55 protein-coding genes (2 of these 55 cut by a window edge) are annotated in these 57,671 nt (G+C 48.3%); 32 read left to right on the plus strand and 23 right to left on the minus strand.

Annotated features, from left to right (window positions below):
* The 5 genes in view from ACDJ58_RS00700 to ACDJ58_RS00720 are tightly spaced (at most 54 nt apart) and all read left to right on the plus strand, a layout consistent with a single transcriptional unit that may run on beyond the window.
* Positions 1-1,203, plus strand: partial view of an ABC transporter substrate-binding protein gene (locus tag ACDJ58_RS00700; RefSeq protein WP_413374667.1) — the 3' portion only. Its footprint begins 93 nt before the window's first position; 1,203 of the gene's 1,296 nt are visible here — the last part of the coding sequence; the start codon falls outside the window, past its left edge; it ends in the stop codon at positions 1,201-1,203.
* 27 nt (positions 1,204-1,230) lie between these two features.
* Positions 1,231-1,935 carry a hypothetical protein gene (locus ACDJ58_RS00705; RefSeq protein ID WP_413374669.1) on the plus strand — a complete coding sequence of 235 codons (705 nt, stop codon included), beginning with the start codon at positions 1,231-1,233 and terminating at the stop codon, positions 1,933-1,935.
* Positions 1,936-1,968: 33 nt separating this feature from the next.
* A complete protein-coding gene (locus ACDJ58_RS00710) occupies positions 1,969-2,883 on the plus strand; it encodes a carbohydrate ABC transporter permease (protein WP_079695868.1) in 915 nt (304 codons plus the stop codon).
* The gene (locus tag ACDJ58_RS00715; RefSeq protein WP_413374672.1) at positions 2,867-3,721 is read left to right on the plus strand and encodes a carbohydrate ABC transporter permease; all 855 of its coding nucleotides are present in this window, start codon (positions 2,867-2,869) and stop codon (positions 3,719-3,721) included. Before ACDJ58_RS00710 ends, ACDJ58_RS00715 begins: the two co-directional genes overlap by 17 nt.
* Positions 3,722-3,775: 54 nt before the next feature.
* A complete protein-coding gene (locus tag ACDJ58_RS00720; protein WP_413379408.1) occupies positions 3,776-5,113 on the plus strand; it encodes an FAD-dependent oxidoreductase in 1,338 nt (445 codons plus the stop codon).
* A gap of 113 nt (positions 5,114-5,226) precedes the next feature.
* Here ACDJ58_RS00720 and ACDJ58_RS00725 read toward each other — a convergent pair whose 3' ends face one another.
* From ACDJ58_RS00725 to ACDJ58_RS00740, 4 genes are all read right to left on the minus strand, one after another.
* Complete coding sequence (locus ACDJ58_RS00725; protein WP_413374674.1) at positions 5,227-5,877, minus strand: amino acid ABC transporter permease; 651 nt, start codon at positions 5,875-5,877, stop codon at positions 5,227-5,229.
* A 53-nt stretch (positions 5,878-5,930) separates the two neighbouring features.
* Entirely contained in the window at positions 5,931-6,653 is a 723-nt protein-coding gene (locus ACDJ58_RS00730) for an amino acid ABC transporter permease (protein ID WP_413374676.1), read from the minus strand.
* A gap of 102 nt (positions 6,654-6,755) precedes the next feature.
* Entirely contained in the window at positions 6,756-7,589 is an 834-nt protein-coding gene (locus ACDJ58_RS00735) for an ABC transporter substrate-binding protein (protein ID WP_413374678.1), read from the minus strand.
* Positions 7,590-7,621: 32 nt separating this feature from the next.
* On the minus strand, positions 7,622-8,350 hold the full coding sequence (locus ACDJ58_RS00740; RefSeq protein ID WP_413374680.1) for an amino acid ABC transporter ATP-binding protein: 729 nt from the start codon (positions 8,348-8,350) through the stop codon (positions 7,622-7,624).
* Between the two features lie 462 nt (positions 8,351-8,812).
* Here ACDJ58_RS00740 and ACDJ58_RS00745 point away from each other — a divergent pair, with 462 nt between their 5' ends.
* A complete protein-coding gene (locus ACDJ58_RS00745) occupies positions 8,813-10,426 on the plus strand; it encodes a glycoside hydrolase family 28 protein (RefSeq protein WP_413374682.1) in 1,614 nt (537 codons plus the stop codon).
* 114 nt (positions 10,427-10,540) lie between these two features.
* On the opposite strand, the gene ACDJ58_RS00750 is transcribed toward ACDJ58_RS00745, so the two are convergent.
* The gene (locus tag ACDJ58_RS00750; protein ID WP_413374684.1) at positions 10,541-11,392 is read right to left on the minus strand and encodes an AraC family transcriptional regulator; all 852 of its coding nucleotides are present in this window, start codon (positions 11,390-11,392) and stop codon (positions 10,541-10,543) included.
* 258 nt (positions 11,393-11,650) lie between these two features.
* Between ACDJ58_RS00750 and ACDJ58_RS00755 the strand changes: the two genes are divergently transcribed.
* Complete coding sequence (locus tag ACDJ58_RS00755) at positions 11,651-12,109, plus strand: cupin domain-containing protein (RefSeq protein WP_413374686.1); 459 nt, start codon at positions 11,651-11,653, stop codon at positions 12,107-12,109.
* A 96-nt stretch (positions 12,110-12,205) separates the two neighbouring features.
* Here ACDJ58_RS00755 and ACDJ58_RS00760 read toward each other — a convergent pair whose 3' ends face one another.
* The gene (locus ACDJ58_RS00760; RefSeq protein WP_413374688.1) at positions 12,206-13,033 is read right to left on the minus strand and encodes an aldo/keto reductase; all 828 of its coding nucleotides are present in this window, start codon (positions 13,031-13,033) and stop codon (positions 12,206-12,208) included.
* Between the two features lie 336 nt (positions 13,034-13,369).
* Here ACDJ58_RS00760 and ACDJ58_RS00765 point away from each other — a divergent pair, with 336 nt between their 5' ends.
* Positions 13,370-14,626: a DUF445 domain-containing protein gene (locus ACDJ58_RS00765; RefSeq protein ID WP_413374690.1), complete on the plus strand. Its 1,257-nt coding sequence runs from the start codon at positions 13,370-13,372 to the stop codon at positions 14,624-14,626.
* A gap of 87 nt (positions 14,627-14,713) precedes the next feature.
* On the opposite strand, the gene ACDJ58_RS00770 is transcribed toward ACDJ58_RS00765, so the two are convergent.
* From ACDJ58_RS00770 to ACDJ58_RS00785, 4 genes are read right to left on the minus strand one after another with little or no spacing between them, the layout of a single operon-like run.
* Positions 14,714-15,067, minus strand: a complete 354-nt coding sequence (locus ACDJ58_RS00770) for a YxeA family protein (protein WP_413374692.1) — start codon at positions 15,065-15,067, stop codon at positions 14,714-14,716.
* A 28-nt stretch (positions 15,068-15,095) separates the two neighbouring features.
* Positions 15,096-15,827 carry an ABC transporter permease gene (locus ACDJ58_RS00775; RefSeq protein WP_413374694.1) on the minus strand — a complete coding sequence of 244 codons (732 nt, stop codon included), beginning with the start codon at positions 15,825-15,827 and terminating at the stop codon, positions 15,096-15,098.
* Positions 15,828-15,839: 12 nt separating this feature from the next.
* Positions 15,840-16,589, minus strand: a complete 750-nt coding sequence (locus ACDJ58_RS00780) for an ABC transporter permease (protein WP_413374696.1) — start codon at positions 16,587-16,589, stop codon at positions 15,840-15,842.
* On the minus strand, positions 16,589-17,506 hold the full coding sequence (locus ACDJ58_RS00785; protein WP_413374698.1) for an ABC transporter ATP-binding protein: 918 nt from the start codon (positions 17,504-17,506) through the stop codon (positions 16,589-16,591). Before ACDJ58_RS00785 ends, ACDJ58_RS00780 begins: the two co-directional genes overlap by 1 nt.
* A gap of 158 nt (positions 17,507-17,664) precedes the next feature.
* Here ACDJ58_RS00785 and ACDJ58_RS00790 point away from each other — a divergent pair, with 158 nt between their 5' ends.
* The 8 genes from ACDJ58_RS00790 (at position 17,665) to ACDJ58_RS00825 (ending at position 28,258) form a co-directional block, all read left to right on the plus strand.
* Complete coding sequence (locus tag ACDJ58_RS00790) at positions 17,665-18,378, plus strand: response regulator transcription factor (RefSeq protein ID WP_413374700.1); 714 nt, start codon at positions 17,665-17,667, stop codon at positions 18,376-18,378.
* Positions 18,378-19,760 carry a sensor histidine kinase gene (locus tag ACDJ58_RS00795; RefSeq protein ID WP_413374702.1) on the plus strand — a complete coding sequence of 461 codons (1,383 nt, stop codon included), beginning with the start codon at positions 18,378-18,380 and terminating at the stop codon, positions 19,758-19,760. The genes ACDJ58_RS00790 and ACDJ58_RS00795 overlap by 1 nt, the downstream gene beginning before the upstream one ends.
* Positions 19,761-20,036: 276 nt before the next feature.
* Positions 20,037-20,219, plus strand: coding sequence for a type A2 lanthipeptide (locus ACDJ58_RS00800; RefSeq protein ID WP_413374704.1), 183 nt, complete (start codon positions 20,037-20,039; stop codon positions 20,217-20,219).
* Positions 20,220-20,324: 105 nt separating this feature from the next.
* Entirely contained in the window at positions 20,325-23,726 is a 3,402-nt protein-coding gene (locus ACDJ58_RS00805; protein WP_413374706.1) for a type 2 lanthipeptide synthetase LanM family protein, read from the plus strand.
* A complete protein-coding gene (locus tag ACDJ58_RS00810; protein WP_413374708.1) occupies positions 23,719-25,938 on the plus strand; it encodes a peptidase domain-containing ABC transporter in 2,220 nt (739 codons plus the stop codon). The genes ACDJ58_RS00805 and ACDJ58_RS00810 overlap by 8 nt, the downstream gene beginning before the upstream one ends.
* A gap of 378 nt (positions 25,939-26,316) precedes the next feature.
* Positions 26,317-26,598, plus strand: a complete 282-nt coding sequence (locus ACDJ58_RS00815; protein WP_413374710.1) for a hypothetical protein — start codon at positions 26,317-26,319, stop codon at positions 26,596-26,598.
* A gap of 83 nt (positions 26,599-26,681) precedes the next feature.
* Positions 26,682-27,932 (plus strand): lipase family protein, encoded by a 1,251-nt coding sequence (locus tag ACDJ58_RS00820; RefSeq protein ID WP_413379410.1) that lies wholly within the window; start codon positions 26,682-26,684, stop codon positions 27,930-27,932.
* Between the two features lie 53 nt (positions 27,933-27,985).
* Complete coding sequence (locus ACDJ58_RS00825) at positions 27,986-28,258, plus strand: hypothetical protein (protein ID WP_053780102.1); 273 nt, start codon at positions 27,986-27,988, stop codon at positions 28,256-28,258.
* 174 nt (positions 28,259-28,432) lie between these two features.
* On the opposite strand, the gene ACDJ58_RS00830 is transcribed toward ACDJ58_RS00825, so the two are convergent.
* The 4 genes from ACDJ58_RS00830 to ACDJ58_RS00845 form a co-directional block, all read right to left on the minus strand.
* On the minus strand, positions 28,433-29,203 hold the full coding sequence (locus ACDJ58_RS00830; RefSeq protein ID WP_413374712.1) for a YcnI family protein: 771 nt from the start codon (positions 29,201-29,203) through the stop codon (positions 28,433-28,435).
* A 276-nt stretch (positions 29,204-29,479) separates the two neighbouring features.
* The gene (locus ACDJ58_RS00835) at positions 29,480-31,174 is read right to left on the minus strand and encodes a copper resistance CopC/CopD family protein (RefSeq protein ID WP_413374714.1); all 1,695 of its coding nucleotides are present in this window, start codon (positions 31,172-31,174) and stop codon (positions 29,480-29,482) included.
* Positions 31,175-31,354: 180 nt separating this feature from the next.
* Positions 31,355-32,011, minus strand: a complete 657-nt coding sequence (locus tag ACDJ58_RS00840; RefSeq protein ID WP_413374716.1) for a response regulator — start codon at positions 32,009-32,011, stop codon at positions 31,355-31,357.
* Between the two features lies 1 nt (position 32,012).
* Positions 32,013-32,843, minus strand: a complete 831-nt coding sequence (locus ACDJ58_RS00845) for a sensor histidine kinase (protein WP_413374718.1) — start codon at positions 32,841-32,843, stop codon at positions 32,013-32,015.
* Positions 32,844-33,145: 302 nt separating this feature from the next.
* On the opposite strand from ACDJ58_RS00845, the gene ACDJ58_RS00850 reads away from it, so the two are divergent.
* The gene (locus ACDJ58_RS00850) at positions 33,146-33,313 is read left to right on the plus strand and encodes a hypothetical protein (RefSeq protein WP_413374720.1); all 168 of its coding nucleotides are present in this window, start codon (positions 33,146-33,148) and stop codon (positions 33,311-33,313) included.
* Between the two features lie 129 nt (positions 33,314-33,442).
* On the opposite strand, the gene ACDJ58_RS00855 is transcribed toward ACDJ58_RS00850, so the two are convergent.
* The 3 genes from ACDJ58_RS00855 to ACDJ58_RS00865 all read right to left on the minus strand — a co-directional run bounded on the left by ACDJ58_RS00855 (position 33,443) and on the right by ACDJ58_RS00865 (position 37,842).
* A complete protein-coding gene (locus tag ACDJ58_RS00855; RefSeq protein WP_413374722.1) occupies positions 33,443-35,275 on the minus strand; it encodes a diguanylate cyclase in 1,833 nt (610 codons plus the stop codon).
* A gap of 252 nt (positions 35,276-35,527) precedes the next feature.
* Positions 35,528-36,160 carry a DUF5317 domain-containing protein gene (locus tag ACDJ58_RS00860; RefSeq protein WP_413374724.1) on the minus strand — a complete coding sequence of 211 codons (633 nt, stop codon included), beginning with the start codon at positions 36,158-36,160 and terminating at the stop codon, positions 35,528-35,530.
* Positions 36,161-36,399: 239 nt separating this feature from the next.
* A complete protein-coding gene (locus ACDJ58_RS00865; protein WP_413374726.1) occupies positions 36,400-37,842 on the minus strand; it encodes a hypothetical protein in 1,443 nt (480 codons plus the stop codon).
* 277 nt (positions 37,843-38,119) lie between these two features.
* Between ACDJ58_RS00865 and ACDJ58_RS00870 the strand changes: the two genes are divergently transcribed.
* The 6 genes from ACDJ58_RS00870 (at position 38,120) to ACDJ58_RS00895 (ending at position 44,211) form a co-directional block, all read left to right on the plus strand.
* Complete coding sequence (locus ACDJ58_RS00870) at positions 38,120-39,151, plus strand: BMP family lipoprotein (protein WP_413374728.1); 1,032 nt, start codon at positions 38,120-38,122, stop codon at positions 39,149-39,151.
* 111 nt (positions 39,152-39,262) lie between these two features.
* Positions 39,263-40,762 (plus strand): ABC transporter ATP-binding protein, encoded by a 1,500-nt coding sequence (locus ACDJ58_RS00875; RefSeq protein WP_413374730.1) that lies wholly within the window; start codon positions 39,263-39,265, stop codon positions 40,760-40,762.
* Entirely contained in the window at positions 40,759-41,826 is a 1,068-nt protein-coding gene (locus ACDJ58_RS00880; RefSeq protein WP_063566254.1) for an ABC transporter permease, read from the plus strand. Before ACDJ58_RS00875 ends, ACDJ58_RS00880 begins: the two co-directional genes overlap by 4 nt.
* On the plus strand, positions 41,810-42,733 hold the full coding sequence (locus tag ACDJ58_RS00885) for an ABC transporter permease (protein WP_024632282.1): 924 nt from the start codon (positions 41,810-41,812) through the stop codon (positions 42,731-42,733). The genes ACDJ58_RS00880 and ACDJ58_RS00885 overlap by 17 nt, the downstream gene beginning before the upstream one ends.
* 46 nt (positions 42,734-42,779) lie before the next feature.
* Entirely contained in the window at positions 42,780-43,451 is a 672-nt protein-coding gene (locus ACDJ58_RS00890; protein WP_053779836.1) for a sulfite oxidase-like oxidoreductase, read from the plus strand.
* A 1-nt stretch (position 43,452) separates the two neighbouring features.
* Positions 43,453-44,211: a nucleoside phosphorylase gene (locus tag ACDJ58_RS00895; protein ID WP_413374733.1), complete on the plus strand. Its 759-nt coding sequence runs from the start codon at positions 43,453-43,455 to the stop codon at positions 44,209-44,211.
* 180 nt (positions 44,212-44,391) lie between these two features.
* Here the strand turns inward: ACDJ58_RS00895 and ACDJ58_RS00900 are convergent, their stop codons facing one another.
* On the minus strand, positions 44,392-45,279 hold the full coding sequence (locus ACDJ58_RS00900) for a LysR family transcriptional regulator (RefSeq protein WP_413374735.1): 888 nt from the start codon (positions 45,277-45,279) through the stop codon (positions 44,392-44,394).
* Between the two features lie 210 nt (positions 45,280-45,489).
* On the opposite strand from ACDJ58_RS00900, the gene ACDJ58_RS00905 reads away from it, so the two are divergent.
* From ACDJ58_RS00905 to nfsA, 9 genes are all read left to right on the plus strand, one after another.
* A complete protein-coding gene (locus tag ACDJ58_RS00905) occupies positions 45,490-46,380 on the plus strand; it encodes a DMT family transporter (RefSeq protein WP_413374737.1) in 891 nt (296 codons plus the stop codon).
* Between the two features lie 124 nt (positions 46,381-46,504).
* On the plus strand, positions 46,505-46,687 hold the full coding sequence (locus ACDJ58_RS00910; protein WP_063566250.1) for a hypothetical protein: 183 nt from the start codon (positions 46,505-46,507) through the stop codon (positions 46,685-46,687).
* 148 nt (positions 46,688-46,835) lie between these two features.
* The gene (locus tag ACDJ58_RS00915; RefSeq protein ID WP_413374740.1) at positions 46,836-47,318 is read left to right on the plus strand and encodes an N-acetyltransferase family protein; all 483 of its coding nucleotides are present in this window, start codon (positions 46,836-46,838) and stop codon (positions 47,316-47,318) included.
* 157 nt (positions 47,319-47,475) lie between these two features.
* A complete protein-coding gene (locus ACDJ58_RS00920) occupies positions 47,476-47,877 on the plus strand; it encodes a metal-sensitive transcriptional regulator (RefSeq protein WP_413374742.1) in 402 nt (133 codons plus the stop codon).
* Positions 47,878-47,925: 48 nt separating this feature from the next.
* Positions 47,926-48,126, plus strand: a complete 201-nt coding sequence (locus tag ACDJ58_RS00925; RefSeq protein ID WP_053779829.1) for a copper ion binding protein — start codon at positions 47,926-47,928, stop codon at positions 48,124-48,126.
* Positions 48,127-48,287: 161 nt separating this feature from the next.
* A complete protein-coding gene (locus tag ACDJ58_RS00930) occupies positions 48,288-50,816 on the plus strand; it encodes a heavy metal translocating P-type ATPase (protein WP_413374744.1) in 2,529 nt (842 codons plus the stop codon).
* A gap of 335 nt (positions 50,817-51,151) precedes the next feature.
* On the plus strand, positions 51,152-52,312 hold the full coding sequence (locus ACDJ58_RS00935; protein WP_413374746.1) for a YhgE/Pip domain-containing protein: 1,161 nt from the start codon (positions 51,152-51,154) through the stop codon (positions 52,310-52,312).
* Between the two features lie 227 nt (positions 52,313-52,539).
* Positions 52,540-53,148, plus strand: a complete 609-nt coding sequence (locus ACDJ58_RS00940; protein ID WP_053779827.1) for a TetR family transcriptional regulator — start codon at positions 52,540-52,542, stop codon at positions 53,146-53,148.
* Entirely contained in the window at positions 53,132-53,875 is a 744-nt protein-coding gene (nfsA, locus tag ACDJ58_RS00945; RefSeq protein ID WP_413374749.1) for an oxygen-insensitive NADPH nitroreductase, read from the plus strand. Before ACDJ58_RS00940 ends, nfsA begins: the two co-directional genes overlap by 17 nt.
* A 107-nt stretch (positions 53,876-53,982) precedes the next feature.
* Here the strand turns inward: nfsA and ACDJ58_RS00950 are convergent, their stop codons facing one another.
* The 5 genes from ACDJ58_RS00950 to ACDJ58_RS00970 all read right to left on the minus strand — a co-directional run.
* Positions 53,983-54,789: a TatD family hydrolase gene (locus ACDJ58_RS00950; RefSeq protein ID WP_413374751.1), complete on the minus strand. Its 807-nt coding sequence runs from the start codon at positions 54,787-54,789 to the stop codon at positions 53,983-53,985.
* A gap of 95 nt (positions 54,790-54,884) precedes the next feature.
* Positions 54,885-55,784: an ABC transporter ATP-binding protein gene (locus ACDJ58_RS00955; protein WP_413374753.1), complete on the minus strand. Its 900-nt coding sequence runs from the start codon at positions 55,782-55,784 to the stop codon at positions 54,885-54,887.
* Positions 55,785-55,827: 43 nt separating this feature from the next.
* Positions 55,828-56,586 (minus strand): ABC transporter permease, encoded by a 759-nt coding sequence (locus tag ACDJ58_RS00960; protein WP_063566244.1) that lies wholly within the window; start codon positions 56,584-56,586, stop codon positions 55,828-55,830.
* A complete protein-coding gene (locus tag ACDJ58_RS00965; RefSeq protein WP_024632265.1) occupies positions 56,586-56,876 on the minus strand; it encodes an MTH1187 family thiamine-binding protein in 291 nt (96 codons plus the stop codon). The genes ACDJ58_RS00960 and ACDJ58_RS00965 overlap by 1 nt, the downstream gene beginning before the upstream one ends.
* 223 nt (positions 56,877-57,099) lie before the next feature.
* Positions 57,100-57,671: the 3' portion of an ABC transporter substrate-binding protein gene (locus tag ACDJ58_RS00970; RefSeq protein WP_408893693.1), read on the minus strand. It continues 469 nt past the right edge of the window; only the last 572 of its 1,041 coding nucleotides appear in the window; the start codon falls outside the window, past its right edge; the stop codon is at positions 57,100-57,102.

A 57,671-nucleotide genomic window follows, 5' to 3' on the forward strand; every position in this document is an offset into this window, starting at 1 on the left:
GCAGCCGGGGAGAATGGAGAGGTTGAGCTTAAGTTCATGATGTGGGGCAATCAGGCACATATGGACCTGTACAACAAGCTGATCGAGGGCTTCACGCAGGAAAATCCAGGCATCAAGGTGACGATGGAATCCGTACCTTTCGCGGAATACCAGCAAAAAATTTCGGTGCTTGCCGCTGGCGGCTCTCTCCCGGATATCGCCTGGGTATCGGAACGAATGGTGCCACAGTTCAAATCCAATCACATCCTGGCCGATGTATCCGAATTCAAGGATGATGCACAGTTCAAGCTGGATGATTATATTCCAAGTACGCTGGATCTGTTCCGTGATGGTGATCAGCTGCTGGGGCTGCCTTTTTCCACCCCTCCGGTTGTCATGTTTTATAATAAAACGCTGTTCGACAAAGCGGGTCTGACCGACCCTAATACACTTGCCAGTCAAGGGCAATGGACATGGGAACAGTTCGAGAAGTCCGCCAAGGCGATTACCAGCAAGGAGGCTACCAACCGAGTCTATGGCGCCAACTTTTTCCGCGACTGGAAGAACTGGGCTGTGCTTTCCTCCTATTCCTGGTCCAATGGCAGCGGTCCGTTCGACGAAGGCATGACGAAGTTCACCTGGAACGATGCCTATGGCGTACAAACCTTTGAACTGCTGGAGCGTATGATGTTCACCGATGAATCGCACCCGAAAGCGGGCGAGCAGGTCAGCTTCGATGCTGGCAATGTGGGCATGTTTTTCGATAACTACAGCTATGTTTCCAAAGCAAGAGAGATTACAGATTTTGAGTGGAGTATCGCTCCCATGCCTTCCGGTTCACAGGGCAGCGTACCGATGCTGGGGCAGGCTGGATATGCCATGTTCAACGACAGCAAACATCCGGAGGAAACCAAGAAGCTATTGGAGTATTTTGCCAGTGAGCAGGGCATTCAGGCGACGGCCACCTACTTTGTGCCTCCGCGTACCTCTGTGCTGAACTCCGATGCGTTCATTAATCAACCTAATAATCCGAGCAAGGAGCATATTGTGCAGGCGGTGATTAATGAAATGCCAAAAGCGCGCTTGATTCCCGGTCATATCCGTTGGCAGGATATCGATAATGCGGTATTGCAGGGATTTGACCGCCTGTTCGCCCGTTCAGCAACACCCGAAGATAATCTGAAGCAAATGCAGGAAGAGATCCAAGGCGTGCTGCAACAATAAATAATTTTATAAAAACAGGAGGTGAGCATGATGGGAAAATTCAAGGAATTGCTTGATCGGAATTCCCTGTCGCTTGTGGTCAGCTTACCCGAGAACGATCTATCTTTGGCCCGGGCAGCAATTGAAGAGGGCGCTGATGCACTGAAGGTGCATTATAATGTCGGCCATCGCGCCAGCGGGAATCATTTTGGTCCACTGGACAACTATGCCGAAGTTTTTCAGGCGATCCGTAGCGAGTTTGGCGGCCCGCTTGGGGTCGTGCCGTCCGGCAGTATAGATGGAGCAAGGCGAGAAGACGTGGAGCGCCTCTCCGGGCTGGGTTTTGACTTCTATTCCATCTATGCACATCACTTGCCGTCCTTCATGCTGGATGACCTGGGGTTGGACCCCACGTTTGCAATCAATGACGAATATGAACCTTCCCTCGCAACGTCAGCGGCTCATTATGGCTTCACCGCCCTGGAGGCATCCATTGTGCCTGGGAATGAATATGGCACACCATTAAGCTTCGCGGATGTGCTCAAGTATCGCCGTCTGGTCTTGCAGGCGCAGATTCCGGTATTGGTTCCTTCCCAGCGAAAGCTGGTGCCAGAAGATGTTCGGGTGCTGCACGATACCGGAGTCAAGGCGATCATGCTTGGAGCGGTCGTAACAGGCAGAGCGGAGGAGCAGCTGCGAAGGGCTGTTAACGGCTTCCGTAATGCGGTGGACAATCTGAACCGTCCGGACTAGAGGGAAGAAATTTGATAAAAAGGGGGCCTAACTGTGACCCATTCACGCAAGCGTACAGGAAGAGGTCCGCTCGCCAGAGAGGCCCAGATCGCGGGTTGGCTGTTCGTATCACCGATGGTGCTCGGGTTTACCCTGCTGCTGCTGTTTCCCATGGGTTTGGCGCTATACATGAGCCTGACCGACTGGCCGCTGCTGGGGGATCATCATTTTATTGGACTGGAGAATTACCGGAATGTGATGACAGACGCCATGTTCTGGAAGGTGCTTGCCAACACGGTCTATTTCACTGCGGGGCTTGTGCCGCTTAACATTGTGCTTGCCCTGCTGCTCGCATTGCTGCTATCCAGAAGTTTGCGCGGCATCGGGATCTTCCGAACAGCCATCTTCGTTCCGGTCATGACCTCGTTGATTGTATGGTCCATCGTGTGGAAGCTGATGTATGCGACAGAGTCGGGACTGATCAATCAGCTTCTGTTGATGATAGGTATCAAGGGTCCGGCCTGGCTCTACAATCAGGATCTGGCGATGCCTGCGGTTATTGTGACGAGTGTACTGAAAAATGTAGGTCTGAATATGGTGCTGTTCATTGCAGCCATTCAGCAGGTGCCGCGTTCACTTTACGAAGCGGCAACACTGGACGGCGCGGGCAGAAGGGGGACTTTCTTTCACGTCACGTTACCCATGATTACACCAACGGTGTTTTTAACCATGGTAATGACAGTGATTGGCTCGCTCAAGGTGTTTGGACAGATCTACGTCATGACACAGGGAGGGCCGAGCAACAGCACGAAGGTATTGGTCTATTATATCTGGGAAAAAGCATTCAAATTATTTCAGTTCGGCTACGCTTCTTCGCTTGCGTATGTGCTGTTCTTTATCGTGCTAATCCTGACGCTGCTGCAATGGCAGCTTCGAAAGAGGTGGGTATTCAATGAAGGCGATGCCTAATCCTTCGATTCGCAAGACAGGCAGTGCCCTTGGGACGTATTTGTTACTGACACTGATCTCGCTGATTATGATTGTTCCATTTATCTGGATGATATCGACGTCATTCAAGGAGCCTCAGAGCATATTCACCTATCCACCACAGTGGATACCGGATACCTTCCGATTTCAGAACTACATCGATGTCTTTCGATTGATTCCGTTTCATCGTTTTTATTTTAACAGTGTATATATTGCTGCTGTGGTTGTGCTGGGTACGGTGTTCTTTGCATCTCTCGCCGGGTATGCATTTGCCAAAATTCCGTTCAAGGGACGTAATGTGGTATTTCTCATCCTGTTGAGTGCGATGATGATTCCCCATGAGGTGACGGCAATCCCGATGTTTCTGTTCATGCGGCAGCTGGGGTGGATTGATACACATCTTCCGCTGATTTTATTGCCGATCTTTGGGGCGGGCGGTGTGTTGGGCATCTTTGTGATGCGGCAGTTCTTCATTACGGTACCCACCGAGCTGGAGGAAGCGGCGATGATTGACGGCTGCAACCGCTTCCGGATCTATGCGCGAATTATGCTCCCGATTGCCAAGCCCGGTATGGCTACGCTGACGATCTTTACTTTTGTGACGATCTGGAATGAGTTTTTCGATCCGTTGATTTTCATTAACTCGCGAGAACTGATGACGCTGCCGCTTGGATTATCCCTGTTCACGGATGAAGTGGGTACAGCCTGGCAATATCTGATGAGTGCCACCGTCATGGCGACCCTGCCGTTGCTGATTGTCTTTTTCCTGGCACAACGGCGCTTCATTGAGGGAGTTGCCATGACCGGACTGAAAGAGTAGTCCATGCAATAGAACGGAAGGAGTGATAACTTGAGTGAACGGATAAGTATGAGTATGAAAAAGGAAGAAGCGGATGTGGTTGTTGTGGGAGGGGGTCCGGCGGGCATAGCAGCAGCCATCGCTGCTGGACGACAGGGTGTTCGAGCAGTACTGGTGGAGCGGTACGGGTTCGTTGGTGGAATGTCGACTGCCGCCATGGTCTACCCTTGGATGACCTTCCATACGGAGAGTGGTGAACAGGTGATTCGGGGCATCGCCCAGGAGATCGTTGACCGACTGCAGGCGCGTGGCGGCTCTCCAGGACATCTTCGTGATACGGTTGGATTTGTGCATACTGTTACGCCCTACCATCCGGCGATCTATCAGGTGGTTGCGGCGGAGATGTTGCAGGAGGCAGGTGTCCGGTTGTTATTGCACAGCTTCGTGGATGAAGTGGTTGTGGCGGATGATCGGGTAGAGGCGGTACGTTTGACGAACAAGTCTGGCCGAATGGAGCTCCAAGCGAACGTATTCGTGGATGCCAGCGGTGATGCGGATGCGGCTTATCTTGCGGGCGCTTCTGTTGCGAAGGGGCGAGATGGCGATCATCAGTCACAGCCGATGACCATGAAATTCAGAATGCGTGGTGTGGACCTTGGAAGAGTGAAGCAATACATGCAGGAGCACCCGGAGGATTTCTATGCCAAGACGCCTTTCTCCGAGCTGGACAGTATTCCGTTAACCGGGGTGAGCGGCTTCTATTCCCAATGGAAAAAAGCAGGTGTGCCGATTAACCGCGATCAGGTATTGTTTTTTACAGGACCGGCTGAAGATGAAGTATTGATTAATTGCACCCGGGTGCAGGGGTTGGATGCTACAGATGCAGAGGATCTGACCTCTGCTGAACAGGAAGGCAGGAGGCAGGTACTAATGATCGCTGAGTTTCTGCAGCGTGACGTGCCTGGATTCGAGCGGGCTTCAATCTCAGCGGTAGCACCGCAGATCGGTATCCGTGAATCCAGGCGAATCATTGGGCACTATGCGTTGACCAAGGCGGATGTGGTTGCAGGGCGAAAGTTTGACGATGTAATCGCCAGAAGTGGCTATCCGATTGATATTCATGATCCCTCCGGTCAAGGCGTCGTAGCGGCTTTTATAGAAGGAGACGGAGCATACGATATTCCATACCGCTCTCTGATTTCCCGCAATATCCGCAATCTGCTGGCGGCAGGACGATGTATATCCACCACACATGAGGCTCACGCAACGACAAGGCTGACTCCAAGCTGCATGGCTACGGGGCAGGCGGCGGGAACAGCAGCCGCTTTAGCTGTTCAGATGAAGCTAGATCCGTTGGAGCTACCGGTAGCGGTGCTGCAAAAGGAACTACGCCGTAACGGAGCCGCGATTTGAGGAATGAATCCTGTGCGAGCAGACTATTATGAAATCCAAAGAAGACTCCAAAACCACTGTTGAAGTGGAGTTGGAGTCTTTGGACTGGAATGGAAGCATCAATCATCCGATCATCAAGTCATTCGTGCTTCAAGCCGTCGTGCCACAACGGACAACGTGTAGTTGATGACGAAGTACAATACGGCTGCGAGCAGCAGGGCAGGGATGACGTAATCGAAGCTTTGACCCCCGAGGATCTGCACATTGTGCATCAATTCCGGCAGGGAGATGATGATCGCCAGTGAAGTATCCTTCAGCAAAGAGATGAACTGGCTCACCATCGGTGGCGACATACGCCGCAAAGCCTGGGGCATGATGATGCCGCCAAGTGTCTGCATGTAGCTTAGGCCGGAGGAACGGGCGGCTTCCACCTGACCGCGCTCGATCGATTTGAGTCCGCTGCGGACAATCTCTGCGATCATGGCGCCTTCGAACAGACTTAGTCCAACAACCGTGGACCAGAAGACGGACATTTTGATTCCGAGCTGGGGAAGTACGATATGAATGAAGAAAATGATCAGCAGCAGCGGCAGGTTCCGGATTGTATCCACGATGACGGCCACAATCTGTGACAGGACCGGAATTCGGGTGTATCGAACGGTACCAAGCACCGTACCGAGTACAAAGCTGAATACAATCGACAAACCTGCTACTTGCAGAGTGATCAGGAATCCGTGCAGCAGGAAACGAAGGTTGGGCCAGGCGTAGGCCCCGCTAAAGTCCATGGATCATCGGCCTCCTTCTGTGAGTAAGACAAGGTTTAGAATGGATGTCTTTTTTACATGGTGACCTGACCGGTTGGTTTGTTCTTTTTTGGTTTGCCTTTAACACGGCTGGCGTCAGCATCACTTTGTCCGAAACGGCGCTCCATATAGTGAACCAGAAAGCTGAGCGGCAAGGTCAACACCAGATAGAACAGCGCAACAATGGTGTAAACGCTCAGCGGTAGGAACGTATCCGAGTTGATCAGATCGGCAAAATACATCAGATCCATGCCAGCCACGACCGCAAGGATGGATGAGTTTTTGACCAGATTAATAAACTGGTTGCCAATGGACGGCAATACAATCTTGATCGCCTGTGGCAGTATGATCAGGTTCATGGCCTGTACGTAGGATAGACCGGAAGATCTCGCAGCCTCTAACTGCCCGCGAGGGACCGTCTGAATACCCGCCCGGATCGCTTCGGCAATGAAAGCAGCCGTATAGATGGTCAGACCGAGTGTACCCGAGATGAATCCATCCAGTGAAATGCCGAGTGCCGGCAATCCGAGATAGAAGAAAAACACGACAAGCAGCAGCGGGATGTTACGGATAAACTCCACAAAGGCTGTGCCGATCCAGTTGAGCGGTTTGATGGGGGATATCCGAAAGATAGCCATAATTGCACCAAGAATAAAGCTGCCAATCAAGGCCATGATGCTCACCTGAATGGTATTGAGGAACCCTTCCAGAAATCGATCCGAATGTTTGATCAGTACGCTGAAGTCCAATTTGCCCATGTAGGCGAAGCCTCCGTTCTCCAGATGTAGAAGCGGCGATTGCGTCTGCTCATGCATTGCATATCACAGGCGAAGTCGCCGCTTAACCATCATTAATCGGGGTTACTCTGGCTTGCTGCCCAGCCATTTTTCATGCAACGTATCATATTCACCGCTGTCCTTCAGGTTTTTGAGCAGGCTGTTTACTTCTTCGACGAAGGCTGTGTCGCCTTTGCGAATTGCTATGCCGTAAGGTTCACTCGTGAAATTTCCACCAACCAGCTTGTAGTTGTTATCCGTCTGCTGCATGCCGATCAGGATGATGTTATCGGTCGTCAGAGCTTCGCCTTTACCCGCTTTGAGGGCTGTGAAGGCATCCTGATAGTTATCGAATTCCAGCACCTCGGCGTCCGGGGCTTTTTCGCGAATGTTTTGCGCAGAAGTCGAGCCTTTGACGGCAAGTACCTTCACACCGCTGAGACTTTCGAGACCTGTAATTGCGCTGTCGTTTTTCACAAGCAGGGACTGCCCGGCTTCAAAATAGACATCACTGAAATCCACTTGTTCCTTGCGTTCATCTGTAATCGTCATCGTGGCGATGATGATATCAATGTCGCCGTTTTGCAGCATCGGAATGCGCGTTTTGGACGTTACTTCCTTCAGTTCTACCTTTGTTTCGTCTCCAAGAATCTGTTTGGCGAGTGCTTTGGCGATATCAATATCGAATCCTTCGACTTCGCCGCTTGCGGGGTCTTTCAAACCGAACAATTTGGTGTCATATTTCACGCCGGCAATGAGCTTGCCACGCTCTTTAATCTGTTCAATCGTGCCTTTGGCTTCGGTACTCCCACCAGAACCACCGCTGCTGCTACTTTCCTCTCCGGTGCTACAACCGGACAATACAAGGGATAGAATCAATACGAGCATAAACGACGGCCACTTCAATACATTTTTCATTTGGTAAAGACCCCTTTCAAAATGGATTATTCTCAGTGGTGTATCAGACGACTCAGGAATTGCTTGGCCCGTTCTTCTCTCGGGTTGTCGAAAAATTCAGCGGCGGAGGCTTCTTCCACAATTCGGCCTTCATCCATAAAGATGACTCGGTCTGCGACCTCGCGGGCAAATCCCATCTCATGTGTAACGACGACCATCGTCATCCCGTTGTGGGCAAGAGACCTCATAACATCCAGAACTTCCCCGATCATTTCGGGGTCCAGTGCAGAGGTGGGTTCGTCAAAAAGCATGATTTTGGGCTCCATGGCAAGACCTCTTGCAATGGCTACACGCTGCTGTTGTCCACCGGACAACTGGGAAGGATAACTGTCTGCTTTGTCGGCAATGCCTACGCGAGTCAGATACTTCATCGCAGTAGAAGCTGCCTGTGCTTTGGGCTGTTTACGCACCTTCATAGGTGCAAGGGTAATGTTATCGATGACTTTTTTGTGAGGATAGAGATTGAAGTGTTGAAATACCATGCCGATGTCACGACGGAAGAGGTTGATGTCCACCTTTTTCTGATGTAAAGGGACACCACTGACGACAAGTTCACCTTCGGTAATCGACTCCAAGCGGTTGATGCAGCGGAGCAATGTACTTTTGCCTGAGCCGGAAGGGCCGATAATCACAACGACCTCTCCTTCTTCAATGTGAAGATGAATATCTTTGAGGACATGAAAATGACCAAAATGTTTCTGGACACCCCTAAATTCAATCAAGAGACCCCATCCTTTCTGCTACGTCTGTTTGAAAAGGAATATTAAGGAATAAATTGAAACTAGTTATTTAATCATACATACTCATCCTGCTAAAGGCAATTGGTTTGTAATAAAACATGACATAAGTAATGGGTTCCATAGGGCTATAGCCAGTAATTGTGTTATATATTTGTCACATTATTAGACTCTTTGTGACGAATCCTGACAGAAAAATGAATCGATTCTCCTAGTTGTTTTACAACCATTGGAATAGATGTATAGAGTATACTGGAAGGGATGTTTACTTTATGTCTCTGATCATAAAAACAAATAACATCAAATTCTTAATCGCATGTGGCAAAAAAGCTCAACCTTACGCCCTATGGCATTGATATGATGGAGCAAGAATGCGCTTGCCAGTAAGTAATGCAATATTAAAGACAGTCCGATCCAATTATAGGTAGAGAGAGGATGTTATGAACGATGAATACATATTACTCCCCACTTGGTACAGGAGAAGGTATTGAATCGGATATAAAGGCTTATGAAGTGAGTTTACCTGTCATCCCTGCAAGGGATTTTCAGTTTACGGATTATGGAGCGGTAGGGGATGGCTTGACGGATAATACCGAGATGTTCCGGCTGGCTATAGCAGCTTGTGCAGAAGCGGGAGGTGGCCGAATTGTCATTCCAGCGGGTGTTTGGTTAACGGGGCCGATTGTTCTCCGCAGTCGAATTGAGCTTCATGTTCAGGCGGGTGCTCTGGTTACGTTCAGCCGTAATTTTGATCAATATCCTCTGATTGCGTCCAGCTTTGAAGGTTGGCAGGCAGTGCGGTGTCAGTCGCCCATTGATGGTGAGCAGCTGGAGGATATTGCGATCACGGGTGAGGGGATTTGGGATGGCGGTGGAGAGGCATGGCGTCCGGTGAAACGATCCAAGATGACCGCCTCGCAGTGGAATCGACTGGTTTCTTCGGGCGGTGTGGTGGAGCATGCTGGCGGAGACGAAGCCATTTGGTGGCCCTCGACTTCTGCCCTTGAAGGCGGTGCGATTGCGAATCGTCTGCATCTGGAGCAAGTGCGTGATGTGGCTGCTTATGACGAAGTCAGAGACTTTTTGCGTCCTAACATGGTCAGCTTGCGTCAATGTAAACGAGTGCTTTTGGACGGCCCGACGTTCCAGAACTCGCCTGCATGGAATCTGCACCCATGGGCATCCGAGCATGTCACGATTCGTAACGTGAGTGTACGGAATCCATGGTTTTCCCAGAATGGTGATGGGCTGGACATCGAATCCTGCCGTCATGTCGTTGTGGAGCAGAGTGTATTCGATGTTGGTGATGATGCGATCTGCCTGAAATCCGGCAAGGATGCAGAAGGTCGTGAACTCGGTCTGTCCTCGGAATATATTACGATCCGTAATTGCACCGTGTATCACGGTCATGGCGGTTTTGTCATTGGCAGTGAAATGTCCGGTGGCGTGCGGCATGTCCGGGTCTCGGACTGTACGTTTATTGGAACGGATATTGGGCTTCGCTTCAAAAGCGCGCGTGGGCGCGGCGGGGTCGTTGAGGATATTCAGGTGGAGCACATTTATATGAAAGATATCATAATGGAAGCTATCTCGTTTTCCTTTTTCTATGCCAATCAGGAGGGTTCCGCTCGTGGTAGCGACTTGACTCAGGAGGTCAGTGAGGAGACTCCGGTGTTCCGGGATATTCGGATATCGGATGTGGTCTGCGCAGGGGCAGAAACCGCGTTATTGGTGAGTGGACTGCCGGAAATGCCTCTGGATGGTCTGGTCATTCAGGGATATACGGTGACGGCTCGTAACGGGGTGCAATGCGCTCATGCGAAGCACCTGCGAATCGCCGAAATGAAAGCACATATTACCGAAGGATCGTTAATTCATTTGCATCAGTGTAAGGGTGCGGAGCTGGAAGCGATTGAGGGTGTAGGCGCGGACGGTCGGCTTCTGATGGTGACAGGACATGAATCGGCAGGAATCGTATGCCGGGAAAGTGATGCAGATACAGAGGGACGCCAAATCTCCGTTGGTCCTGAAGTAAGAAGCGGTGTAATCATCCGCAGGTAAGAAGGGTTCAACCTATTATACGTTTAGCATATCACCGCGGGCATCTCCTGGCGCGCGGTGTCCTGATAGGTTGTCGCATGACAGACGTCCGGCTTCGCCAGTCGCTTTGAAGATCTATCGATGTTCTTTGCGATAGCGAAGCGGCGTGGTCCCGGTCACCTGTTTAAACGTTTTATTAAAATGGGCTGTATGCTCAAATCCTACCTTCTCCGCAATCATTTGCACCCGTTCCTGAGTGGACAGTAAACGTCTCTGTGCCTCCCGAACCCGGGTAACACGCAAATATTCGCTGAAGCGAAATCCGGTAAAACGGCTGAACATCCGGCTCAAATAAGATGGACTGATATAAAATCGCGCTGCGGCCTCTTCCAACGTAAGGGGATCGGTATAATGATTGTTCACATAAGTGACGATCTCACTGATCTTATCCTGCATGGGATGATGCGGGACCGGAGAGGATTGCCGAGTATCTTCTTCAACCCGGTGGATCTGAATCAGGATCTGGGCAAGCAGGCTTCTCACCACGATGTCATAATGAGGTCGGCGCTCCCTGCATTCTTGCAGCATCTGCCATAGCATTCGTTCGATCTCGGGTTGTTCCGCATCAGGGAAGTGCAGCAGCCTTGAACGATCGAAGGGAAGCAGACCACATATTCCGAGCTCCATCCCGGTGGCAAAGGAAGGCGAGAATCCGATCAGAATTCGTTCAAAGCCGGGAATGCTTCCTTTGGAAGTCGTATGTACATCATGGGGATTGATCAGGATCAAATCACCTTTGCGGGCGGTAAGAAGCTGACCATTCATGGAATAGACGCGTTCTCCTTCAAGCAGATAATACAGTTCGTAAAAAGGGTGCGCGTGAGGCTGTGGCATGGCGTTCCCGTCGTGTCTGCTCATGTGTTCAATGGTGAATGAACTCTCGCCAATTCGATATTTGGGTCCAATCCGATCCTCTATAACACTCATAACACGTCTCCCCTCTGCGCCAGCTGATTTACGGTTAATATCCATATCATAACGGAAAATCCAGTTTGTTGTAAACGCTATCATTTGGATGTGGGTCCGACCAGACGAAATGAATAGAATGCGGATGGAATGATTTTCGGGAAGCTTATATATGTTGTAAAGGTGACAAAAGTCTATTCATGTTTTACAGTAGGGGGAGTGAGGCTAACCTCTGGATAGGGGTGTCTCCAATTCGATTTGGAAGGAAGGAAACAGAATATGACGACACATGAATTATCGCCACTCGTTGCTGCATTGGATATGCAGCCACACGTTGAAGGCGGTTGGTATAAGGAAGAATGGAAGGCATCGTATCAAATTCCACAATCCGTACTGCCGGATACATACTCAGGCCCTCGATTCTCGGCAAGTTCGACGTACTTCCTGCTGCACTCCCATGAAGTCTCGGAATGGCATACCGTTTTGTCCGATGAGCTCTGGTTGTGGCATAGCGGCAGTCCAGTTGAATTGAAATTGGGCGGCAACGGGGAAAACCCCGAAAATGAAGAAGTACTCGTGTTGGGTATGGATATTGCTGCGGGGCAATCGCCGCAGGTACTCGTTCCAGCCGGAGTATGGCAAACGGCACGTCCACTGGGTGATGAGCCTGTACTGGTAACGTGTGTTGTAGCGCCAGGTTTCCATTTTGATGATTTCAAACTGGTGTCCAAAGGCTAATATAACCATAAATGAACAAGCAAAATCCCGATCCAGGTGCGTATGCATCCGGATCGGGATTTTTTTAATGTTTTCTAGCTTGATTGTATGTTGAGTTTAAAAGTTAAAGTTGTCCGGATCGGAACCAAAGCGCTTATTCTCGTTCAATTGACTAATGCGCTCGATTTCTTCCGTGGTCAACTCAAAATCAAACAGGTCCGCATTATCGCGTATGCGCTGTGGTGTAACGGATTTAGGTATGGTCACAATGCCATTTTGCAGATCCCAACGCAGAATGACCTGTGCAGGTGACTTGCTGTATTTGGCAGCGATGTCCTTAAGAAGCGGATGCTCCAGCAGATGTCCCTGACCCAGTGGAGACCAGGCTTCAATCTGGATCTGATGTTTGCTGCAATACTCCCGAAGCTCCGTTTGGATCAACAGGGGGTGCAGTTCCACCTGATTCACAGCAGGTTTAATGGTGGCATCGGTCATCAAGTCCTCCAGATGGTGGATTTGGAAGTTACTCACCCCAATGGCGCGAATACGTCCTTCCTTATGCAGCTTCTCCAGCGCTCTCCATGTATCCTTGTACTTGCCTTTAACAGGCCAGTGGATTAGATAGAGATCCAGATATTCCAGTTCGAGTCGTTCCATACTTGCTTCAAAAGCCGCCAGTGTGGATTCGTAACCTTGGTCCCCGTTCCACACTTTGGTGGTAATGAACAGATCCTCACGAGCGATTCCGGATTCACGAATACCCTGAGCTACACCGGTTTCGTTGTTATACGCTTTCGCTGTATCGATACTGCGATAACCTGCCTGAATGGCCGTTTTGACGGCATCAACCACTTCTTCTCCATCTTTAACTTTGAATACACCAAAACCCAACCAAGGCATTTTGACTCCGTTATAAAGTGTCGTTGTGTCCTGCACGTGTTTCATGGTCCGAAATTCCTCCTCTGATTCATTCATTATTCCATGATGTAATTACCCTGCTGACCGCCGGCCAATCGTAAATGGATGGCCGTCTGTATTGATTATACTAAAACCTTTTTGGTAATGGAAAAGAATACGACCATTTCGATAGGAAAAACCCCTCTTTTATCCTTTTTCGCCAGCCAGAGGTTTGGTTTTGACGCGTACGGGTGATAAGATGAAGTATACGAAATATGGAAACAGAAGCTTTCCTATGGAAGGAATCACATGAAGAACAGAGGAGCACGGGAAAGTTGGGTGTCATTGAACCCGTGTGATTAACGATAAAGGAGTAAGAATACAATGGCTAAACCTAAACAAACCAAAAAAGCAGCAGCCTGGTCTCTCGTGGTTATGGGAGCGGGATTTGCCGCATCGTTGCCGTTTCAGGGCGGTGTTGTAGGCAAACTGCTGGTAGGGTCATTTGAAGCGGGGTTGGTAGGTGGACTTGCGGACTGGTTCGCCGTAACAGCGTTGTTCCGTCATCCACTGGGTATTCCGATTCCCCATACGGCATTGCTGCCTAAAAATCGGGACAAATTGACTGAAGGCCTTGTTTCCGCGGTGGAAAATAACTTGCTGAACAAGGATAGCATCACCGAGAAAATTGCGGATTTCAAGGCGGCAGAAATCGTTCTGGATACCATGACACGGGAACTTCACAACGATGGAGTCAAGACCATGATTGATACGCTCTGCAAACGGATCCTTGCAGGCCTGCCGTTGGAGCAGATTGCTCCATTGGTTGCGGGCGAGATCAAATCACAGGCAGGAGCCTTCGACCTGGGTCCGATTCTGGAACGGGCTTCGATCCAGATGAGTGAGCGTGGATATGATGCCAAAGCGCTGGACTATGGTCTGAAGCAGGCAGAGGAATGGCTGGTGAAGCCGGAGACGATCATGTTTTTGGGTGAAAGCGGCTTAAAGGCGATCAGTGGCATCCAGATGAACGGGTTAATGCAATTTGCGATGAATGCGTTCATGGGTTATCTGAACGAGGAGCGTCTGGGCAGCATTTTGCAAGGGTATCTGTTTGACCGGGTGGAGGACATGAAGCGGGAGGGCAGCGCTCTTCGTTACAAAGTGCTCGATCTGTTGCGAACCCAGGCTATCCGCCTGGCAAGGAGTGAAAGTGTGCAGGATGGAGTCAACGGCTGGAAAAACAACATGCTGGATGGATGGAACGCAGAGGAAACCGTGCTGAACAAACTCATTGAATTGAGGGATAAGGCGCTCACTGCAATGGAAGATGGTCAGTATGTGGAGACGTTTGCTTTGCCTGCGATTGAGCGGGTATTGTCTGATTTGCGGTCAGACGATGCTTTATTGGCAGGATTGAATGCGAAGATTGTGGAAGGCGTAACGACGCTGCTGGAGAAAAACCATTCCAAAATCGGCAACCTCGTGCGCGAAAATGTCGACAAAATGGACAATGCCTCACTGATCTCCTTGATTGAGGATAAGGTAGGACAGGATCTACAGTGGATTCGTATTAACGGGGCCGTTACCGGATTTATAATCGGGATTGCACTGACCGCCCTGCGGATGGTACTGGAGTAACGTGTAAAGAGAGCCACCCCCTTTGGGTGGCTCTTTGTGTTGTGCCAATTATCGATAGATAGAGGACTATAGTTACCTATGTTCCTTCTATTTGGAGGTTAACTTTTTCGCATGCCCAGGCAAATCGTCTGCTGTAACCTCTTCCCAGTGTGTTACACCACGCAGCGTGGATACATATAGTTTTAAGTAGGCGCCATTTTTAAGTAGCTTACTGGTAGAGAAGCTCAGTGTTTTGGATTTCCCCTCGTCTGTATAGCTGACTAGTTCATAAGCGTATCGGCCGTTATCATCTTTGTTGACCTTAGATTGATTCACAATGGTATAGTAGGTTGTTTTGCCAGCAGGGTTATCGGGAGTCAGTTTAGCCGGGTCCATGAAGAAGAGCCACAGGCAAGTCAGAATAACGATTACCAATGCGAGAATGGTGAGTGCTTTTTTCATATCTTGTACTCCTTTGATCTCTGTAAATTTAGGACGATGCGATGTCTTTGTATTTCAGACGGCGGATGGACCAGGTAGCAAACAGAAGGATAAAGAGACAGTTCATCAACAGAAAGACGATATTTTCCGAGGAGGTCAGTCCTTTTTGGCTCAGTACGCCCATACCTATGGTTAACAGGGAATAGGGGAATAACATGCCAATTTTTAGTACATACATGCCAAGTCCCAGAAAAACCGCACAAAGGCTGATGCCAATTGGCGTCGCGAAGCTCCGTATTCGTATCGATAACCCGAGTTGAAGTGCAGCAATGGAGATCGAGGCGAACCATCCTCGCAGGCTCCACACTAGGGTTTCCATAGGGAATGAACCCGGAATGGTAAACAGTTGTCCTGCTGCCCAGTACATGAGCATAAAGAAGGCTTGGGCTGAGAAAATCAATATGCCGACAATAACCAATTTAGCCATAAACAGGCTAGTGACTGACAACGGAGAAGCCAGAATCATGTTCCAGTTGCGATTGCTGTGTTCCAGGCGGCATACAAAGGCACAACAGATGGCGATCAGGATGGGCAGAAAGAATTCTCCATAAAATAAACTGACCTGTGTCCACAAGCTGTACCACCCGTTTTGCAAGGCAGCTTGATTGAAATAGAAGTTAAAGCATCCGATGAGCAGGCTGATGATAGGCAGAATTGCTAGCACCAGGCTGATCCGGGAATGCCGAAGTTTAAGCCATTCGGCGGAAATACTCCTCAGCATGTGGTTCCCTCCTCAAATCTCTTGTCTTGAAGCATGAATATTCCCTGCAAAATAGAAGATGGCAGCCATCAACAAGGCGGCTATGAAAAGACCGACGGGCAACATACCCGATACATAGGTACCTGAAGATGCGCTGTAAATGTAAGTGACCGGATTCAGATCCATGTAGTAGGACCAAATGAAAAGGTGACGAATACCTGCAGGGAACAATCCTGAAGTTGTCCCGATAAATCCGCCTAACATGCCCAGACATAGTGCAAAAGCCTGATTGCGGACCGTAAGAGATAACCATTGCTGGAGAGCTGTTATTGCAAGCGTAGTTAACAGTGTCCCTGCTGCGAACTGCACAAGCAGGGACAGTGGCAGTGGTCCGGGAATATTTTTAGACAGACCAAAACCTACAATGAAGACAGCCTGCGCAATGATACCGTACAGGATCAGGCTGTTCGCACATATGTATTTGGCTGTGTAGACGTGATTGCGTCCGGTGTTGGTCGTCATTAGCATCTTCCACGTGTTTCCCTTATGCTCCATGTCACAGATGCGGGATACAACGATAGCCGATATAATCGGCAGAAACAGGCCGTTCATGGAAGCAATGCTGAAGATCAATGCTTCCCAGCTAGCATTGGCTGCACTCCGGGAGATGGAGATGCTCATGGACATGGAGGCCCAGATCATCTCTGCGGCAAGAAACAGAGTTAGCATGACCCAGATCTTTTTGCGGCGGATTTTGAAATACTCCAAGGATAGAGCTTTCATTACAGGCTCCGCTCCTTTCCGGTCAGGTCGAGGAAAATATCCTCCAGACTTTTTTTGTGTTCCTCAATACGGATAACGGGGATATCGTGTTCTACCAGCACTTTGTTCATCCGCGACACTTCCTCGTCGCGAAGATAGTCGAACACCAGCTGTTTTCCTTGGACTTTGGGCATATAGCCTTGAGTCAAAAGGATTTTCTCTGCCCTTGCCGTGTCTGTGGTCTGAAAACGGATGGTAGCCTTGTTGTTGGCCTGAAGACTTTGCATTGTTCCCTGAAACAGCAACTTGCCATCACTGATAATACCTACAGATGTGGCAATCTGTTCGATTTCTGATAACAGATGGCTGGAGAGCAGGACTGTTATGCCATATTGACCTGGAAGTGACTTGATCAATTCTCGGATCTCACCTATACCAGCCGGATCAAGTCCATTTGTAGGTTCATCCAGGATCAGCAAGCTGGGGAACGCGAGCAGGGCCATGGCAATACCGAGTCGTTGCTTCATGCCCAGAGAATACTGATCAGTCTGCTTGTGTTTTTGATTTTCAAGTCGAACAATTTTGAGAGCTTCGTCAATATTTTTGTTCGGCACATTCCTCAGTCGCTGCATGACTTTCATATTCTCGAGTCCAGTCAAGTGGCCGTAATAGGACGGGGATTCAATTAATGACCCAGTCTGGTTCAGGATGGACGGACGATGTTTATTCAGATCTTTGCCGAACACCTTTACAGTGCCTTCGGAGGGTTTGATCAAACCCAACAGCATTTTTAACGTAGTTGTTTTGCCTGCTCCGTTAGGGCCCAGGAACCCAAATATTTGCCCTGTTTCAACAGCTAGATTAATCTGGTGTACGCGGTTAGTACCGCCATAAGATTTGGACAGGTTATGAGTTTCCACGATGGGGAACGTGTTCATTATTGATCTCAACTCCATTTCACTAGTGTCTCTCTCTTGCTCTAAATATAGATCAGGCTTCTTGCTCGTGGCTGAAGATAACCTTACATTTACCTTAAATGAAAATGGAAAATATCGGGTTAATACCTTTATCATGTATAATAAAAAGGGTGATGTAAATGGAATTAATGAAAAATAAGAAAATACTGATCGTTGATGATGAACCCGAAATACGGGAAATGATTGAGCGTTTTTTACGTAAAGAAGGTTTTTTTCGGGTATATACAGCTGATAACTTCGTGAATGCTCTGGCGGTATGCAGACTAGAAAAGCCGGATGCTGCCATCCTGGATGTGATGCTTCCGGATGGAGATGGTTTCTCTCTGCTCTCTTCAATTCGATCATTCTCAGATATGCCCGTTCTGTTCCTGTCTGCACGTGGTGAAGATGAGGATCGACTGCTCGGTTTGGGGCTGGGAGCAGATGATTACATGGTCAAACCCTTTCTTCCAAGGGAGTTGATTCTTCGGCTGATGGCAATTCTGAAAAGGGTATATGCCTCTAACACGGTAGAGAGATTGCCTGTATTTCGTTTGGGTGGACAAATTGTTGATTTGGAGAGCGCTGTTGTGCAGGGGACAGGTAGGGAGTTTCCACTGACAGCTAAGGAGCACGCCATACTGATCAAGTTGTATGAGAATCAGGGCCGAATTGTAACCAGTGATGCATTGTGTCAAGCCGTATGGGGAGACGAGAGTTATGGTTACGAAAATACATTGATGGTGCATGTGAGGCGGATCAGGGAGAAGATCGAGGATGACCCGTCAAAACCGATATTTTTGCTAACCGTTCGGGGGCTTGGTTATAAACTGATGGTTCCGGAGTCTCGGTAATGGATGGCGTTGTTCGAATTCTAAGAAGATTTGTCGGGTCAACCATTCTTGTATCCGTGGTGTTGTTGCTTTTCAATCTGATTCTACTAGGTTCACTAATCTTCAAGGAAATTCATGAGGGTCCTTCCCCTGGTGCGGTTGTGAAGCAGGTTGCCAGTGTCCTGAGTAAGGGCGAGCAGGGAGACTATGCGTTAAAAAGCGATGGGATGCAACTGCTGGATACATATCAGGCATGGGCGATGCTGCTGGACCCGGAGGGAAAGGTACAGTGGAGCGAACGGCTTCCTGCCGAAATACCACGTTCCTATAATGTGACGGATGTTGCTAAGTTCTCTCGATATTATCTTATGGAATACCCAGTGTATGTGTGGGAACGTGAAGACGGACTCTTAGTGGTAGGCTACCCCAAAAACACGTATGGAAAATACCAGTTCGACTTTCTGGCAGAGTGGCTCAAGTCTTTGCCTGTTCGGATTGTACTATTATTGGTGTGTAATGTGGCTCTTGCTCTCTTGGTATCCGTGTTAATTGGAACGCGGGTGATACGTAGTATACGGCCATTGATCCATGGCATTCATGCACTTGCAAAGGAAGAACCCGTTCATGTCGAGACCAAGGGTATATTTAATGATCTGTCTCAAAGTATCAATTCAACATCCCGTATGCTTCAGGACAAGAATGACGCTCTTAAAGCAAGGGACGAAGCCCGATCCAACTGGATTGCAGGCATTTCTCATGATATACGGACGCCATTGTCAATGATTCTAGGTTACGCGAGTGAGTTGGAGGAACAGCCAGATTTGCCAGGCGAGCAGAAGCAGCAGGCATCCATTATTCGTCGTCAAGGTGAACGTCTGCGGTCACTGGTCAGTGATCTGAATTTGGTATCCATGTTGGAGTATGAGATGCAGCCTCTACAGTTGAAGTCGATTCGACTCTCCGTTCTGGCAAGACAGATCGTGTCAGATTTTTTGAACAATGACCTGGATGAACGTTATCCAATCTCGCTCCATGTTCAGGACGAGAGTCTGCATGTTATGGGGGATGAGCGATTACTGTATCGTGCGGTAACGAATCTGGTACAAAACAGTATTAGGCATAATCCGAATGGGTGTGAAATTGTGCTGGAAACAATACGCGCAGCGGAGGATTTATTTTGTGAATTTGTGGTGTCCGATGATGGAAAAGGGATTCCTAAAGAATACCTGAACGATGTGGTGGTTCTCCCCTATACAGCTGGGCGTATACGGCCCTCCCGCCAGGGACATGGTCTGGGACTTCCCATGGTAGCTAGGATTGCGCTGGCTCACCGGGGAAGACTAATTCTGGAGAGCGAAAGTGGAGAAGGGCTTAGAGCTGTATTGAAATTGCCTACTACTTAGAAAATACCTGTCTTTGGACAGGTATTTAAAATCATATGCGGATAACAACCAAACAACGATATTCTATCATAAGCATAGAGGGATTTATTTTTTTGTAAAAATGATGGGGAAATCTAAAAAAGAGATTTACAAAAAATAGTAAAGTATGCTAGAGTAAGGACAAGAAATAATTACATAATTTAAATATTATGTAATTAAATGTATTTAAATTCAACCCTGGTGTTTAGCTTTTTTTTAAGCTATACATATAAAAAAATTGAATGGGAGGTTTTATCAATGAAACAATTCAATTTCGAGGCATTGGGAGCAATCGAGGACATCAGTGATGACGAGCTTATGGTCATTACAGGGGCGGTTTCGGTAGTTGATGCTCAAGCTAGCGGCGGTGTATTCTGTACGGTAAGTCATGAATGTCATTATAATTCGGTTTCACCTTCTTCCTGGCTGACTTGTTGTTAAATTTTACTCTCATCTTCAAGCACATAGCTGATTTCAGTTATGTGCTTGAATTTTTTATATGAGGTTTTGAGCACCAAACCATCAAATAGAAGGGGAGATAAAACGATGAGCATACAGGAGCAGTTAAATAACTCCCGCTGGAGTGATGCACTCTATTTAACGGAGAAATATAAGCAGTTTGTGCAGCAATATACACCCTCAGTTCCCGACGATATCGGGGAGGCTGTTACTGATATAAAAGAAGAAAATATAGTCGCTAGTGATCAGAGTGTAGACAAGTCTGTAGAGGAAACTTCTGATTCTGGAAGGATGCAGTTATGGCTCGACAAGTTTTTTCAGGATCAGGAGCATTTGTCAGATCGCTTCAGAGCTGAATCCATGAATGTTGATACGGTACAGGTTTTGTTTAACGATACGGGTTTTAGATACGAGTTTGCACAGACGCTCTGGCATCAGGAGCTCCGGAAAACATTCCTTGAGAATGAGCATCTGGAGATTGAATATTTTATTGAGGGTGATACGGGAGAAATTCCGTTTTTTGAGTTTTCCAGACCCTTTCTGCAACGATCGATTCAGATCATGACAGAAGGTTTGATTGGTGGATATGACTGGCTGGACAAACGGCGTGTTACAGGGCTTGTTCTGAAGACAGTTTCGGATAAAGTATTCCACATGTCTGCCAAAACACTAATCTATGAATTAAATAAAGCGAGACTGCAAGGGGAGTTGAGAGGTGAGGATTCCCGGCAGCGATATCAGCACTTTGTAAGCCAGAAAATAAAGTCCAGAGAACAGATTTTAGCCTTTTTGTTGGAATATCCTGTTCTTGCTCGTGGTATTGTTGAGCACACTCTGCGTATCAGCCTGAATATGATGCGTGTTCTAGAGCGCTTAACGCGAGATCGGCATGAACTGGAGTCCTTTTTTGAATTCAAGCTGGATAAGCTGGAGGATATCGTATTTCTCGGGGATTCCCATAATGGTGGAGCCAGTGTATTACGGCTGAAGTTTTCGGAAGAGGTCAATGTCATGTATAAGCCAAGGGACATGGCCATTGATACCGCTTTTGCCGGACTGTTGCAATGGTTTAACGATCAGAAAATCGGATTGCCATTCCGTATTGCCAAATCGCTGGATCGATCCCAATATGGCTGGCAGCAGTTCATTCCGTATGAGGAAGTCAGCAATCTGGAGGGAGTGGAACGTTTTTTTGAGCGGCAGGGTCAGTATCTGGCTATTCTGTATGCAGTTAACGCAACAGACATGCACATGGAGAACATTGTTGCCCAGGGTGAGCATCCATTCTTCGTTGATCTGGAATCGCTGCTGCACAATCAACCTTTCAAGTACACGGAAGAGAAGGATCATTATACGGCGCTGGAGAAGACCCTTTCCATATTAAATGACTCCGTGTTAAAAACAAGCATGCTGCCCACGTTGGACTCCAACGCTTTGTATCACAGTGATCTGAGCGGGCTCGCAGGAGATGTGGATCAGATACTCAATACCTATGAGATTCACGATAAAAACACAGATACTATGAGAATAAAAAGAAGCAAGGTAAGTGTGAGCCGGTTCAGTCACCTGCCTTCTTATGAACATACACCAATTAAACCTGAGCGATATATCGAAAGTTTAAAGGAAGGTTTCTATCGCATATACAGTGCCATCATGGAGCAAAAGGAGTTATTTATCTCGATAGTTCGCAATCATTTCCATGGCTGTGCTGTACGGACTATTGCTCGCCCGACCATTACGTATTTTACGCTGATCGAAGCTAGCTCCCATCCGAAATATCTCAGAAACGGGCTGGATAAAAGTCTGTTGTTCGACATGATGTGGATAATTGTCCGGCAGGATCGTAATCGTGAAAAACTGGTGAAATATGAATGCCATGATCTATTGCACGGAGATGTGCCTATGTTCCAGACCTTGATCGGTGAGGAAATTCTGTTTCACCACCACGACAACAAAGCGATTGATGGCGTTTTTTCCTCTGATATTTTAACGCAAACCGCGGATAAAGTGCGGGCAATGAATCAGCAAGACATGGATATGCAGTGGGAGTTTACTGAACGTACTCTGCAGACCAAGTATGTGCTTGAACGCTCATTCGCGATGGAGAAGAGTACCGCAAGCGTGCGGCCGGAAAAATTGAATGAACATCGAATACCCATGACTAAAGAAGAATATCTGCATGAAGCCGTAAGGATAGGGGAGTACATAAAAGATATTGCTATTATGGGAGATGAAGGCCACTCGGTGTCATGGATCAGTATGGGTATGGATGCAGATGAGAAGTTAATCTACAAATCTTCCGAGTTGGGGTTGTACAACGGGGTAACAGGCATTGCTTATTTCTACCTTTATCTAAGTCAAGAGACGGGTGACCATAAATATGTGCAGATGGTTGATCTATGTATCCAGACAGCCTGGGAAATGATTCGCAAAAAGATAGACAAGAACATCTCATTGTTCACTGGCTACGGATCACTTCTCTATCTGCTGGTGCATAAAGCCAAAGTGTGTTTGGAACCGGGTATCCATCCTGATACGCTGGAATTGCTCGATATACTGGACGAGATGATTGATAATGATCAGCAATTGGATGTGATCTCAGGTTGTGCAGGCACTTTGATGGCATGTGTAGACATGTTTACAAGCTTTCAGTCGCAAAAAGCGCTGGACGTAGCTGTGCGATGCGGAGACCGCTTGCTGAAACTTGCACAGCCGATGGATCAGGGTATTGCTTGGGTGACATCAGCCATTAATAAAACACCACTTAGCGGCATTGCGCATGGGAACGCCGGCATCTGTCTGAGTCTGGCTCGTCTGTACAGTGCTACAGGCAATAAAGCCTATCTTGAAACCTGTATGGAAGGACTGAAGTATGAGGACGGCCTCTACAGTCCTGAAGTAAACAATTGGAAAGATCTGCGGTTTACAGACGGCAATATGCCAGAAGATCATTATGTCATGTATTGGTGTAATGGTGCACCGGGTCTTGGAATCGCCCGCATAGGGATAGCGCAGCATTTGAGCTCATTGGGAGCTATGGTTACGGTAGAGACAGACATCCGCAGAGCGGTAGCTAAGACAATGGAAGACGGTTTTACTGAAGTTAGCTATTCACTCTGCCATGGGGATATGGGCAATCTGGAGCTGATGCTGCTGGCAGCCGATTATTTGCAGGACGAAGCATTGGAGGAATACTCGTATCAGATGGCAGACTATATTGTGCAACAGGTGAGAAATGATAACCATCATTGGAGATGCGGGATTCCTGGTCGTCAGCAAATTCCAGGATTGATGCTTGGACTTGCTGGAATTGGCTATCAATTGCTGCGATTGTATAACCGTAAACTGCCTTCAGTACTGATGATGGAAGGGCCTGAACGCAAGGAAATGTGGGAGATAGTGCAGACATACGTTATGGAAACAGCATCTGCCCAGCAGCAGATAAACAACGCGGAACAGCCATCCCACTTGGGGCAGCATTATGCCTGAACGGCCTGTATTCCGTCTGCGCGGGAAGAGACAACGCAAAGTCCCTGTCAAACTACAAATGAATCAATATGATTGTGGTCCTAGTTGCTTGCATATGTTACTCGCATATCACGGCTACGAAGCGGATTTCACCGATCTGAAAGAACGTTTTGCGATGTTGGGGAACGGTCGGGATGGCAGTTCTATGCTTAAAATGAAAGAGGTCGCCCAGACCTATCACTTAAAAGGGATAGCCAAAAAAGCTCCTGTTGAATCGCTCAACAATAATTTCCTGCCGGTCATTTGTTTCTGGGAGGAAAGGCACTTTGTCGTGCTTGAGCGAATCAAGGCGAATGGCCACTTCATCATTGTTGATCCGGCTCTGGGAAGGCTGGTAATCAGTAAGTATGAGTTTACGGAGAAATATTCAGGGATTTTTTTGCTCGTATATCCGGATGAGGGTTTTGTAACCTTGTCCGAAAAAAAGATTAGTAAAGTGGCGTATTTCAAGGATTTGATTCGAAGTAACAAAAAATATTTTGTATGGACCGTTCTGCTAGCTCTGGGGCTGCAAATGGTTTCTGTGGCCTTCCCGTTCCTGATGCAAGTTTCAATCGATGCGGCCACAAGCGGTGAAGGATACTCGTTATTTCCTATCCTGATCACAAGTATTGTGCTGCTAACTGTATTCCAGATTGGCTTCAGTTATCTGAAGGATATGTGCATCGTACGGCTTCAGGAATTACTGGATTCTCAGCTGACGACAAGCTTTGTCTCACATATGCTCAGGTTGCCTTATCAATATTTCGAAATTCGCTCCCGTGGAGATCTGATGCTTCGGATTAATAGTAACACGACCATCCGGGAAATTTTGTCACAGAAGATGATCTCTACGCTGATTAATCTATTTTTAATTGTTGTGACATTCACGTATATTGTGATCCAGTCCCGTTTGATTGCTTTCACACTTCTTAGTATAGGACTGGTACAAATTCTTATTTTTGTATACACCCGCAGCAGATTCAAGAAGCTGACACAGACCCAAATTGTCGCCCAGAGTCTGGCTGGATCATTCATGACGGAGGTATTGGAAGGCATCTCGACCATCAAATCACTTGGGATTGAAGAGCGTACCGGGGAGAAATGGAGAGCGCTATTCAAGCGTCAGCTCGCAACAGTCAAGGAAAAAGCGATTTTTCAGACGAGAGTGAATACCGTGACAAACACGCTGAACTTTATGACACCGATGCTCATTCTGTTGGTGGGAATATATCAGATTATGCAGGGGAATATGACCCTCGGCATGCTCGTTTCCTTCCAGTCTCTGGCCGCATTGTTTCTGGGGCCACTGAACTCGCTTGCCTTGATGCTGAACGAGTTCGTGATGGCGGATGCACTGCTTGATCGAATCTATGATGTCATTCAAGCTGAAGAAAGTAATAAATTCAAGAAGAAATCAACACCGGCCCTTAAAGCTGTGAAGCTAAATGGGGACATCACGATCGATCAGGTCAACTTCAGGTATACAGACTATGGTGAAGATGTGCTGAAAAACATCAATATTTCGATTAAAGCAGGGCAAAGGGTAGCTCTCGTTGGCAAATCAGGTTCAGGAAAGAGTACCTTAGCGAAATTGCTGGTAGGGCTGTATACTCCCACACAAGGAAATATCTATTTCGATGGATTGAATGCAGAAGAACTGGAACAACAGGAAATTCGCAGTCAGATCAGTATCGTGCTTCAGGATAACTTTGTCTTTAACAACACGGTGTATGACAACATCAGGCTGCATGCAGAAGAGTCGACGACGGAGGATGTAATGATCGCAGCGAAGCTGGCGGATATTCACGCTGATATTGAGAAGATGCCGATGAAGTATAACACACTGATCTCCGAGGCGGGTTCGAATCTGTCTGGAGGGCAGAAGCAGCGGGTAGCTCTCGCGCGAGCATTGGTGAGCAGACCTAAGATTCTTCTGTTGGATGAGGCAACCAGTGCTCTGGATACCGTTACAGAAGCAACCATTGCCCATAATCTGGACATGTTGAAATGTACCCAGATTATCATTGCCCACAGGCTAAGTACCATACGAAGCGCGGACACCATATATGTACTTGATCAGGGCGAACTCGTTGATGCAGGAACACACGATGAATTGATTGGACGGTGTGAACGGTACAATAGTCTCGTATGTGAGCAGTTGGCTGAAACCGGGGTCAGACAGTATGGATGAAGTTTGCGATTATGATGTTAACGGAAGAAAAAAGGCTTTCTTTTCTGCACAGGATGTGTTGAAGAGAAAGCTTTTTGTTATATATAGAAAAACTGAGTAGCGAACTGATGCATAATCCAGAAAATTGGGTAATGTACACCCGAATGCCCTATTGGAATCATTTAGGAACAAAGTTACATAAAAACGATGCCAACAGCCGATGTGATCATGTTGATTTTGTACTATGATGCAGTTAACAGAAGAAAAGAGTGGATACACGAATATATTTTAATGATTAATGAAAAAGAAAAGGTGATTGATATGAGGTTGAAGCGACAATGCGCACGTATATTATTTTTGACCATACTATCCACTTTCATTTTGGGAGGGTGTCAGAACATGAAGGAAAGTGAAAAACAGGCCTATTTTAAAGAAGCGGAAACGGAAGCCGTAAAATATCTGAAAAATAAATATGAACTGGATGTGGTCATCACGAATAAAGAGTTATTACCTGAGATGGCGCTTGATTCAATTGCTATGGAAGGACATGTGGTTGAACATGAAGCACAAGAATTTACGATCTCGTATGACTATGAGGATAAAAAAATCAAAAACTTTGGCATGAGTCCAGCAATTAAGGAAGCAATTATAGCTAAGGGGTATGATCCGTTTAACAAATAAATCATAAATTCAGGATAGATTTTCTTGGAGGTGTAACGGTTGTGAGTAAATCACCACAAATTGATGATGAAACATACAACAAGATGTCTGAATTAGCATATGAGAATCTGAAATCAGGTATAGAGTTTGAGAATCTTCCCGGATGGCAAGTTCTTGAGGACACTCATGGAAACAAAAAATCCGGTTTTGATGCGGTGACCTTCTACAATCCTGAGACCAAACAGGCGGTTATCGCTTATCGGGGCACGGAGGGGAGCGCATCGTTGGATCGCAGCGCACCGGATTATTATGCGGACGCTCAAATCGGTTTGCCTGAGCTTGGCAGAAAGATCGAACAAAGTACCGACCTTACGCCGGATTGGTTGGCTAATGGAATCCAGAAGGTAAGAGATGTGACCGGGGTCACTAAAGTCGAGAATGCTGTGGGAGAACTGGATAAAAAGCTGGATAAGACATTCGGACTGGGCCCCAACCAGATGTATGAAGCGGAAGACTACGCCAAAGATATGCAGAAAAAATACAAGGATTTGGATTTTTCGCTGACAGGGCATTCGCTTGGAGGAGGAAATGCCCAGTATGCGGCCGCATACACGGGACTTTCCGCGGTGACGTTCAGCGCGCCATCCGTGATCTCCAGTCTCACGCCAGAGGCGAAACGAAAGGCCGAAGAGGGTGGGTTTGATAGCCAGATCATTAACTACGGACATCCCGGAGATTTTGTAACCAGCGGATTTTTTGGTGGATATGATCGTCATGTAGGTTCCATGTATTACATCAATTCCAACTACAAGGATATGAATGATGACATGGGCATGATGGATAAAATCAGTAACACCTTTGGTGGGGAAGAGTATCATGGTCTGAAACAGTACAAGTTCGAGAACGGCTATATTTCCAACGATCTATACGATCCGGTTACAGGCGAGCAAATCAGTTATTCACCACGTCAGCCGTCCAATGTCCTGTCTGATCTCGCAGCATTCATGCGGAACCTGGGTGGGCAAGCAGGCAATCTTGCAAGAGGTATGGCCGCAGCAGCAGGAGCATCTGGCCTGATTCAGGTAACGCCCGAAGAACTCAAAAGTGTCGCTGCCCGGTGGAAGCAAAATGCACAACAGTGTAATGCAGAGTTGAATACGGTACGGAGCCGAATGGCGCATTACCTGCATTCCAGCCGTAGTCGCAGACTTGAGCCTATCGTCACTCATCTGGATGCGTCTATTAACGAATTGAGCACATGGCATATGAAGCATACGAGTCAATTCTTAAACTTTATCGAAGAGAAGGCGGAAGCATTCCGTCAAGCGGATGAGAGTCAGGTCAGTTTTAAATAGAATTTTGCGTGAAGGGCCTGGCGATTGGAACTTACATAAGGGAGGGAACACGAGTGAGCGGACAATTGCTGGTAGAGCTAAATGATCTTCGGATTGCTGAAAAAGAATTGACCCAGCTGCTTGCCCGTCTCCAGGCAGATGAGCAGGAGGCAAGAAGCTTATACAACCGTCTCGACGACTGGAAGGGACAATCGGCCGATTATACAAGGCAGCAGATCGAAGCGTTTTTCGCGGGTCTGTCTGGACGGATACAGTCGATTGAACAACAGAAGAAGAGCTTGCTGCAATATATTGAAATCATGATCCAGACGGATCAGGGACGGTAGGAAAGAGTCGTAAGGGATGCTGCTCTTAACCAGTGAATGTAAGCATGATTTTGAAATTAAAGTTAGCGTAAGCATAGAGATAACAAAAAAAGGAGCCTCGGCACATCGGGATAGATCCCGTTCGCCAAAGGCTCCTTTCTTTTTTTGTCTACATACAAGACTGGATCTTAACTCTTAACGTTTTTTGCGGCGTGTTGCCAGAGCAATACCCAGGAAAGAGAGGATCAATGCCAGAATGGATACGATCAGTGTTGCCTGTTGCAGCTTCAATGTGCCTGGGTCTGAATCCGTGTTGTTTGGCTCACCAGTAACGGTGTCGTTCAACGCGTCACCCAATGTGGTATCGTCGTTTGCCTTCGTATCATCACCCGTTGCTGCTTCATCATCATGACCCGCATTCCCGGCGGTGCCTGCACTATCATGACCTCCGCCTGCAGCAGCATTACCTGTAGCAGCAGGATCTTGGCTGATGGCCGTAATACTGTGCGGGTTGCTGTCACTTGGTCCGCCTGTCCATTCCACAATGCTGCCATCGCTATAATACTGGAACGCATCCCAGGCTACTTCCGTTTCGGCATCCGGATTCTGTGCTACAAAGTTGAACTGTTGGAATTGACCAGCCAGAATTCCTTCGTTATCTCCATCCACTTCCCAAGTGATTGACGTTACTTCATTGGAGTCATTTTTTTCGGTAGTGATTTTCCAGCCTGCCAGTGGTTGGTATTGCTTGAATGCAACGCCTTGCGGTACTTTCAGCGTGACTTTGGTGGTTGGCAGCTCTTTTTCGGATGGAATCTTGATGCTATATGTCTGCCATGCCCCCGTTTGTGCCACGGTTGGGTTAACGGTAACATGTGCACTGGCGAATCCGGCGAACAGCATCAGCGCAGCAGCTCCAGCAGTGAGGCTGGATGTCAGTTTGGAAGTCCATGATGTTTTCTTCAAAATAATTTACCCCTCTCAATTCTTATCATTTATGTTTCGGCCCATTTTCTAAAATAAGTGCCTGCTGTGCTGCAAAGTCACCGTTCCGGTTACGAATCGTTCTTTCAATCGCTGTTATTCCCAGATTTTTTTGATTCACTTTATAAGTGAAAATCCGGGAATAAAGGCGAACGTTGCACTTCTCCAGAATCGATTTCGTCCCCTTCACTACAATTGCAGCTTGTTGAGACACTGATTTTAGATTGAGTCGCGTTTTCAAATTTGAATCAGTTATACCTACGGATTAGCGGTGTCGATCTCAAATTCGGTATCCAGCGAATCCAGGGAACGGGTTAGCAGATGCACCTTGATGTTCCAGCGTCCTGGCATGGAGATATATTCTTCTGCCTCGTATACGCCAGTATCATTTTTCGGAATCGTAATCTCGTAAATGCCCATATCCATATCCAGGTGGGTCAGTGACAATGTGATCTGTTCCAGATCGTTGACTGTACTGCCGTCTGGTTTCTTCACGTCGACCTTAAACTGGTTCTCTCCGGTACGATTGGGACTTACCTGAAGCGTAATCGTAGTCCCGTCATCCGTAGTCTGCACTTCTTTATAAGGTCCTGCGACTGCCGGTTGTCCGGGAGACAGGTGTGTCAGCACGGCGGCCAGTGCAAGCACAACGGCTCCAGCAATCAGTTCGGCCTTCAGACTGCTAGCAAGTCGGTTGCCGCTGCTTGCACGTGCCATTCTGGCATGACGCCAGGCCAATGCGAGCATCATAACAAGCAAGACAACTTTAGCGATAAGCACGAGACCATACGCCGTTGTGAACAGGGACGTAAGTATAGGTGCAGGCAAAATGATCAGGCTGCTGTATATCCCCGTAGCGACGAGAGCAGCAACAGCACCAATACCCCAAGCTGTAAATCGTCGGATCGCCGTCCAGTAGACCTCTCCTCGCACAGTGGAAGGCAGTTTATCCGCGAGCGGAGGCAGACACGCAGCCATCGCGGTTAGAGCGCCGATCCAGAAAGCGGCTCCGATCAGATGAACAAAGTCCATCGCGATGGCGAGCGCGCGTTGTTCCGCCGCAGCCGGATGTCCTGTCATCGCATGGGTGAACAACCAGCCAAGAACGAGGACCAGTGATCCATATGATGACCAGATACGGATACGCAGCGAGCGATCCCGGTCATATCCAGAGAGTATGGTAACCGCCAGCAGCATCACAATGAGTATCTGTACCATCCAGATCTGGCCAAATGACGTCAATTTGAGTGCACTGCCCATCAGTGCCCAGCTGAACTCTCCGATGGAAACGCCTGATTCATACAATGTGTTCAAGGGCAGGCTGATCAGAGCGGCAACAGAAGCGGCGCCGTAACTGATCCATAACAACCTATAGCTTCTTGGCACTTCCAGTGGTTCTCTCGCCATGGAAGCAGGCGCAATTCGGAACAGTAGGAAAGCAAGTGTGCCCAGAATCACAGACAACCCCAGATATTGAATCCAGTCGGTCAGCGACAAAATCCATTTTAACGGTCCGCCAACCTGGCCTGAACCTGAGGTTAAATCCGCGAGACCGGCAGGAGCGCCAGATGGTTCCCCGATATGAAACACATAGGCTCCCTGAATGGGGTGACCATCAGCAGATACAGCCTTCCAATTCACGGCGTAGGTTCCATTTCCAAGTCCGGTCCGCAGTCCGGTCTCCAGAATATGAGGACGGTCCTCATCGACATGCACATTGCCGTCATCTGCTTGTGTTCCGTCAGGTCCGGTGATTTTAATATCAAAAAAGGCCGTCTGTAAAGACTCGTTGAACTCGAGAGTCAGGCGTTCAGGTGCAGTCGCAACCAGTTCATTTTCACCTGGTGAGGCCTGCACGATATAAGCATGGGCCGATGCCCATTGTGGCATAACAAGGCAAAATAATAACATCAGGGCACCCATCAATGCCCAGTGCCGTTTGCCCAATTTCATGGTGAACCTACTCAAAATCAAAAAATCATCACCCTTAGGTCTAGAATTGTAAGTCATTCTTTGTTATCCAAGCACAATCTATACCATTATAACTTTGTCCAAAATAACACCGTATGACTACATTGGGCTATAAAAAAACGAAATGATCCATAATATTGTGACAAATACATGAATACCCCGCTATTTACGCAGCTTACGGCCTGCCAGTCCGCTTTCCAATGCATAGCGAGTTAATTGCACACGATTTTCGAGATGCAGTTTCTGTAAAATATTCTTCAAATGATTTTTCACCGTTTGGTCCGAAATGCCAAGTTGGTCGGCAATCTCACGGTTGGTATATCCCGCAGATACCCATTGCAGGATCTCAAGCTCCCGCGTGGTCAGCGGATTATCGGGTACATCTTCAGTGCGAGGTGCAGGGAACTCCTGAAGGATTCGATAGGCAAGTTCCTTGCTCAGGGGTGCATCATCACTGACGATGGCGCGAAGGTATTCAAGCCAGGTGGAGGGAGCTAGATTTTTGAGCAAATACCCTTGAGCCCCCTGCTTCAACGCTTCAAACAGGTACGTGACATCATCCGATACAGTGACCATGACGATAATGACATACGGAAAGCGCAGTTTGATCAGGCGGGTGGCTTCCAGCCCATCCATATCCGGCATCTGCACGTCCATCAGAATAAGATCGGGCATCCATTGCCCGGTAAGCTCCAGTGCCTCAAGTCCAGTAGAAGCGGTACCAATCACTTCAAACAGGCTGTCCTCGGATAAAATACTGCAGATCGCCTCACGCGCATGCGCGTGATCATCGACGACCAATACTCGTACAAGTTCCATATTAAGCATGCCCCTTTCCAATGGTTATTCGTGTGTAACCTGGCCTTGAATCAAGGGCGAAAGACCAGCCCATCTGAGCTGCACGTTCCTTCGTAATTCGCAAGCCGTACCGATCCTTCAGGTGTAGTGGATCCCCGCTCACACCAACACCGTTATCCTGAACGAAGATGGACCAGACAAAAGGAGTCCCCTCTGCAATCACCCGAATATCTGTAGCCCGGGCATGTTTGCGTACGTTAAGCAGTGCTTCCCGAATGCAGGCGTGCAGCTCTACCTGCTCCTTTGAGGAGAAGAAGGTGCTGTCCAGATCCCATTCCAGACGCGCCGAAGGAACCGTCTCCTCTATAAGTAATTCCACCTGTGACAGCAGGGAAGTTCCCTCCGGTACTGCCGCTTGTCCAGGGACGTAGCGGAGTTGGGCGATGGCCTGCCGTACGTAAGCGTTGACCTCATGTACGGTTTTGCGTATTTCCTGAATTTCATGCTCGTGCCCACTTCCAGCCAAACTGCGCTCGACCTTGTCTGTTTTTACCGACAGGAGAAAAAGAGACTGCGAGATGCCATCGTGAAGCTCGCGGGCCAGTTGATCCCGAGCTTCGAGTGCCACTTTGGAAGCACGCTCCTGCTCCAGAGCGGCCCTGGCACTTTCCAGCATATTAAATAAGCGACTTAGCAAGGTGACACTTATGAGGTACAGGATAAGTGGGGTAAGCCAGTTGCCCGCATCCATTGAAAGGTAGGGCATCAGGAATTGGTGACGGATGTATTCCCAGAGACCAACGGTGAATGTGGGGACCAGCAGAATCATCCATTTAATCTGTTTGTATGACATGAATACAGAACTCCTTTGAGATAAGGTCCATTTATATGTATCCGTTTCAAGGGCTGGCACCATTATAACGCATGCTTGCTTCAGACCCTAGTCTGGCTTTCTTCGGGGGAACCTCTGGTGGATAAGGGAGCATTTAGAAGGATATCTAAGAACAACATGGGGTGAAATTATGTCACGCAGGGTGAGCCTTGGTGAGTACAGATGAGCGGGGCTGTATCCATTTTCACTATTGGAGAAGGTCCTCTATACTTATATAGAACAGAAATTCATTACAAAAGATGTTAAGGAGTGAACGCAACAACATGAATCAAGAGGTATTGGAACGTCGCAGCGAGTTGCTCAAGAAGAACATTCATCAAATGCTTCTTCAAGACAATCAGCACGGAATCAGTCGTCAGGATAACATGTTTTTGCAGCAGATGATTAAAGAGCTGCATCAGACTTCATACGAAATGAATACCACTCGATAACGCAGAATCTGCACAAGAAGTGAAGTAGTCTCGTGCATGATTCATTCCATGATGAACATGAAAATGGCGCTATCCCCGATTAGGCCGGGGGTAGCGCTTTTGGCTTTATAAGGGGGAATTCTGCGGGTGTTACACAAGTTGTTGCTGCACCGTTCGTTTCTGAATATATCGGATGAACAGCTCGGCTAGCTCGGGATCAAACTGAGAACCGGAGCACATCTGTAGTTCCTTGATTGCTTCATCGACATTTTTCGTTTCCTGATACGGTCGCTCTGTCGTCATTGCGTCAAAGGAATCGATCACCGTGAGCATCCGGCACAACCGTGGAATCTCACAGCCTTTCAGACCATAAGGGTAGCCTGCCCCGTCATATCGTTCATGATGCAATTCAATATAGGGAATGAGATCGGCAAAACGCTCGTTAGTCATGGCCATCTTTTTGCCCCAGGTAACGTGACCCTTGATCGTTTCCCATTCTTCAGAGGTAAGCTTTTCTTTCTTATTCAGAATGGACCACGGAATTTCGAGCTTTCCGATATCATGAATCAGTGCGCCCAGTACAAAATTCCGCTTCTCCACATTATCGAGTTCTAGCAACTCACTTAAATCGAGAGCATACTTATAAACACGTTTGGAATGTTTGAATGTATCCATATCCTTATATCTGAACAAGTTGAGCTGCTGCTCAATGTCGCGCACATCCTGCACCAGATCAATCTCTTGCTCCATGCCGTCATTGCTGCCGTGGCGATGCACATTGTTTTTGCCCTGCTTTTTGGCATAATACAGCGCTTTATCTGCCTGATCCACAAGTTGTGACTTGTTGTACATATCGACCTCATAACGCGCAACACCTGCGGAGAATGAGAGACAACCGTGCGGAAACACTTCAACTCCTTCAAAAGGTGTGTCATTCAGCTGCTTGCGTAGCTTGTTCATGAACACATAAGCCTCGTCCAGATCCATGCCTGGCATGAGCAGGGTGAACTCTTCTCCGCCATAACGAAAGGCGGTGACCTGAGTGCCTTCCGTCTTCCGACTGAGGAAATCTCCGAGAAGAGCTAGCAGGCTGTCACCCTGGAGATGACCGAAGCGGTCGTTATACTTTTTGAAATCATCAATATCGATGAGTCCCAACGAAAGCGGGGTTCCCTGGGAACGGGCGTTACCAAGCTCGCTCTCCAGCATACTTTCAAAATGACTGTGGTTAAACAAACCTGTGCGTTGATCCGTATTCGCCTTTTCCTCAATACTCTGATACATCACAAACAGCTGTTTGAACGCATGCGATAGCAGAATGCTAAGACTGAGGTAGAGCAGCAGGCCGAGAACGCCGTTATGCACAACGAGAATGGTCAGCACGAGCGCCAAAATTAATGTACATAAATAGACGAGCAGCGATTCGGTAACGAACACACGCTTCATCTGCTGTAATGCATCCTTTGTTGAGAAATGAAAAAACAGGCCAAGCGTGATTGTATTGATGATGAAGTAGGCTGCAAGTGCCGCAAAATAGGGCAGCAAGTTATATCCATCCAGTGCTCCCGGAATTCCTCCAGTCCAAGTGAATACATAAGCAGCTCCAGCAATCATAAGGCTGTAAATGCTGAAATTGACGATATGTTTCCACCAAGTGAGTTTGCGATCCTTGATTAACAGAATGAGGGAAACCGGCAGCAGTACAGACAGACTGAATGCACCACCAAACATGAAGATACAGGCGAGGTACACGGAAGAGTCCATGGATTGCTGATTGCCTTTGGGCGGAATTTGAAACGTGAAGTAATCCAAAATCAGCGCCGCACCGAGCATCGTGTATACCATTACCCATTCGTCAGAGGATAGATGGAGATAAGACCACTTGTTCATATACAGAAAAATACCGATGCCGGTGCAGCTAAGCAACATGACATACATGCTGCTCCGATCTGCTTTATGGATAAGGTTACGAATAAAGTTCATAAAAATTCTCCTGCTTGGTTTAGTCTGCTCTTGATGTGAATATATCGGCTTGTACTATATTGATGTATAACATAACAAGTTACCTCCCAAAAATCCAGAAAGAAAAAACAGGCCGCTGGCAGCCTGTTTGTCTTGGTTGGCGAGTTATGTACTAGCCGCCCAGCTTGTATCCCGAAGTCAATGCAACAACGACAGAAGCTACGATGATTGCGTTGATGACGAGACGGGAATATTTAATGCCTTCGAATTTTTTCATGGAAAAGACCTCCCTTCCTTGGAGTCTGTCCGAATCTCTTCAGGCCTGATGGAATTCACTGGCTGCAAAGCTTCTCCGGTTCGATTCACCATCATGTACTGGATAAACAGGAATATGCCAATGTTCATGACCACATCGCCAATGCTGATCACCTGAGTCCGTGGATAAGGGCTGGACAGCGGAATGATATCACCTAGGAATGAAAGATGTGTGGAAGCATCCATCATATAGTGTTTCGATACCGCTCCGCCTTCGCGCAGCATGTCCACATAATAGGGCCCAAGAACAGCAGAGGCATCCACGGAAACCGGCATACGCCCACCGTTCACTGCCATGACGATGAAATTGAGAAAGACACCGATCCAGATCAGCGTAAAACCCTTGTAATGTCGATTAAGCCACAAAAATGCTAGACCTGTGACGTAAACGGCAGCAAACAGGTATCCATTGATGGATGCAACCCAATCAAGCCTTTCCTGCAGGAAAAAGATGAAGAACTGGGCCAGCAGCAATAGCGGAAAAATCCATCCGCCTCGCAGCTTGAGTGCTGCAAACTGGTGGAGACCATACCGAAATCCTCCCCGGAACAGTCCAACGATCAAGCCGAGCAGAATGCCGTCGTATACCATGATTAACTCCTGTCTTACAGATATGTGTAAACGTGATTGCGTGTTTGTGTACCTATGTTATTCGACCTTTTACTGGTAAATCCTGCAATGGAATATATTTTTTTGAGAAGAAATTTGTAAAAAGATAAACAAAAAACCGTCTCTACGAACCAATGGGTCGAATCCATTGTAAAGTTCGGTAAAGACGGCTTTATATTATGTCAAATTGCGAGGTTTATTGCACATAGCATATGTTCAGTTTATTCCGATTCCCCATTGAGATAATTGAAGAACGGGTGGTCAACCCAGAAGGTGTAACTGGAAATGTCGGCATCAGGGGCCAGCTTGCGGAATCCTTCCTGAATCGCCTTGGAATTTTCCTTAAGGGAGAAGGATTGTGCGTAATAGTTGCCAAGTGAAACTTTATTGTTGGCAATGACCGGATATTCCGCCAGAGCAGTCGGCGAATAATACAGCGGCTGCCACCAGGAAGCATGGATCAAGGCAGAGGTGTCATCGCTATTCTTTTTGGCATACTTCAATATAATGTCGTTGAAGCGGGCTTTGTCCGCTGTGTTATTGAACTCGAACTGAATGTCATATTCTTTGGCGTAGGCGATGTAGTTGCCATTCTCGATCTGGGTTACTTTGTAATCCGGTGTTTCTTTGGGCTCTCCCCATTCCTTCAAATAAATGAAGGCAGATGTCTTCGGCTGGAACTGTACGTCGGCATCGATGCCTTCGCTGCGCAACAGTCCAATTAACTGCACCGCATGTTTAATATCATCATGACCGTAAGTTAAAGTCAGTTCATCGATGAAGTTGGAATCAAAGCGACTATCCTTAAGATTGTAACCTGTGACGAGATCATTCCGTAGAGCTTGATCCACAATGGTCCGAAGTTCCGGTGCTTCTATTAAATCAGCAGTGCGATAGGCAGCGTACAATTTGGAGTAAATGTCAGCGTCGCCGGAACGGCCAATTTCATTTTTATATTTACCCAGACTGGTCAATACCCGTCCAAGCAAAATGTTGGCAAAATCGGAACTCGCTTCGCCACCCTTACGGAGAGCGGGATACAGACTTTGCGGGATCAGACCTGTATCGATGGCAGCGGCCAGTTCCTGTGCGGCTTGTCCCTGAACGAGGCTTGGGCTAATGCCCAGTTTCGCAAGGGCCTTTGCTGTTTTGTCTTCAGGATATGTATAGGCCAGCTCTTTGAATCCGGCTGCTTTGACTGCGATGAAGACAGCGGCATAAGTGCTCAGTTTGTCATTGGCACGCACTTCCGTACCGGATAGGATACCGTTGTTATATAAGGAAACGGCAGCTTTATACGCAGAATCATTCGAGTTCAGATCAGTAAAGGCTGGGGCCTTAACTTCACTGTCACTTGCGTCATCTGTAGCAGGAGCAGCTTGATCGGCTTCAAGAATGGTAGCAATCGCCTTGATGAAGTCACCCTTCGTTAACTGTTTCGGCAATTGGATATTGTATTTGGCTTGCAGGAATTGGGCGTAATCGGCTGCACTCTCGGTATAGACTGAAGGAGCTTGTGCTACCGGTCCTTTAACAGCCTGTGAGGTCGTTTGTCCGGCGGGAGTGGCGGATGCTGCGGATACCGAAGCGGGCAAGCTGAGGCTGCCGAATGTAACCGGAGCGGCGAGCAGAGCGGCCAGTGTGATCTGGGTGATTTTTTTCAAATGAATAGCCTCCTCAAAATAGGGTTGGAAAATAAATAAGATTGCGTTATAATTCTGACAAATCCTATCTGAATATAATAATTGGATTGACTTTAGCATGGAGCAGCTCTGGATGTCAACGGAAAAAACCTTGGTATAGAGGGGCTTCGGAGGCTCTGTGGAAGGTAAATCAACTATTATATTCCATTTAGTGTATACGCTCAAAGATTTATTGACAAGGATCGACAGTATCCGCTAGGATTATAAAAAAAGAATAGTGAAAAGGGGAATTTTCAAAATGAAAAGAGGTTTATCGTTCGTCTTATCGATCATCATGTTGGCTATATTGCTGGCGGCTTGTGGAAATTCTGGTTCCAAAGACGAACAATCGGCCCAAGGTGGCGACAGTGAAAAATCACTGCGCATGGCGCTTGTACTTCCTGAAAAAATCGGGGTAAACCCGTTCTTCGTACAGATGGATGAAGGTTTCAAAAAAGCAGGCGAGGAATTCAAGGTAGATACCAAAACGATTGAATCGACTGACCCGGCTGCATTTGAGCAAAATCTGCGTGCTGCAGTTGCTGAGAACTATGATCTGATTATTACAGCAACCTTCCAGGCAGAAGATGCACTGAAAAAAGTGGCTGCCGAAAATCCGGACAAGTCCTTTGCCATTGTAGACACAACGGTTGATCTGCCTAACGTTCGTAGCGTTGGTTTCCATGAATATGAAGGAGCGTATCTGCTTGGTGCAGCTGCCGGACTGTCTACGAAAACAGATAAAGTCGGTATGATTGCCGCGATGGACGTTCCATTGATCAAGAAATATACAGAAGGCTTCAAAGCCGGTCTGGAATCGGTTAACCCGAATGCGGAATTCCTCGTGAACTACGTTGGTGGATTTAACGACCCGGCCAAAGCAAAAGAGCTTGCGTTGGTGCAATTCGGCAAAGGCGCTGACTTCATTGCTGCAGCATCTGCTGTAGGGGATCTGGGCGTGTTCGAAGCAGCGAAAGAAAAAGGCTTCTATACCGCCGGTCAGGATACGGACCGTACCGTGGAGGATCCGGAACATATCGTATTGTCTCAATTAAAGTCGACCGACACAGTTTCTTACCAGACGGTGAAGGATTTCGTGGAAGGAAACTTCAAGGCGGGCGCAGTGAACTATGGCTTGAAAGAAGATGGTGTAGGCCTGACTTACGTAACACGTGATAGCGAAACTCCATTGAATGCTTTTGTTGGACAAGAGGTTATCGACAAGGTTAAAGCAATCAAGGATGATATCGTATCCGGCAAAATCGTTGTGAAAGATCCATTGCAACAATAGTATTCTTTGTTCCATAGGATTGAGTAATTGAGTTGATCAGCCGGCTGCCCGATCAGGCAGCCGGTTTTGCTGCTATTTAATGCCCGAGACCGAAAGGAGAGAACGCGAGATATGCTGTTGGAGATGGAGCAGATTACGAAGAAATACGGCGGCTTCACCGCTAATCGGGACATCCGTTTTAATTTGCGAGAAGGAGAGATTCATGCCCTCGTGGGTGAGAACGGAGCTGGTAAGACAACCCTGATGCGCATGTTGTATGGAATGGAGCAACCGACATCAGGCACAATCAAAGTTCGTGGACGCGAGGTAAGCTTCGCTACCCCGTCTCAGGCCATGGCAAGCGGTATCGGCATGGTGCATCAGCATTTCATGCTGTTTCCTTCCTTTACGGTTGCCGAGAACATCGTGATCGGGCGTGAACCGTCTGCGGCAGGAGTATTTGACCGCAAACAGGCAGCGGCCCAGGTGAATGAGTTGGGCAGAACGTATGGCATGCCAGTTGATCCGTGGAAAAAAGTATTTGAATGCCCTTTGGGCATGCAGCAGCGTGTTGAAATTCTCAAGGTGCTGCATCAGGGCGCAGATATCATTATATTGGATGAACCATCAGCGGTACTGACACCGCTGGAAGTGAAAGAACTGCTCGCGAATATGAAATCCCTTGCCAAGTTGGGCAAAACCTTTGTATTGATCACGCACAAGCTGCAGGAAGTCATGGATGTAGCAGACCGGATCACGGTTCTTCGTGATGGTCAGGTGACAGGTACATTGGAAGCAAAAGACACGAATGTAGAGGAACTGTCCCGCCTGATGGTAGGTCGTGAGCTGGTTCGCATGGACAAGCAGCCATCCGTTCCGGGAGAAGCTGTGCTTCAGGTGGAAGCGGTAAATCTGACAGGGGCAGAGGGTCGTTCTGCACTCAAGAATATCCATTTGCAAGTTCGGAAAGGCGAGGTCGTTGGAATCGCGGGTATTTCCGGAAACGGCCAATCTGAACTGATCCAGATCATTGCGGGTCTGCACAAGGCAGATAGCGGCCGCGTCCTGCTGTCAGGGCAGGATACAACCAATTGGCCAGTGCGGCGCATTCGGGAGCATGGACTTGCCCATATCCCGGAAGACCGCTATATGTGGGGAGCGGCGAAGGATGCGAGCGTTCGTGAAAATGGACTGATGGGTCATCATCACCGGCTTCAATCACGCGGTATCATTAAAGCGAAGGCAGCACGGACGATGGTGGAGAACTGGATCAAGCAGTTCAGCATCAAAACGGGTTCTGCGGAAACGAAGGCACAGTTCCTTTCCGGAGGAAACTTGCAGAAGCTGATTGCAGCGCGTGAATTTGCCCAGGATACGCCATTTTTGATTGCGGCTGAACCTACGCGGGGTGTAGACATCGGAGCGATGGAGACCATCCACGCTGAATTGCTGCGCAAACGGAATGAGGGTGCGGGTATTCTACTCGTTTCCTCCGAATTGTCCGAGATTTTGCAATTATCTGATCGGATCATTGTCATGTATGAAGGCGGAATTGCCGGGGAACTGAAGGCAGATGAAGCAACAGAAGAACAGATCAGCTTGTTGATGGCAGGAGGGAAAGAGCGGATATGAATCGGGTAAAAGAAACACTTCGCGGACTCATACAGCCGCTGCTTGCCGTATTCATCGGTTTGCTGGCAGGTGCTGTAGCCATTCTGATCGTTGGCGGGTCCGTGGTGGATACGTATGCGGAGATGTGGAAAGGGGCCTTCGGCAACTTCTACTTCTTCACTAACACACTGGCACGTTCGACGCCAATTATTCTTGCGGGGCTGGGCGTAGCACTGGCGTTCCGCGCCGGATTTTTTAACATGGGTGCAGAAGGACAAATGGTTCTGGGCGGACTTAGTGCAGCGCTGACGGCGCTCTACCTGCCGGGTCCAGGCTGGTTTGTCTGTATTGCAGCCATTGTGGCGGGGATCATCGCCGGTGGAGTCTGGTCGCTGTTTGCAGGTTGGCTGGATGCTCGCTTTGGCATGAATCTGTTGATCACGACGCTGTTGCTCAACTATATTGCGATTTATTTTGGAGGATACATGGTATCCTATCCGTTTAAAGACCGCACCGGATCGGCGGCGATGGCCCAGACGCCAATGATTGATCAGAGTGTCTGGCTGCCGAAGCTGTTCCAGGGCATGGGCTTGCATGCTGGATTCATCATTGCCATCGTAGCGGCCATTCTCATCTATTGGTTCACACACAAGACGGTAACCGGTTATGAGATCCGCATGTTGGGTAGCAATCCTTCGTTTGCAACGTATGGTGGCGTGCGCCGCATTCGCATGATGATGCTTTCCATGATCATCAGTGGTGGACTTGCAGGCCTTGCAGGTGCAGGGGAAGTGTTGGGCACACAGTACCGTTTCCTTGATGGGTCGTTGTCATCGGCAAGTTATGCATGGAGCGGCATTATGGCGACATTGCTCGCCCGCTCGCATCCGCTAGGAACAGCTGTGGCGGCAATCCTGCTTGCAGCGTTGCAGACAGGTGCCATGGGGATGGAACGGAATACGGATGTGCCGCTGGAAGTCGGCAGTGTCATCCAAGCGGTATTGACGTTATTTGTATCGGCTCAGATCGGATATTCATTCCTGAAGCGGAGAAAGGAGAAGAAGTCCAATGCAACAACTGTTTGATGCAGCCATGTTTGGCTCTACTCTGCGGATTATGACGCCGATCCTGCTTGCAGCGCTCGGTGGGGCTTTATGCTCTCGTGTCGGTCTGTTCAACGTGGGTCTGGAAGGACTCGTATTGATCGGTGCTTTCTCCGCTATTGTGGGTAACTATCTGTTCGGCAATGTACTGTTGGCCGTGATATTCTCGATTGTTATCGTCATGTTGTTCTCTGCGCTATTTGCCTTTATCAGTATTAATCTGAAGGCCAACGCCATTGTGGTCGGGATCTCGCTTAATTTTCTGGCGACAGGACTGACGACTTTTGCGCTGCGTGCGATTTTTGATGTAAAAGGTGCTTACTACGACAAGGATATGGTGGGACTCCCCAAATGGGACATCCCTCTTATTAAGGACATTCCGTGGGTAGGCGATGTCATCTCAGGGCATAGCCCGCTCGTATATCTTGGGATTATTATCGTAATTGCCTTGCAGTTTTATCTGTTCAAAAGTGTCTCCGGTTTCCGTCTTCGTTCGGTTGGCGAGAATCCAGTTGCAGCACAAAGTATCGGCATCAAGGTGCGCGGCATTCAATATGGTGCAGTTCTGATGTGCGGCGTATTATGCGCTCTGGCGGGTGCACAGCTATCGCTCGGTCAGGTTACGATGTTTACCGAGGGCATGACCGCAGGCCGTGGCTTCATCGCATTGGTAGCAACCATGTTGGGTCAAGCGAATCCGCTTGGCGTTATGGGGTCCAGTGTGCTGTTCGGGTTCATGGAAGCACTTAGTATCCGATTGCAGGGCTTTGCGCTGCCAACTCACTTTACCATGATGCTGCCGTATATTGTGACACTGGTGGCGATGTTCTTCTTCAAGGACCGTACTTATGCACAAGACGCACTAAAAGCGGGCGGGAGCTCGCGTTAAATCCTGAATGTTATGCTTGAAGCATATAAAGAAGGAGGAATCACGCTTGCATAATAAGGCTGAACGTCTGAAAAAAACGAAAAGCCCGGCACCCAAAGCGGGTGCTGAGCACGGAGACCGACTGCCGCCGGGGCAGGTACTGACCGAGAAATTCCCGATTCTGCATGAAGGTGAAGTGCCAGAATACGACCTTTCCACCTGGGATTTGAAGGTATTCGGTGAGGTTGAAGAGGAGAAGGTGTTCTCCTTCGCCGAGCTTCAGGCGATGCCTCAAGTGAACACGGTGAGTGACATTCATTGCGTAACTCGCTGGTCGAAGTTTGATACACCATGGGAAGGTATCAGGTTCTCGGATTTCATTAAGCTTCTGGGCGTCAAACCGGAAGCGAAATACGTCATGATCCACGCGGATCATGATTACGAGACGAATGTTCCGCTCGAAGAATTGATGCATGACGATGTATTGCTTGCTTTTAAATTTAACGGTGAGCCGCTCACACCGAAGCACGGTTATCCATTGCGCTTGGTTGTTCCACAACTTTACTTCTGGAAGAGCGCGAAGTGGATACGAGGTCTGGAATTCATGAAAGAAGATCGCAATGGCTTCTGGGAAGTCAATGGTTTCCATCATTTTGCCGATCCATTCAAGGAGCAACGCTTCTCTGGTGAAGATATTCCGATTCCGGAAGACGAATGGACGAAGAAGGAGTTTGATTAAGATGTTGATGCCTATTTTGCAGATTCATTCCGAAGATATGCCTGCATATGCCATTGTCTGTGGTGATCCGGCACGTGCGGAGAAGATTTCCCGCAAGCTGGAGCAGGCGAGAGAACTGGCGTTCAGCCGGGAGTATCGCACGTTTGTAGGATTGTATGAAGGTGTACAAATGGCCGTAGTCAGCCATGGCGTAGGTTCACCCGGAGCTGCCGTCTGCTTCGAAGAACTGATCCGGGCAGGGGTAACGACCCTGATTCGTGTAGGTACAGCGGGCTCGTATACCGCGGATTACCCAGCGGGCAGTGTAATCGTCAGCACGGCCGCTGTTCGTACGGACGGGCTGACACGTCAGCTGGTACCGGATGGTTTCCCTGCGGTAGCGGACCTTGGCGTTACGCAAGCGTTAATCGAGGCGACTGATGAGCATGCAAGTGGAGCGGATGCTTCAAGTGCGGGTAAAGTTGGCGTAGGCATTACCGTTACGCTGGATGCTTTCTTCACAGGGGTCGAAGAGATTCCTCACCGCAAGTACAAGCAGGCGGGTGCTCTTGCTGCTGAGATGGAAATTGCCGCGCTTTACATCGTCAGCACACTGCGCGGCGCTCGTGCCGGAGCTATTGTCGCTATCGACGGTTTCGCAGACAGCGACCTGGCTGCCGAGTATGATCCGCACACAAATGCGGTAGCTGATGCAGTTGAGCGTGAGATCGAAGCGGCACTGCGCGCACTGGCTGCACTCGCTCGCCAGGACCAGGCGTAAAGCTGAGATCATCAGGGCATTTTATGGTGCTGCGGATAAAAAGCAAAACAGGTGAATGATGTCCATCTGAGGTGGACTATATAAAGGGGCGTCCCATAAGGTCATGAACATGACTTGGGGACGCCCTTTTGAGTTTGCGATAGGAGCGACTGCGCTACATTGGAAGGTGTAATCGATTCGTTAGCGTTGTCCAAACAATTGCTGCGCCGTCTCAATAAATAACCGGGATGCGGGAGAAGCATCGACAAGTGAAGGAACGGCAATCTCAATATTGCGGTAGGCTTTCGGCTCTGTGTGGAGTGCTTTGACACCCGGAGGCAGCCAGGATAGAGAGATTGCAGGCAGCATGGCGGTTCCGAGTCCCTGCTCAATCATGCTAAGGCAAGTGTTTACGTTATACACGACAAATCCGAAATGTAATTCTGCATGTGCTCGATTGAACAGATCAACAATCGGTACCTCATAGCCCCCTTTGCAGATAATCATGGGGTGTTTGTCCAGCATTTGTACGGGCAGAATTTCCTGATTCGCAAAAGGTTCATCGTCCCGAAACACCGCGAGCATCTCCTCGCTATAGAGCGGAAGTGTCTCATAAGCCATATCTATTGGCGCTTTGTCTGTTGCAATAATGAGAGCCACATCAATAGCCCGTGAGCTTAGCCACTCCTGAATTTCAAGGATATTCCCCTCGTGCAGCTCAAACTGAATCTGAGGGTAGCGATCCCGAATGGAGCGGATGATTTTCGGCAACAGATGGGCAGATGACATGGGGAAAGAGCCAATACGAATCGTACCAATCTCCAACCCTTTTTCGGCGGCAACGACCTGCTGTACCTTATCAAATTGCTGTAAAATTCGGCGGAAAATGACCAAAATTCGCTGTCCCACATCCGTAAGCACGATGCCGTTCCTACGATCTCGTATGATTAGAGTGACATCCAGTTCATTCTCCAGCGAAGAGATGGCCCTACTGACTGCGGGCTGGGTCATATTCAGTTCCTGACCTGCACGGGTGAAACTTCCTGTCTCTGCAATTTTCACGAATAACTGCAACTGTGAGTTGTTCATAACAAATATGGTATGCTCCTTATGATTAACATGCATTTCAATTATTTCAATCACTATTGTATCATGGAGACACGGAACGATCAAAGAATGGATGTAAAACGGGTCTGGATCGAATTCCAAATGGTTTGCAGGCACAGAAAGAGCGCAGGATAATGTACATGATTGATTAAACTGCGCCTGTAGATGTGTGCCGGATAGGAGAATAAACATATGGCTTTATCACGTGCAAAAGCAGGCTGGGTCCTGGCTTTTCTGGTACTCATGTGGGGAGTAAACTGGCCCCTGACCAAATACGCATTAAATTTTACACCGCCGCTTATATTCGCAGGCATGCGCCTGTTAATTGGGGGCTTGGTGCTGGGGTTGTATGCTTTTCCCCGCTACAAAACGCTGAGGCTGAAGCAAACCTGGCATATTTATGCCATATCTGCGGTGCTTAATATCATCTTCTTCTACGGCTTTCAGACCGTGGGGCTGACGGAAGTGCCGGCAGGATTATTTTCATCCATCGTGTTCCTGCAGCCTGTGCTGCTCGGAATTGGGGCATGGCTGTGGCTGGGCGAGTCCATGTATGGACTGAAGATTGCCGGATTGGTGATCGGTTTTGCAGGAGTGGCTACGATCAGTATTGGTGGCATGACAGGCAAAGTATCCCCTGAAGGGGTTATGCTTGGGCTGTTCAGCGCAATTAGCTGGGCAATCGGGACCGTATATATGAAGCGAACTTCAATGAAGGTCGATGGAATCTGGATGACAGCCATTCCGATTTTGATCGGCGGAGTTGTTCTGACGTTGACAGGTACGGTCACAGAGAGCTGGGCTGATGTGCAGTGGGTGCTACCTTTTATACTGGATACGTTGTTTATTTCGGTGTTTGTCATTGCGATGGGCTGGCTCGCGTTCTTCAAACTGGTCAGCTCCGGCGAAGCCAGCAAAGTAGGATCGTTCACGTTCCTGATTCCGCTGATTGCCCTTTTATGCAGTGTGCTGTTCCTCGGAGAGTCGGTGACGGTCAATCTGATCGCAGGTCTGGTTATGATTATTGCCAGCATCCTGCTTGTGAATGTTAAAGTGAAGGGCAGTAAAGTGGCGAAAATATAAAGTTATTATGGCGAACTTTCTTCAAGTGGTTGATGAACCTTGTATACATTCAGAATGACAATGCAAAAAATGGGTAAGTTATATACAGGAACATCACCATGATTACGAAGAGGAGGACTCTAGCATGACACAGAACAATCAACCTCAGGATGAGGCGGCAATTCGCAACAAACTGGATGAAGACGGGGATTCCTTGATGGAGAAAAAGAAAATTTTGAGCGGTGTGGATATTGAGCCGCAAGCGGACGAATGGTCTGCCAAGCCGTCACCTGTAGCATTTGATGAAGGTAAATCATCCAAAGAATAAAAGGAACCAAGTATAGCTTGAAAAGAAGCGGGTACCGTTAAGGTATCTGCTTTTTTATATCAGAATGGTTAAGCATGTTTCGAAGCATCATCTTCCTGATGTCTTATTGTATAATCATGGGAAACGTTTGTGAGAGGAGAATGTGAAGATGAGTGAGATTAACATTAGACGGGCTGTCATCGGAGATTACACGGGAGTATCTGCATTAATGGATGAACTTCATCAATTGCATGTAGAGGCTAGGCCAGACATATACAGAGAGTTGCAGACGAGAATGAGTCATAAGGAATATGAACAACTACTGGAAACGGATCATCGTTACCTCTATGTTGCGGAATTGCTGGATCAGGGTGAGATTGTTGGATATACGAGCGCACAGTTGAATGTTATTCAAAATGTGGATTTGTTGAAGGATCGAAAGATGTTATATATCAATGAGATCATCGTTGGCAGCATGCATCGTGGACATGGGACAGGCAAACAATTGATGCAGGAGTTAATCGAACTTGGCAGAGAAATTCAAGTCGACAGCGTTGAACTGACCGTGTCTATATTTAATAACGGTGCTCAAGCTTTCTATGAGCAACTGGGTTTGGCTGTGCGCAGCAGTAGAATGGAATACATACTATAGTGCGCCTGTACGAAGACTAATGGGGATGTCTGGCACGTTAGCGCAGTCGTGGGAAGCATGGGAAACATCCATGTTGAGAAAAATAATAAAATGGTCTTGCATACCCCCATGGGGTATGTTACTCTTATAACAGAACGAAAGAAAAGGGGTGTTCGCGATGGAACATCAGAGCCATCCCAAGGAACCTTTGGAGTCATCCGTAACAGAGGTGAACGAAGTCTCACAGACAGATGATCAGCAAGCCAATTCATGTCATACGGCAGGCAGTGACGGGAAGCATGTGCGCAAGAGCCATCATTCCCAGCAGATGAAGGGCAACCTGATTTCTCGCTTGAACCGTGTTGAAGGACAGATTCGCGGGATCAAGGGATTGATCGAGAAGGACACCTATTGTGATGATGTGCTGACGCAGATCGCGGCGGCTCAGTCTGCTCTTAATTCAGTAGGCAAGCTGTTGCTGGAAGGTCATATGAAGAGCTGTATCGTTGAGCGCATTCAGGCCGGAGAGCATGAGGTTGTGGATGAATTGTTGGTAACGGTAAGAAAGTTAATGAAGTAATTATTTTTGAATGAACTCATCATTTATATATCTAAGGAGGAACTACCCATGTCTAATATTACGTTGAACGTTACAGGAATGTCTTGCAATCACTGTGTGAAATCGGTTGAAGAAGCTGTGAAGAATGCGGGAGCGAATGGTCAGGTTGATCTGGCAGCAGGAACTGTCGCAGTTGAATATGACGAGCAAAAAGTCAATGTGGATCAGATCAAGGCAGCCATCGAAGATCAAGGATATGACGTAGTCTAATCATCGCAGGCTTAAACTGAACTTCCCTTTGCATGGAAAGGAATTCAACAGATCTTTTCCATTAAATGAGTTCATTGTTTAAGCCTGATTTTCTGTCTTTTATATACCCCTTGGGGGTATTGAATGTGTAGGAATATTTTATAAAGAAAGGAGCTAACAACATGGATAAGTCATCAACAACGGACAACGCAACAACATCAGAACCCGTACCATCACCGGAAGCAGCGGGATTGCAGACAACACTGCAAATTACAGGCATGACCTGTGCTGCCTGCTCTACCCGGATTGAGAAGGGTTTGTCCCGAATGGAAGGGGTCAATCAGGCGAATGTTAACCTCGCTATCGAACAAGCAACGGTATCCTATGATCCGAAGACAACGAACATCAATGCTTTGCGGGATAAGGTTGAGGCGCTTGGCTATGGTACAGTAACGGAATCCGTGGATCTGGACATTACAGGCATGACCTGTGCTGCTTGCTCTGCTCGAATCGAAAAGGGTCTTTCCCGGTTGCCGGGTGTATCCCGTGCAAACGTGAACCTGGCGCTGGAAACGGGACATGTAGAATTTGCAGCAGGAGTATTGAAGGCAACCGATATTACGGCGAAGATCAAGCAGCTCGGTTATGGTGCGGAATTGCAGCAGACACAGGAAGATACCCAATCGGTGCGTGAGCGTGAATTACAGCGCAAAAAGTGGAAGTGGATGATCTCCGCCCTGTTATCTTTGCCGCTCCTTTGGGCCATGGTGGGTCACTTCTCATTCACCTCGTGGATCTGGGTACCGGACCTGTTCATGAACCCGTGGTTCCAACTGGTGTTGGCAACGCCAGTACAGTTTGTGATTGGATGGCAATTCTATGTAGGTGCCTATAAAGCGCTCCGTAATGGCAGTGCCAATATGGATGTACTGGTTGCTTTGGGTACAAGTGCGGCTTTCTTCTACAGTCTGTATCTGACCCTGACCAGTGGCAATGCAGCTTCGACCATGATGGATCATGGTGGGACGGGAATGGCTACAGCAGCCATGCCAACCGTGGAGCTTTATTATGAGACGAGTGCAATCCTGATTACGTTGATCCTATTGGGAAAATGGTTCGAAGCTGTAGCCAAAGGGCGCTCGTCTCAGGCAATCAAAAGCCTCATCGAACTGGCTCCGCGTGAAGCCAGAGTGATTCGTGATGGACAGGAGGTTATTGTACCGTCTGCGTATGTCGCGGTAGGTGATCTCGTTCTGGTCAAACCCGGAGACAGCATTCCTGTGGATGGCGTCGTGGAGGAGGGGCAATCTTCTGTCGACGAATCCATGTTAAGCGGAGAGAGCTTGCCAGTGGATAAAAAACCGGGGGACGCCGTTACAGGCGCTACGCTGAACAAAAATGGAGTATTAAGACTGCGTGCGACCCGCGTGGGTTCGGACACGGCGTTATCGCAGATTATTAAAGTGGTTGAACAAGCGCAGGGTTCCAAGGCCCCTATTCAGCGGATTGCCGATGTGATCTCAGGCATCTTTGTTCCGATTGTTGTAGGCATCGCAGCAGTCACGTTCCTGATCTGGTATTTTTTCGCCAGTCCCGGTGACTTTGCCGGTTCGCTGGAGAAGGCGATTGCTGTACTTGTCATTGCCTGTCCTTGTGCGCTTGGACTCGCAACCCCAACGTCCATTATGGCTGGATCAGGACGTGCGGCGGAGTATGGTGTGTTGTTCAAAGGCGGCGAACATCTGGAATCGGCACAGCAGATCCAAACCGTTGTACTGGACAAAACAGGTACAGTCACCCAAGGCAAGCCCGTGCTTACGGATGTGGTGACGGCTCCAGAATGGACGGAAGCAGAGCTGCTGCAACGGGTGGGAGCAGCAGAGCAGAGTTCGGAGCATCCTTTGGCTGAGGCCATTGTAGAAGGAATCCGAGGTAAAGGTCTGGAGCTAACCCAATCAGAGCAATTCGAGAACATACCGGGATATGGAGTGCGAGCTCGGGTTCAGGGACAAGAGATCCTGGTCGGGACACGCCGACTGCTTACGGATGCGAAGGTGAATGTCTCCGAGGAAACCATGCAACAGATGAACAACCTTGAAGAACAAGGGCGCACAGCGATGCTGGTCGCGGTAGACGGACAATGGGCTGGGGTTGTTGCCGTGGCTGACACCATCAAGGAAACTTCACGGGAAGCCATTCAGCGGCTACATGCTATGGGGATCGATGTCATCATGATTACGGGAGACAATGAGCGGACAGCTCGTGCTGTAGCGGAGCAAGCCGGAATCAATAAAGTTCTGGCTGAGGTATTGCCAGAGGGTAAAGCGGCAGAAGTGAAAAAACTTCAGGAGAGTGGCCTCAAGGTAGCGATGGTTGGAGATGGTATCAACGATGCTCCGGCCCTTGCTACAGCTGATATTGGTATGGCCATTGGAACCGGAACCGATGTAGCGATGGAAGCGGCGGATATTACGCTAATGCGTGGCGATCTGAACAGTATTGCAGATGCGATCGAGATGAGTCGGCGCACGATGGGCAATATCAAGCAGAACCTGTTCTGGGCACTTGGCTATAACGTGATTGGTATTCCAATTGCAGCAGTGGGCTTCCTGGCTCCTTGGTTAGCAGGTGCGGCCATGGCGTTCAGCTCCGTGTCGGTTGTACTGAATTCGCTGCGTCTGCAACGCATGAAACTTAAAAGCAATGACTGATGTCCGTTTGAGGGACGTGATTCAACTTTGCAATATGCTCAAGAGTAAGCATAGGGTGCGGTCCGCTACGGCGGACCGTGCTTTTTTTGTTGAGAAAAGGTGTTTGAAATATGTTAAGGGAATGGTCCCTTCCTTGTTAATTGAAGGTGAGCGTGTGAAGTGATGTCCTCTTATGAAATGAAATTCATTATTTGCGAAACACATCTTCATATTTCTGAACCTTTCAGAAATAGATTGACAATATAGACATATAGACTTAAAATTTAAAACGATCGTTTGATTTAAACAATCGTTTACATCAAATTCGAACTAATGAGTAATGGAGGACATCATTTATGTTGCAGGCTTTACGTATATTGTTGAAAAAACCGCCAGTAATCGTGGGGATCGTGACGGCACTTATGTTCCAAGTGATCTTCAGCGTGATCTGGATGACAGCATATTCCGGAGTGAATGACCGGATGAATGAATTGACGGTTGCCGTTGTCAATGAGGATGGAGAGCAGTCCAAGGGGATCGCAGATCGTATGGCTGAGACGCTTCCTTTTCATACCGTAACTAATCTGAGTGCTGCTGAAGCACTTGACCAGTTAAACCATCGCAAGATTCATATGGTACTGAATATTCCTGCAGGGTTTAACGAGCTGATTCAGACAGCCGGTTCCACTGCCGAAATCAAGTACACTATTAACGAGGCGAACCCGGTTACGATCAAAAGCATGATGCAAGGCGTATCGCAAAGCGTGACGAACACGATTAACAAGCAAGCAACCGCTCAAGGTGTGCAAGCTGTGTTGACGGCTTCCGGAGCGCCTGCAGATCAGGCAGCTGAAGCTGCTGCCAACCTGACTACCCGCGTTGAAGGTCCAACTACTTCTATTAATCCGGTTAACGGCATGAACAACCAGATGGTGCCGATGATGATGGTACTCGCTTCTTATGTGGGAGCCATGATTATGGGTATGAACCTGCAGACAGCGATGGGAATGCTGTCGGCTACTCACTCCCGCTGGACATTGTTCGGTGCCAGAGTAGTCATTAATCTGGGGTCTGCTCTTGTGGTTTCCCTGCTGGGATCATCACTGATTGTGTCGCTGGGCGGACAGATCGAGCAAGGATTTATCGTATTCTGGTTGTTCCAGGCGTTGTTCCTCTGCACGTTCATGTTCTTCTCCCAGTTCTTCCTTATCTGCTTTGGACCAGCGGGAAGCTTGTTCAACATCATTTCACTGTCGCTGCAACTGGTATCTTCCGGTGCAATGGTGCCACGTGAATTGCTGAACAGCTTCTACAGTGGTATTGGTCAGTATCTGCCTGCCACATATGCCGTTCAAGGTGTTCTGAGCGCTCAACTGGGTGGACCTGGAGTTCAATCCGCTGCTGGCTCAATTGCCATTGTATTGCTGGTTGCTGTAGCCCTCTCCCTGGTGGTGACGTCGTTGAAAAAACAACGCATGCCAGCTGGGGCACCAAGCCCGGCTCAAATGAACAGCTAATATTGCAGACGTAATGGTTGTTCTTCATAGGATATGATCAAGCACCCCGGTGATTTTCACCGGGGTGCTTGGTTTAATAGTAGGTTGAGGTAGCTAGCTTTGCAGGACCACAGGCGGCACACCTTGCGCTTTGATGCACAAACTTTCATAATGAAACGATAGAGTAGTCTCGCTGCAGCCCGGTGAGCTGGAGCAAATGAATAGAACGGACAAGAGGAGCGGACGGAATGACGGAACCGGAATTGGATATAAAAACGAGGATTTTGCTTGCAGCCAAGAAGCTTTTTGCACAGCAGGGGTATGACGGGACAAGTGTTCGTCAAATCTGTGATGAGGCGGGTGCGAATGTATCGCTGGTCTCGTATCATTTTGGCGGAAAAGAAAAGGTGTTCGAAGCATTATTTGAGCACTTTTTTCCTGATCATATGATGAACGAGTTGGCTGAAGAGTCCATGTCCTCCCCTGTGGAGGGTATCCGACGAATCATAGGTGAAGTCGTAAAATTCACGATGACGGACCGGGAGATGAGCGATATTGTGCAGCTTGAAATTACACTGCGTACCCATCGCACAGATACCGTGTTTCGTTTTCTGGACCCCGTCTGGACCAAAGTGAGGGAACTGCTGCAAGAAGGCAAGGAGCAGGGCGTGTTTCAGATCGAGTCCGTATCTTATGCGATGCTTCAGGTCATGGGTGTGGCTTTGGCGCACAAACGGGCCAAGAACTCACGATTCAGCTTTGACTATCAGGACATGAACACAGATGAGCTGGCCGAGCAGACCATTGAATTTGTACTACGAGGATTGGGAGTGAATAGCAATGAACGAAACCATTGAATTGATGATGAAGCACCGCTCTGTGCGGAAATTCAAGCCAGACCCGGTAAGTGAGGAGCAGCTGGCAGCAATCGTGGCGGCCGGGCAGATGGCTTCCTCTTCAAGTAGTGTGCAGGCCTATACTATAATTGCTGTTACCGAACAGGAGCAGAAGGCCAAATTGGCTGAATTGGCAGGTAATCAGTCTTACGTCAATGAATGCCCTGTGTTTCTCGTATGGTGTGCTGACCTTTATCGCCTGAGTGATGCTGCCAAGCGTCATTTGCCTGAAAAAGAATCCTATGAGGACTCCACTGAAAACTTTATGGTGGCGACAATCGATGTTGCACTCGCATCGCAAAATGCTGCACTTGCAGCAGAGTCACTGGGTTTCGGAATTGTATATATTGGCGGGCTGCGCAACCGCATTGAGGAAGTGAGCGAAGTATTGGGCTTGCCTGACGGCGTCTATCCAGTATATGGTATGTGCATTGGTGTTGCTGATCAGGAGACGGGTATTCGTCCGCGTCTACCGCTGGATGCGGTCTTACACCATGGCCGCTATAACGCCGAGCAGACCCTCAAATGCGTCGAGAGCTATGACGAAACGACTGCTGCATACATGAAGGAGCGCACCCAAGGGGAACGCTCTACACCGTGGTCCGAAATGATGGCGAAACGTCTCACAGAGCCGGTACGTCTACAGATGAAGCCATTCCTCGAAGGCAAAGGATTCTTGAAACGTTAAGGTAAATACAAAAGAAGTCAGTTTGGCAGATGCCAACTGACTTCTTTTTTTGCATGTTATATCTATTTAGTTGAGGTACCAGCACAAGAATGGATGCCAATTCGGACCTAAGGAAGATCGTAGAAGCGTTTCGTATTCTGATAAAAGAGACGCGCTGCCCGCTCCGTTCCCATACCGGTCACTTCACTCCACGCTTGAATAACCTGTCTCGTCATGGCTGGATGCGTCATTCTTCCCTGGAAAGGTCCCTCGAAAGGCCAAGGTCCATCGGTCTCTGCCATAACCTGCTCGGAAGGATACTGGCGAGCTAATTCGCGAATTTCCTCTTCGTATATGATATCAGGTGTAAATGAGACGAAGTATCCGTTGTCAGCCATTCGCTGGACGGTCCGCTTGGAGCCTTTGAACCAGTGGAAATGAGCCCGGCGATGATGATATTGCTCCAGCAGGTCACAGGCGATATCGGCATCCTCGTATACAGCGTGCAGTACAATCGGTTTACCGTGCCGTTTCGCTAGCTGGATAAATCGCTCCAACAGATCGATATAGCCGCTCTGATCAAAGTGTTGTCCTGCCTGTTCGGCTTCCTGTCGGTTGTAATAGGGCAATCCAACTTCCCCAATCGCTGTGGCTTGTCCCATATGCTTTTCGATCCATTTGAAAAATAGATCCTGCTCTGCCAGGGACGGCAGGGGCTGCTCGGGATGGAACCCAAAGGCCGGATATACGGTACGAGGGTATTGTGAAGCTAGTTCCAAGTTGGTCTGGGCAGAAGCTAGATTCATGGAAACGGCGATGACAGCCTCAACCTGCTGGGATGGGAAGGAATGCAGCATCTCACGTTGTTCTTCAGGTGTATATTTGTCCAGGTGAAGATGGGCATCGACCAAGGGTGCAAAAGCGGTTGATTGCATGGATGGACCCCTCCTTTTTGTCTTTTACCAATGATACGCAGGGTAGTTTGTCTTGGATCACCCATTTTAGGGAAAAAATAACTCAAAAACCCGCACTATTTAGATAGGCGGGTTTTCTGCTGTTCTTCTCTCATCCACTGGGAAATCTGCCGTTTCCGTTCAAGAAAAGCAGATTCCTCCGTGATCGCTTCGCGACGTGGACGATCAAAGGGAACATCCACCTCGTGAAGTACAGCTGCAGGTCGATTTGATAGGACATAGATACGGTCCGCAAGTAATAATGCTTCCTCGATATTATGCGTAATGAACAGCACCGAGCGGCGGTTCTGTTCCCAGATATCGAGCAGCCAGCGCTGCATGTCGCTGCGGGTCAGTGCATCCAGCGCACTAAAAGGTTCGTCTAGCAGCATCAGCTCCTGCGGACTGAGCAGGGCGCGCAGAAAGGCAACCCGCTGCTGCATGCCGCCCGATAACATATGCGGATAGGCTTGTTCGAACCCAGCCAGTCCGACACTGCTCAGCCACTTCCGGGCATCTGCAAGCGCCTCTGCTCGGGGTGGTGCATCCGCAGACACTTCACCTGCAAGCAGCACATTGTCCTCAATGGTACGCCATGGGAAGAGGGCAGGCTGCTGCGGCATATAGCTAATCTTGCCGCGTTGTCCGGTGACATCCTGACCATTCATCAGGATTTGGCCCTCCTGAGGTTTCAGCAGACCGCCGATGATGTGAAACAGGGTGCTTTTGCCACAGCCGGAAGGACCGACGATGGCTACGAATTCTCCTTGTTCCACGGTCAGGGACAGGCCATCCAGAACGGGCAATGTGCTGCGTCGCTCTCGGAACGAAGCATTCACGTTTAATACTTCCAACGCTGGCGATGAATGATGTGCAGGTAAGGTCGCGGCTCCATACTCAGGACTTCCGCTACTCGTTGGAGTGGTTGCACCTTCATCCGGCGCAGCAGCTACCCGCTCGTTGTGTTCGGGTGTCATCTTGTCATCACTTCCTAACCTTTATATGGTGCATATTTCAAAGTTATCGCTTTTGTGGACGCCAGCGTACGAGCAGCTTCTCCAGTAGCGCAATGAGCAGGAAGAGCAGCAAACTCAGTGCCACAATAATCATGATTGCCACGAAAAGACGATCCGTCCGATAGGCTGATTTTTGCAGCATCATATAATAGCCGATGCCCTTATCTGCACCGATCCATTCGGCGATAATCGCACCCATGACGCTGTACGTAGCGGCAATTTTAATCCCCGAGAACACCGAAGGCAATGCATGTGGAAGTTCGAGCTTCCAGAAAATTTGGCCGCGTTTTGCACCAGCCATGCGCATATAGTTCATCATCGCCGCATCGGTGCGGGTCAATCCGTCCATGGCAGCTACAGCTACCGGGAAGAAGCAGACCAGGATGATGGTAATCAGTTTGGGCAGCAGCCCAAATCCGAACCAGATCAGCAAGAGTGGAGCAAGCGCAATGGTCGGTATATTTTGACTAAGAATAAGTAATGGATAGAGTGCAGATTTTAAAAATGGAATCAAATGCAGCACCATCGCAATCAGTAATCCCACGAGCGTACCTGCTGCAAACCCTATCAATGTCAGCTGGATTGTTGCCCATGCATGCATGCCAAGTCGCTCGGCCTGGGACGCTGCTTCATGGGCGATGTCCGAAGGCGCAGGCAGCATCCATTTCTCAATATGGAACAGGGAGACGGCTCCCTGCCATATCGCTATAAAGAGAATAACCGCCACAAAGGGCGGCCATACGCTTTTCCAATAGGCATGCATTAGCGATATTTCTCCGTTAGGGTGTCCATGCTGAAGCCGCTTGGGCTATGGGCGATCTTGATCTGTGAGATGATGCTCGGACTGCCGGCTTCCACGAGAACTTCGTGCATTTTGCGGACAACCTCCAGCAGTTCCTCCAGTTCTCCCTCCATCGTGGTATCCAGAGGATTAACCTGATATTTCAAGCCGGACTGCTGAATAACTTCAATCGCACGATCAACATAAGGATAGGAATTTTCGCCATTTGGCGTTTTGGGAATGACTTGAATGCTAAGTAGTGTGCTTGCCATGAGAGATCACTTTTCCTTTCGAAATATATAAAATGAACTAATGACTGTTACACTTGCCACTTCGATGACAGAATAACCTTCCAATCGCTGTTATCCCCAGATTTTTTTGATTCCCTTCTCCAAAGGGAAAATCCGGTGATAAAGGCGAACGCTTCGCTTTTTCACGTTATTTCTGTCCTCTTCGTCCTCGTATAAATACTAAGTTCATTTTATATGGATAATTTTATTGGGGTAAGAACTCGTTCGTATACGCTTTGGATACATCGACCTGCTCATCGAGCAGTTTTTTGCTAAACATCCAATCTGTGTAGTTCTGCCATACTTCCTGCTTCTGCTCACCCCAGCGTGGTGCGTCATCCTGATATTTTGGACTCAGCCACTTCTGGCTTGCGAGTACAAGATCCTTATCCAGATCCGGTACGGCCTTGATCAGAATGTTAGCAGCGTCTTCGGGATGTTCAATCGCGTATTGATATCCTTCGGAAGTTGCTTTCAAGAACGCTTTAACCAGCTCGGGATCGTTCTGAATCGTCTTTTCATTGGTAACGAGTACAGGTGTGTAGTAGTCCAGTGCTTCGGAATAATCCTTCACATACAGCATGTCGATCGGTTCGCCGCGCAGTTCGGCTTCAATGCCCGTCCATGCGTAGAAAATCCAGGCAAAGTCGATATCGCGTTTCACAGCGGTGAAGAAGTCTGCATCGCCCATGCTAATATTTTTTACTTTGGATACATCGGCGCCTTCGCCTTCCATAATGGACTGCATCACAGCTTCTTCTACCGGGGAGCCCCAGC

The organism is Paenibacillus taichungensis (genome assembly GCF_047302525.1).
GTDB classification, from domain to species: Bacteria; Bacillota; Bacilli; order Paenibacillales; family Paenibacillaceae; genus Paenibacillus; species Paenibacillus taichungensis_B.

What these genes read in the sequence shown, in the direction of transcription:
- ACDJ58_RS00765 (WP_413374690.1), top strand. Translation starts at nt 13,370, where the DNA reads ATGGCTAAACCTAAACAAACCAAAAAAGCAGCAGCCTGGTCTCTCGTG.
- ACDJ58_RS00840 (WP_413374716.1), bottom strand. Translation starts at nt 32,011, where the DNA reads ATGGAACTTGTACGAGTATTGGTCGTCGATGATCACGCGCATGCGCGT.
- ACDJ58_RS00750 (WP_413374684.1), bottom strand. Translation starts at nt 11,392, where the DNA reads ATGAGTGTTATAGAGGATCGGATTGGACCCAAATATCGAATTGGCGAG.
- ACDJ58_RS00720 (WP_413379408.1), top strand. Translation starts at nt 3,776, where the DNA reads ATGAAAAAGGAAGAAGCGGATGTGGTTGTTGTGGGAGGGGGTCCGGCG.
- ACDJ58_RS00895 (WP_413374733.1), top strand. Translation starts at nt 43,453, where the DNA reads ATGTTGATGCCTATTTTGCAGATTCATTCCGAAGATATGCCTGCATAT.
- ACDJ58_RS00850 (WP_413374720.1), top strand. Translation starts at nt 33,146, where the DNA reads ATGAATCAAGAGGTATTGGAACGTCGCAGCGAGTTGCTCAAGAAGAAC.
- ACDJ58_RS00800 (WP_413374704.1), top strand. Translation starts at nt 20,037, where the DNA reads ATGAAACAATTCAATTTCGAGGCATTGGGAGCAATCGAGGACATCAGT.
- ACDJ58_RS00930 (WP_413374744.1), top strand. Translation starts at nt 48,288, where the DNA reads ATGGATAAGTCATCAACAACGGACAACGCAACAACATCAGAACCCGTA.
- ACDJ58_RS00790 (WP_413374700.1), top strand. Translation starts at nt 17,665, where the DNA reads ATGGAATTAATGAAAAATAAGAAAATACTGATCGTTGATGATGAACCC.
- ACDJ58_RS00960 (WP_063566244.1), bottom strand. Translation starts at nt 56,586, where the DNA reads ATGCATGCCTATTGGAAAAGCGTATGGCCGCCCTTTGTGGCGGTTATT.
- ACDJ58_RS00925 (WP_053779829.1), top strand. Translation starts at nt 47,926, where the DNA reads ATGTCTAATATTACGTTGAACGTTACAGGAATGTCTTGCAATCACTGT.
- ACDJ58_RS00845 (WP_413374718.1), bottom strand. Translation starts at nt 32,843, where the DNA reads ATGTCATACAAACAGATTAAATGGATGATTCTGCTGGTCCCCACATTC.
- ACDJ58_RS00820 (WP_413379410.1), top strand. Translation starts at nt 26,682, where the DNA reads ATGTCTGAATTAGCATATGAGAATCTGAAATCAGGTATAGAGTTTGAG.
- ACDJ58_RS00795 (WP_413374702.1), top strand. Translation starts at nt 18,378, where the DNA reads ATGGATGGCGTTGTTCGAATTCTAAGAAGATTTGTCGGGTCAACCATT.
- ACDJ58_RS00955 (WP_413374753.1), bottom strand. Translation starts at nt 55,784, where the DNA reads ATGACACCCGAACACAACGAGCGGGTAGCTGCTGCGCCGGATGAAGGT.
- ACDJ58_RS00725 (WP_413374674.1), bottom strand. Translation starts at nt 5,877, where the DNA reads ATGGACTTTAGCGGGGCCTACGCCTGGCCCAACCTTCGTTTCCTGCTG.
- ACDJ58_RS00905 (WP_413374737.1), top strand. Translation starts at nt 45,490, where the DNA reads ATGGCTTTATCACGTGCAAAAGCAGGCTGGGTCCTGGCTTTTCTGGTA.
- ACDJ58_RS00900 (WP_413374735.1), bottom strand. Translation starts at nt 45,279, where the DNA reads ATGAACAACTCACAGTTGCAGTTATTCGTGAAAATTGCAGAGACAGGA.
- ACDJ58_RS00915 (WP_413374740.1), top strand. Translation starts at nt 46,836, where the DNA reads ATGAGTGAGATTAACATTAGACGGGCTGTCATCGGAGATTACACGGGA.
- ACDJ58_RS00780 (WP_413374696.1), bottom strand. Translation starts at nt 16,589, where the DNA reads ATGAAAGCTCTATCCTTGGAGTATTTCAAAATCCGCCGCAAAAAGATC.
- nfsA (WP_413374749.1), top strand. Translation starts at nt 53,132, where the DNA reads ATGAACGAAACCATTGAATTGATGATGAAGCACCGCTCTGTGCGGAAA.
- ACDJ58_RS00860 (WP_413374724.1), bottom strand. Translation starts at nt 36,160, where the DNA reads ATGGTATACGACGGCATTCTGCTCGGCTTGATCGTTGGACTGTTCCGG.
- ACDJ58_RS00815 (WP_413374710.1), top strand. Translation starts at nt 26,317, where the DNA reads ATGAAGGAAAGTGAAAAACAGGCCTATTTTAAAGAAGCGGAAACGGAA.
- ACDJ58_RS00755 (WP_413374686.1), top strand. Translation starts at nt 11,651, where the DNA reads ATGACGACACATGAATTATCGCCACTCGTTGCTGCATTGGATATGCAG.
- ACDJ58_RS00880 (WP_063566254.1), top strand. Translation starts at nt 40,759, where the DNA reads ATGAATCGGGTAAAAGAAACACTTCGCGGACTCATACAGCCGCTGCTT.
- ACDJ58_RS00965 (WP_024632265.1), bottom strand. Translation starts at nt 56,876, where the DNA reads ATGGCAAGCACACTACTTAGCATTCAAGTCATTCCCAAAACGCCAAAT.
- ACDJ58_RS00730 (WP_413374676.1), bottom strand. Translation starts at nt 6,653, where the DNA reads ATGGGCAAATTGGACTTCAGCGTACTGATCAAACATTCGGATCGATTT.
- ACDJ58_RS00950 (WP_413374751.1), bottom strand. Translation starts at nt 54,789, where the DNA reads ATGCAATCAACCGCTTTTGCACCCTTGGTCGATGCCCATCTTCACCTG.
- ACDJ58_RS00870 (WP_413374728.1), top strand. Translation starts at nt 38,120, where the DNA reads ATGAAAAGAGGTTTATCGTTCGTCTTATCGATCATCATGTTGGCTATA.
- ACDJ58_RS00745 (WP_413374682.1), top strand. Translation starts at nt 8,813, where the DNA reads ATGAATACATATTACTCCCCACTTGGTACAGGAGAAGGTATTGAATCG.
- ACDJ58_RS00810 (WP_413374708.1), top strand. Translation starts at nt 23,719, where the DNA reads ATGCCTGAACGGCCTGTATTCCGTCTGCGCGGGAAGAGACAACGCAAA.
- ACDJ58_RS00920 (WP_413374742.1), top strand. Translation starts at nt 47,476, where the DNA reads ATGGAACATCAGAGCCATCCCAAGGAACCTTTGGAGTCATCCGTAACA.
- ACDJ58_RS00775 (WP_413374694.1), bottom strand. Translation starts at nt 15,827, where the DNA reads ATGCTGAGGAGTATTTCCGCCGAATGGCTTAAACTTCGGCATTCCCGG.
- ACDJ58_RS00885 (WP_024632282.1), top strand. Translation starts at nt 41,810, where the DNA reads ATGCAACAACTGTTTGATGCAGCCATGTTTGGCTCTACTCTGCGGATT.
- ACDJ58_RS00715 (WP_413374672.1), top strand. Translation starts at nt 2,867, where the DNA reads ATGAAGGCGATGCCTAATCCTTCGATTCGCAAGACAGGCAGTGCCCTT.
- ACDJ58_RS00760 (WP_413374688.1), bottom strand. Translation starts at nt 13,033, where the DNA reads ATGAAACACGTGCAGGACACAACGACACTTTATAACGGAGTCAAAATG.
- ACDJ58_RS00875 (WP_413374730.1), top strand. Translation starts at nt 39,263, where the DNA reads ATGCTGTTGGAGATGGAGCAGATTACGAAGAAATACGGCGGCTTCACC.
- ACDJ58_RS00805 (WP_413374706.1), top strand. Translation starts at nt 20,325, where the DNA reads ATGAGCATACAGGAGCAGTTAAATAACTCCCGCTGGAGTGATGCACTC.
- ACDJ58_RS00940 (WP_053779827.1), top strand. Translation starts at nt 52,540, where the DNA reads ATGACGGAACCGGAATTGGATATAAAAACGAGGATTTTGCTTGCAGCC.
- ACDJ58_RS00855 (WP_413374722.1), bottom strand. Translation starts at nt 35,275, where the DNA reads ATGAACTTTATTCGTAACCTTATCCATAAAGCAGATCGGAGCAGCATG.
- ACDJ58_RS00705 (WP_413374669.1), top strand. Translation starts at nt 1,231, where the DNA reads ATGATGGGAAAATTCAAGGAATTGCTTGATCGGAATTCCCTGTCGCTT.
- ACDJ58_RS00935 (WP_413374746.1), top strand. Translation starts at nt 51,152, where the DNA reads ATGTTGCAGGCTTTACGTATATTGTTGAAAAAACCGCCAGTAATCGTG.
- ACDJ58_RS00835 (WP_413374714.1), bottom strand. Translation starts at nt 31,174, where the DNA reads ATGAAATTGGGCAAACGGCACTGGGCATTGATGGGTGCCCTGATGTTA.
- ACDJ58_RS00785 (WP_413374698.1), bottom strand. Translation starts at nt 17,506, where the DNA reads ATGAACACGTTCCCCATCGTGGAAACTCATAACCTGTCCAAATCTTAT.
- ACDJ58_RS00770 (WP_413374692.1), bottom strand. Translation starts at nt 15,067, where the DNA reads ATGAAAAAAGCACTCACCATTCTCGCATTGGTAATCGTTATTCTGACT.
- ACDJ58_RS00735 (WP_413374678.1), bottom strand. Translation starts at nt 7,589, where the DNA reads ATGAAAAATGTATTGAAGTGGCCGTCGTTTATGCTCGTATTGATTCTA.
- ACDJ58_RS00910 (WP_063566250.1), top strand. Translation starts at nt 46,505, where the DNA reads ATGACACAGAACAATCAACCTCAGGATGAGGCGGCAATTCGCAACAAA.